General features: G+C 66.4%; 42 protein-coding genes and 1 tRNA gene (2 of these 43 cut by a window edge). 19 read left to right on the top strand and 24 right to left on the bottom strand.

Translation table 11 applies throughout. The features are described from left to right. From pks13 to ACX12F_RS27625, 5 genes are all read left to right on the top strand, one after another. Nucleotides 1-4,395, top strand: partial view of a polyketide synthase Pks13 gene (gene pks13, locus ACX12F_RS27645; protein WP_459367415.1) — the 3' portion only. The gene continues 1,104 nt to the left of window position 1, outside the view; only the last 4,395 of its 5,499 coding nucleotides appear in the window; its start codon lies beyond the left edge, outside the window; its stop codon occupies nt 4,393-4,395. Between the two features lie 23 nt (nt 4,396-4,418). Then, complete coding sequence (locus tag ACX12F_RS27640) at nt 4,419-5,984, top strand: acyl-CoA carboxylase subunit beta (RefSeq protein WP_459370535.1); 1,566 nt, start codon at nt 4,419-4,421, stop codon at nt 5,982-5,984. An 84-nt stretch (nt 5,985-6,068) separates the two neighbouring features. Next, complete coding sequence (locus ACX12F_RS27635; protein ID WP_459367414.1) at nt 6,069-6,518, top strand: hypothetical protein; 450 nt, start codon at nt 6,069-6,071, stop codon at nt 6,516-6,518. Then, on the top strand, nt 6,515-6,937 hold the full coding sequence (locus tag ACX12F_RS27630; RefSeq protein ID WP_459367413.1) for an RDD family protein: 423 nt from the start codon (nt 6,515-6,517) through the stop codon (nt 6,935-6,937). Before ACX12F_RS27635 ends, ACX12F_RS27630 begins: the two co-directional genes overlap by 4 nt. Next, nucleotides 6,928-7,818, top strand: a complete 891-nt coding sequence (locus tag ACX12F_RS27625) for an alpha/beta fold hydrolase (RefSeq protein ID WP_459367412.1) — start codon at nt 6,928-6,930, stop codon at nt 7,816-7,818. The genes ACX12F_RS27630 and ACX12F_RS27625 overlap by 10 nt, the downstream gene beginning before the upstream one ends. A 133-nt stretch (nt 7,819-7,951) precedes the next feature. On the opposite strand, the gene ACX12F_RS27620 is transcribed toward ACX12F_RS27625, so the two are convergent. Beyond that, nucleotides 7,952-9,190, bottom strand: a complete 1,239-nt coding sequence (locus ACX12F_RS27620; RefSeq protein WP_459367411.1) for an HNH endonuclease — start codon at nt 9,188-9,190, stop codon at nt 7,952-7,954. Between the two features lie 448 nt (nt 9,191-9,638). Between ACX12F_RS27620 and ACX12F_RS27615 the strand changes: the two genes are divergently transcribed. From ACX12F_RS27615 to ACX12F_RS27595, 5 genes are all read left to right on the top strand, one after another. After that, a complete protein-coding gene (locus ACX12F_RS27615; RefSeq protein ID WP_459370534.1) occupies nt 9,639-13,301 on the top strand; it encodes a nitrate reductase subunit alpha in 3,663 nt (1,220 codons plus the stop codon). A 33-nt stretch (nt 13,302-13,334) separates the two neighbouring features. After that, nucleotides 13,335-14,939 (top strand): nitrate reductase subunit beta, encoded by a 1,605-nt coding sequence (gene narH / locus ACX12F_RS27610; RefSeq protein WP_459367410.1) that lies wholly within the window; start codon nt 13,335-13,337, stop codon nt 14,937-14,939. After that, on the top strand, nt 14,936-15,622 hold the full coding sequence (gene narJ / locus ACX12F_RS27605; protein WP_459367409.1) for a nitrate reductase molybdenum cofactor assembly chaperone: 687 nt from the start codon (nt 14,936-14,938) through the stop codon (nt 15,620-15,622). Before narH ends, narJ begins: the two co-directional genes overlap by 4 nt. A gap of 60 nt (nt 15,623-15,682) precedes the next feature. Continuing rightward, nucleotides 15,683-16,426: a respiratory nitrate reductase subunit gamma gene (gene narI / locus ACX12F_RS27600; protein WP_459367408.1), complete on the top strand. Its 744-nt coding sequence runs from the start codon at nt 15,683-15,685 to the stop codon at nt 16,424-16,426. A gap of 192 nt (nt 16,427-16,618) precedes the next feature. Further along, on the top strand, nt 16,619-18,016 hold the full coding sequence (locus tag ACX12F_RS27595) for a nitrate/nitrite transporter (RefSeq protein WP_459367407.1): 1,398 nt from the start codon (nt 16,619-16,621) through the stop codon (nt 18,014-18,016). Here the strand turns inward: ACX12F_RS27595 and ACX12F_RS27590 are convergent. From ACX12F_RS27590 to ACX12F_RS27570, 5 genes are all read right to left on the bottom strand, one after another. Continuing rightward, complete coding sequence (locus tag ACX12F_RS27590) at nt 18,013-18,246, bottom strand: hypothetical protein (RefSeq protein ID WP_459367406.1); 234 nt, start codon at nt 18,244-18,246, stop codon at nt 18,013-18,015. The genes ACX12F_RS27595 and ACX12F_RS27590 overlap by 4 nt on opposite strands. A 57-nt stretch (nt 18,247-18,303) precedes the next feature. Further along, nucleotides 18,304-18,660, bottom strand: a complete 357-nt coding sequence (locus ACX12F_RS27585) for a WhiB family transcriptional regulator (protein ID WP_459370533.1) — start codon at nt 18,658-18,660, stop codon at nt 18,304-18,306. A 53-nt stretch (nt 18,661-18,713) separates the two neighbouring features. Continuing rightward, the gene (gene glgC, locus ACX12F_RS27580; RefSeq protein WP_459367405.1) at nt 18,714-19,952 is read right to left on the bottom strand and encodes a glucose-1-phosphate adenylyltransferase; all 1,239 of its coding nucleotides are present in this window, start codon (nt 19,950-19,952) and stop codon (nt 18,714-18,716) included. A 137-nt stretch (nt 19,953-20,089) separates the two neighbouring features. Next, nucleotides 20,090-20,890, bottom strand: coding sequence for a DeoR/GlpR family DNA-binding transcription regulator (locus tag ACX12F_RS27575; protein WP_459367404.1), 801 nt, complete (start codon nt 20,888-20,890; stop codon nt 20,090-20,092). A gap of 330 nt (nt 20,891-21,220) precedes the next feature. Next, a complete protein-coding gene (locus tag ACX12F_RS27570) occupies nt 21,221-24,415 on the bottom strand; it encodes an MprF family protein (protein WP_459367403.1) in 3,195 nt (1,064 codons plus the stop codon). 231 nt (nt 24,416-24,646) lie between these two features. Between ACX12F_RS27570 and ACX12F_RS27565 the strand changes: the two genes are divergently transcribed. Next, nucleotides 24,647-25,912, top strand: a complete 1,266-nt coding sequence (locus tag ACX12F_RS27565; protein WP_459370532.1) for an alpha/beta hydrolase — start codon at nt 24,647-24,649, stop codon at nt 25,910-25,912. A gap of 122 nt (nt 25,913-26,034) precedes the next feature. Here ACX12F_RS27565 and ACX12F_RS27560 read toward each other — a convergent pair whose 3' ends face one another. The 7 genes from ACX12F_RS27560 to ACX12F_RS27530 all read right to left on the bottom strand — a co-directional run bounded on the left by ACX12F_RS27560 (nt 26,035) and on the right by ACX12F_RS27530 (nt 40,654). Continuing rightward, the gene (locus tag ACX12F_RS27560) at nt 26,035-29,214 is read right to left on the bottom strand and encodes an arabinosyltransferase domain-containing protein (RefSeq protein ID WP_459367402.1); all 3,180 of its coding nucleotides are present in this window, start codon (nt 29,212-29,214) and stop codon (nt 26,035-26,037) included. A gap of 11 nt (nt 29,215-29,225) precedes the next feature. Beyond that, nucleotides 29,226-32,480 carry an arabinosyltransferase domain-containing protein gene (locus ACX12F_RS27555; protein WP_459367401.1) on the bottom strand — a complete coding sequence of 1,085 codons (3,255 nt, stop codon included), beginning with the start codon at nt 32,478-32,480 and terminating at the stop codon, nt 29,226-29,228. 384 nt (nt 32,481-32,864) lie between these two features. After that, nucleotides 32,865-36,062, bottom strand: a complete 3,198-nt coding sequence (locus ACX12F_RS27550; protein ID WP_459367400.1) for an arabinosyltransferase domain-containing protein — start codon at nt 36,060-36,062, stop codon at nt 32,865-32,867. 11 nt (nt 36,063-36,073) lie between these two features. Beyond that, nucleotides 36,074-37,957, bottom strand: coding sequence for a galactan 5-O-arabinofuranosyltransferase (locus tag ACX12F_RS27545; RefSeq protein ID WP_459367399.1), 1,884 nt, complete (start codon nt 37,955-37,957; stop codon nt 36,074-36,076). Continuing rightward, on the bottom strand, nt 37,957-38,736 hold the full coding sequence (locus tag ACX12F_RS27540; protein WP_459367398.1) for a decaprenylphospho-beta-D-erythro-pentofuranosid-2-ulose 2-reductase: 780 nt from the start codon (nt 38,734-38,736) through the stop codon (nt 37,957-37,959). The genes ACX12F_RS27545 and ACX12F_RS27540 overlap by 1 nt, the downstream gene beginning before the upstream one ends. A gap of 18 nt (nt 38,737-38,754) precedes the next feature. Then, nucleotides 38,755-40,167, bottom strand: coding sequence for a decaprenylphosphoryl-beta-D-ribose oxidase (locus ACX12F_RS27535; protein ID WP_459367397.1), 1,413 nt, complete (start codon nt 40,165-40,167; stop codon nt 38,755-38,757). 25 nt (nt 40,168-40,192) lie between these two features. Further along, nucleotides 40,193-40,654 (bottom strand): GtrA family protein, encoded by a 462-nt coding sequence (locus tag ACX12F_RS27530; RefSeq protein WP_459370531.1) that lies wholly within the window; start codon nt 40,652-40,654, stop codon nt 40,193-40,195. A 46-nt stretch (nt 40,655-40,700) separates the two neighbouring features. Between ACX12F_RS27530 and ACX12F_RS27525 the strand changes: the two genes are divergently transcribed. Further along, nucleotides 40,701-41,324, top strand: coding sequence for an HD domain-containing protein (locus tag ACX12F_RS27525; protein WP_459367396.1), 624 nt, complete (start codon nt 40,701-40,703; stop codon nt 41,322-41,324). On the opposite strand, the gene pdxR is transcribed toward ACX12F_RS27525, so the two are convergent. Next, the gene (gene pdxR, locus ACX12F_RS27520; RefSeq protein ID WP_459367395.1) at nt 41,314-42,735 is read right to left on the bottom strand and encodes a MocR-like pyridoxine biosynthesis transcription factor PdxR; all 1,422 of its coding nucleotides are present in this window, start codon (nt 42,733-42,735) and stop codon (nt 41,314-41,316) included. The genes ACX12F_RS27525 and pdxR overlap by 11 nt on opposite strands. 49 nt (nt 42,736-42,784) lie before the next feature. Here pdxR and ACX12F_RS27515 point away from each other — a divergent pair, with 49 nt between their 5' ends. Then, a complete protein-coding gene (locus ACX12F_RS27515; RefSeq protein WP_459367394.1) occupies nt 42,785-43,264 on the top strand; it encodes a carboxymuconolactone decarboxylase family protein in 480 nt (159 codons plus the stop codon). Here ACX12F_RS27515 and ACX12F_RS27510 read toward each other — a convergent pair. Next, on the bottom strand, nt 43,233-44,132 hold the full coding sequence (locus tag ACX12F_RS27510) for an alpha/beta fold hydrolase (RefSeq protein WP_459367393.1): 900 nt from the start codon (nt 44,130-44,132) through the stop codon (nt 43,233-43,235). The genes ACX12F_RS27515 and ACX12F_RS27510 overlap by 32 nt on opposite strands. A gap of 82 nt (nt 44,133-44,214) precedes the next feature. Here ACX12F_RS27510 and ACX12F_RS27505 point away from each other — a divergent pair, with 82 nt between their 5' ends. Together ACX12F_RS27505 and ACX12F_RS27500 are read left to right on the top strand one after the other, a co-directional pair. After that, nucleotides 44,215-44,844, top strand: coding sequence for a winged helix-turn-helix transcriptional regulator (locus tag ACX12F_RS27505; protein ID WP_459367392.1), 630 nt, complete (start codon nt 44,215-44,217; stop codon nt 44,842-44,844). A gap of 433 nt (nt 44,845-45,277) precedes the next feature. Next, entirely contained in the window at nt 45,278-46,705 is a 1,428-nt protein-coding gene (locus ACX12F_RS27500; RefSeq protein ID WP_459367391.1) for a hypothetical protein, read from the top strand. Between the two features lie 93 nt (nt 46,706-46,798). On the opposite strand, the gene ACX12F_RS27495 is transcribed toward ACX12F_RS27500, so the two are convergent. The 6 genes from ACX12F_RS27495 to ACX12F_RS27470 form a co-directional block, all read right to left on the bottom strand. Next, entirely contained in the window at nt 46,799-47,425 is a 627-nt protein-coding gene (locus tag ACX12F_RS27495; protein WP_459367390.1) for a hypothetical protein, read from the bottom strand. 176 nt (nt 47,426-47,601) lie between these two features. Beyond that, on the bottom strand, nt 47,602-48,432 hold the full coding sequence (gene wzm, locus ACX12F_RS27490) for a galactan export ABC transporter permease subunit Wzm/RfbD (RefSeq protein ID WP_459367389.1): 831 nt from the start codon (nt 48,430-48,432) through the stop codon (nt 47,602-47,604). Beyond that, nucleotides 48,429-49,355 (bottom strand): galactofuranosyltransferase GlfT1, encoded by a 927-nt coding sequence (gene glfT1 / locus ACX12F_RS27485; protein WP_459370530.1) that lies wholly within the window; start codon nt 49,353-49,355, stop codon nt 48,429-48,431. Before glfT1 ends, wzm begins: the two co-directional genes overlap by 4 nt. Before the next feature lie 5 nt (nt 49,356-49,360). Further along, complete coding sequence (gene wzt / locus ACX12F_RS27480; protein WP_459367388.1) at nt 49,361-50,164, bottom strand: galactan export ABC transporter ATP-binding subunit Wzt/RfbE; 804 nt, start codon at nt 50,162-50,164, stop codon at nt 49,361-49,363. 3 nt (nt 50,165-50,167) lie between these two features. After that, complete coding sequence (locus tag ACX12F_RS27475) at nt 50,168-50,695, bottom strand: bacterial proteasome activator family protein (RefSeq protein WP_459367387.1); 528 nt, start codon at nt 50,693-50,695, stop codon at nt 50,168-50,170. Between the two features lie 13 nt (nt 50,696-50,708). After that, nucleotides 50,709-52,670: a DUF6541 family protein gene (locus ACX12F_RS27470; RefSeq protein ID WP_459367386.1), complete on the bottom strand. Its 1,962-nt coding sequence runs from the start codon at nt 52,668-52,670 to the stop codon at nt 50,709-50,711. A 110-nt stretch (nt 52,671-52,780) separates the two neighbouring features. Between ACX12F_RS27470 and ACX12F_RS27465 the strand changes: the two genes are divergently transcribed. Beyond that, complete coding sequence (locus tag ACX12F_RS27465; RefSeq protein WP_459367385.1) at nt 52,781-53,977, top strand: cysteine desulfurase-like protein; 1,197 nt, start codon at nt 52,781-52,783, stop codon at nt 53,975-53,977. Here the strand turns inward: ACX12F_RS27465 and ACX12F_RS27460 are convergent, their stop codons facing one another. Both ACX12F_RS27460 and ACX12F_RS27455 read right to left on the bottom strand, forming a co-directional pair. Next, nucleotides 53,978-54,376, bottom strand: coding sequence for an acyl-CoA thioesterase (locus ACX12F_RS27460; protein ID WP_459367384.1), 399 nt, complete (start codon nt 54,374-54,376; stop codon nt 53,978-53,980). It abuts the gene before it with no gap. Nucleotides 54,377-54,531: 155 nt separating this feature from the next. Continuing rightward, nucleotides 54,532-55,503 carry an NAD(P)H-quinone oxidoreductase gene (locus tag ACX12F_RS27455; RefSeq protein WP_459367383.1) on the bottom strand — a complete coding sequence of 324 codons (972 nt, stop codon included), beginning with the start codon at nt 55,501-55,503 and terminating at the stop codon, nt 54,532-54,534. A 64-nt stretch (nt 55,504-55,567) separates the two neighbouring features. Here ACX12F_RS27455 and ACX12F_RS27450 point away from each other — a divergent pair. Next, nucleotides 55,568-55,657 (top strand) — tRNA-Ser (locus ACX12F_RS27450). Nucleotides 55,658-55,846: 189 nt separating this feature from the next. On the opposite strand, the gene ACX12F_RS27445 is transcribed toward ACX12F_RS27450, so the two are convergent. Further along, complete coding sequence (locus tag ACX12F_RS27445; protein WP_459367382.1) at nt 55,847-56,158, bottom strand: hypothetical protein; 312 nt, start codon at nt 56,156-56,158, stop codon at nt 55,847-55,849. 798 nt (nt 56,159-56,956) lie between these two features. Here ACX12F_RS27445 and ACX12F_RS27440 point away from each other — a divergent pair. Continuing rightward, nucleotides 56,957-57,583: an MspA family porin gene (locus ACX12F_RS27440; RefSeq protein ID WP_459370529.1), complete on the top strand. Its 627-nt coding sequence runs from the start codon at nt 56,957-56,959 to the stop codon at nt 57,581-57,583. 71 nt (nt 57,584-57,654) lie between these two features. Continuing rightward, nucleotides 57,655-57,671 carry the 5' portion of a hypothetical protein gene (locus tag ACX12F_RS27435; protein WP_459367381.1) on the top strand. Its footprint extends 1,174 nt past the window's final position, so only the first 17 of its 1,191 coding nucleotides appear in the window; it begins with the start codon at nt 57,655-57,657; the stop codon falls past the right edge of the window.

The following is a 57,671-nucleotide window of genomic DNA, read 5'->3' as shown; positions in this document are numbered from 1 at the left end:
GTCGTGCTCAAGCGCGTCGCCGACGCCCGCCGCGATGGTGATGAGATTCTCGCCGTCATCGCCGGTTCGGCCATCAACCACGACGGCCGCTCCAACGGCATGCTGGCCCCGAACCCTGACGCGCAGGAAGCGGTGCTGCGCAAGGCCTACAAGGACGCCGGCGTCGACCCGAAGACCGTCGACTACATCGAGGCGCACGGCACCGGCACCATCCTGGGTGACCCCATCGAGGCCGACGCGCTCGGCCGCGTCGTGGGTCGTGGCCGCGCCGCCGACAAGCCCGCGCTGCTCGGTGCGGTGAAATCCAATGTGGGACACCTGGAGTCGGCTGCCGGTGCGGCCAGCGTCGCGAAGATGACACTGGCGCTGTACCACGGCAAGCTGCCGGCCTCGATCAACTACGCGGGTCCCAACCCGTACATCGACTTCGACAAGGAACACCTCAAGGTCAACGCCGAGCTGTCGGACTGGCCGCGCTACAGCGGCCACGCCGTCGCCGGCGTATCCGGTTTCGGTTTCGGTGGTGCCAACGCGCACCTCGTCATGCGTCAGGTGCTGCCCAGCGACCTCGTCGAGCCGGAGCCCAAAGAGGTTGTGGCCGAAGAGAAGCCGGCTTCCGACGCGGGCGCCGTCTACGTCGGCGGCGTCAAGATGGATGAGTACGGCGAGTTCGCCGATGAGCCGCTTGCGCGAAGAGATTCAGACAGTGGCGATGATTCCTTCGATTCTCGCGGTGACGCCGAGTTCTACGGATACGAGACCGACGACGAGCCGGAGCTGCCGGGCCTGACCGAGCGGGCGCTGGAGCTGATCGAAGCCGCGCGCGCTGAGCTGGACGCTGCCGAACCGGTCAAGCGCATTGTGCCGCTTGCGGTTTCGGGCTTCCTGACCTCACGCAAGAAGGCCGCTGCCGCCGAGCTGGCGGACTGGATCGACAGCGAAACGGGCCGGTCCTACTCGCTGGAATCGATCGGTCGTTCGCTGTCCCGGCGTAACCACGGCCGTTCGCGCGCCGTGATTCTCGCGCACGACCACGACGAGGCGGTCAAGGGTCTGCGGGCGCTGGCCGAGGGCAAGCAGAACCCGCTGGTGCTGGCCGCCGACGGCCCGGTCACCAACGGCCCGGTGTGGGTGCTGGCCGGTTTCGGCGCCCAGCACCGCAAGATGGGCAAGAGCCTCTATCTGAATGATCCGATCTTCGCGGAATGGATCAACAAGGTCGACGCCCACATTCAGGATGAGCGCGGCTACTCCGTCGTCGAGTTGATCCTCGATGACGCGATCGACTACACCAACGAGACGTGCGAATACCCCATCGAGGTCGTCCAGACCGTGATCTTCGCGCTGCAGATCGCCCTCGGTGAGCTGCTGAAGGCGCACGGCGCGAAACCCGGTGCGGTGGTTGGTCAGTCGCTCGGTGAAGCGGCCGCGGCCTACTTCTCGGGCGGCCTGTCGCTGGCCGACGCCACCCGCACCATCTGCTCGCGCGCCCACCTCATGGGTGAGGGCGAGGCCATGCTGTTCGGCGAGTACATCCGCCTGATGGCGCTCGTCGAGTACTCGGCCGAGGAGATCAAGACGGTCTTCGCCGACTTCCCGGGCCTCGAGGTGTGTGTCTACGCCGCTCCGACCCAGACCGTCATCGGCGGCCCGCCGGAGCAGGTCGACGCGATCATCGCCCGCGCTGAATCCGAGGGCAAGTTCGCGCGCAAGATGCAGACCAAGGGCGCCAGCCACACGCAGCAGATGGACCCGCTGCTCGGCGAGCTGTCCGCGGAGATCCAGGGCATCGAGCCGCACCCGCTGCAGACGGCCTACTACTCGACGGTGCACGAGGGCCAGCTGATCCGCGCCGGTGCCGACCCGATCCATGACGTCGAGTACTGGAAGAAGGGGCTGCGCCACAGCGTCTACTTCACCCACGGCATCCGGGGCGCCGTCGACAACGGGCACACCACCTTCCTCGAGCTCGCGCCGAACCCGGTGGCGCTCATGCAGGTTGGGCTCACCACTATGTCGGCCGGCCTGCATGACGGTCAGCTGATCCCGACCCTCGCCCGCAAGCAGGACGAGGTCGACTCGATGACCAATGCCATGGCCCAGCTGTTCGTGCATGGCCATGACCTGGACTTCCGGACGATGTTCTCGCCGGCCGCGGACCCGGCCGTCGACTACGCGCCGATCCCGCCGACCCGCTTCAAGCGCAAGCCGCACTGGCTGGACGCGCACTTCACCGCCGACAGCTCGGCCATCGAGCCGGGTAGCCACGTCGCCACCCCGGACGGCCGCCACGTGTGGGAGTACGCCCCGCGCGGCGAGGTCGACGCCGCGGCGCTGGGCAAGCTGGTGAAAGCCGCTGCCGCACAGGTGCTTCCGGATGCCACGCTGACCGCCTACGAGCAGCGCGCCATCCCCGGTGCGGGTGCCCGCCTGGTTACCACGCTGACCCGGCACCCCGGTGGCGGCACGGTGCAGGTGCACGCCCGCATGGGCGAGTCGTTCACCTTGGTCTACGACGCGATTGTGAGCCGTGGTGGTGACGGCGCGGCCCTGCCCGTCGCCGTCGGAGGCGGCAATCTGACCGGGGCCATGGGTGTCGGTGGACTTCCGGCCGCGGTCGGCGCGTCGGTGGCCGAAAGCGGCTTGACCGCAACGGAGCCCGCCGCCGAAGACGATGCGGCCATCCTGCAGGACAACCTGACCGCTGGTGCAGGCCTGGCCGCCAACTTCGCGAAGTGGTCGCCGGAATCCGGTGAGACCATCGCCGACCGGCTGGGTGCCATCGTCGGTGGCGCCATGGGCTACGAGCCCGAGGACCTGCCGTGGGAGGTGCCGCTGATCGAGCTGGGTCTGGACTCGCTCATGGCGGTCCGGATCAAGAACCGGGTCGAGTACGACTTCGACCTGCCGCCGATCCAGCTGACCGCGGTGCGCGACGCCAACCTGTACGCGGTGCAGAAGCTGATCGAGTACGCGATCGAGCACCGCGACGAGGTCGGCCAGCTGGCCGAGGCGCAGAAGGGGCAGACCGCCGAGGAGATCGCGGCCGCGCAGGCCGAATTGATGGGCGGCGCAACCACTGTCGCCGAGCTGGAGGCGAAGCTGGCCGAGGCCGGGCATCCGCTGGCCGACAAGGCGGAGGAGACGCCTGCCGCTGAGATCGCTACGGATGCGGCTGCGGCGCAGGGCATCCCGGCTCCTCCGACTAACCCGGCCGGCCCGGCCGTCCCGCCGCCGCCGACCAACCCCGCCGGACCGAGCCAGGCCACCGCGGCCGCAGCTGCGGCCAAGGTTCTCACGCAGGAGGCGGTCACCGAGGCGTTGGGCGCTGACGTGCCCCCACGCGACGCGGCCGAGCGCGTTACCTTCGCGACGTGGGCGATCGTGACCGGCAAGTCGCCCGGCGGCATCTTCAACGAGCTGCCCGCCGTCGACGACGCGACCGCGACCAAGCTGTCCGAGCGGCTCTCCGAGCGCGCCGAGGGCATCGTCACGGTCGAGCAGGTGCGGTCGGCCAAGACCATCGAAGCGCTGTCGACCATCGTGCGTGATCAGCTCGAAGAAGGTGTGGTCGACGGGTTCGTCCGCACGCTGCGTCCCGCTAAGGAAGGCGGCCCGCAGGTTCCGCTGTTCGTCTTCCACCCCGCCGGTGGCTCGACGGTGGTGTACGAGCCGCTGTTGAAGCGCCTGCCGGAGGACATCCCGGTCTATGGCATCGAACGGGTCGAGGGTTCGATCGAAGAGCGCGCCGCCGAGTACGTGCCGAAGCTGCTGGCGATGCACAAGGGTCCGTTCATCCTGGCCGGTTGGTCGCTGGGTGGGGCCCTGGCCTACGCGTGTGCCATCGGGCTCAAGCAGGCCGGCGCCGATGTCCGGTATGTCGGATTGATCGACTGCGTGCGGCCCGGTGTGCCGATCGACAAGACGCAGGCCGGCATGCGGGCCCGCTGGGACCGCTACGCCCGCTTCGCCGAGCGCACCTTCAACGTCGAGGTTCCGGAGATTCCGTACGAGGAACTGGAGAAGCTCGACGACGAGGGCCAGGTGAAGTTCGTACTGGACATCGTCGCCCAGAGCGGCGTGCAGATTCCGGGCGGCATCATCGAGCATCAGCGGACGTCGTATCTCGACAACCGCGCGCTGGACACCATCGAGATCCAGCCGTACGACGGCCACGTCGTGCTCTACATGGCGGACCGCTACCACGACGACGCCATCGTGTTCGAGCCCGCGTACGCCACCCGTCAGCCAGACGGTGGTTGGGGCGAGTTCGCTCCCGACTTGGAGGTCGTGCATATTGGCGGCGAGCACATCCAGGCCATCGATGAGCCGTACATCGCCAAGGTGGGCGCGCATATGAGCCAAGCCATCAACCAGATCCAGGCCGGCAAGTAGGTAGTAGGAGAATCGTGACTGAAGTGACCGAAACGCGCAGCCCTGCCACCACGGCTGAGAAGCTCGCCGAACTTCGCGAAAAGCTTGCGCGCGCAGCCGATCCCGGTGACGAGAAGGCCAAGGCGCGCCGCGACAAGAAGGGCATTCCTTCGGCCCGCGCGCGCATCCACGCGCTCGTCGACCCGGGCAGCTTCTTCGAGATCGGCGCGCTGTGCAAGACGCCCGGCGACCCGAACGCGTTGTACGGCGACGGTGTGGTGACCGGCCACGCCACCATCGACGGTCGTCCGGTGGCGGTGTTCAGCCACGACCAGACGGTGTTCCAGGGTTCGGTCGGCGAGATGTTCGGCCGCAAGGTCGCGAAGCTGATGGAGTGGGTGGCCATGGTCGGCTGCCCGATCATCGGTATCAACGACTCGGCCGGCGCCCGCATCCAGGACGCCGTGACCTCGCTGGCGTGGTACGCCGAGCTGGGCCGCCGGCACGAGATGCTCCGCGGCACGGTGCCGGAGATCTCGATCATCCTCGGTAAGTGTGCCGGCGGTGCGGTGTATTCGCCGATCCAGACCGACCTGCTCGTGGCGGTGCGCGACCAGGGCTACATGTTCATCACGGGCCCCGACGTCATCAAGGACGTCACCGGCGAGGATGTGACCTTCGATGAGCTCGGTGGCGCGGACGTCCAGGCTCAGCGCGGCAACATCCACAAGGTCGTCGAGGACGAAGCGGCCGCCTTCCAGTACGTCCGTGACTACCTGAGCTTCCTGCCCGCCAACACGTGGGACGACCCGCCGATCGTCAACCCGGGCCTGGAGCCCGAGCTGACGCCGAGTGACTTCGAGCTGGACAAGATCGTGCCGGACGCCGACAACGCCGGCTACGACATGCACGACATCCTGCTGCGCATGTTCGATGACGGCGATATCTTCGAGATCGCCGAACAGCGCTCTCCTGAGATGATCACGGCGTTCGCGCGGGTCGACGGCCGGCCGGTCGGCGTCATCGCCAACCAGCCGCTGTTCATGGCGGGCGCGATCGGCAACGAAGCCTCCGACAAGGCTGCCGGGTTTATCCGGTTCTGCGACTCCTTCAACCTGCCTTTGGTTTTCGTCGTCGACACCCCCGGCGCACTGCCGGGCGTCGCCGAGGAGACAGGCGGCATCATCAAGCGCGGTGGCCGCTTCTTCAACGCCATCGTGGAGGCCGACGTGCCGAAGGTGACGTTCGTGATCCGCAAGGCCTACGGCGGTGGCTACGCCGTCATGGGCTCCAAGCAGCTCTCGGCCGACCTGAACTTCGCCTGGCCCACGGCGCGTATCGCGGTGATCGGCGCCCAGGGTGCGGCGCAGCTGCTGGTGAAGCGCTTCCCCGATCCGACGGCGCCCGAGGTGCAGAAGATCAAGGCCGACTTCATCGAGGGCTACAACGCCAACATGGCGATCCCGTGGACGGCGGCCGAGCGTGGCTACATCGACGCGGTGATCCAGCCGCACGAGTCCCGCCTGCTGCTGCGTAAGTCGCTGAAGTTGTTGCGCGACAAGCAGAAGCACGATCGCATCGCCCGCAAGCACGGCCTGACCCCGCTGTAATTCTTCGCGAGTCGACGCAGATGTCCCCCGACACAACGTGTTTGGGGGACATCTGCGTCTTTTGGCAAGAGCGGGTGACGCGCGGTGACTGAACCGGCCGCGTCGCCGCCGAATCCCGCGGTGCTGCTCGCCGCCGGGGTGGCGGCGACAGCCGTCGGTGGTGCCGTGGCTGTCTACCGCGGTGTGGAACGGCTACCAGTCGTCGGAAATCTGTTGCGCCGCACTCGATTCGACATGATGGAGCGTGGGGAGCGGGCGTTGGGACCCATCAAGGCGTTGATCGCCGACGTCGCCGGGCAGGTCGTCGAGCTAGTTCTCGACGAACTCGATCTCAACGAATTGGTGCGTCAACGAGTCGATTTGATCGGGCTGGCCAACGAGGTGATCGACGGCATCGACTTGGAGGCTGTCATCCGGCAATCCACCGACTCGATGACCGCCGAGGTGATGTCCGACGTCCGCAGTCAGGGAGAGCGGGCCGACGACGCGATCTCGGGATTCGTCGACCGCCTGCTGGGACGGGACCGCGCATGACGGATCGCAGTGCCGGGATCGTCAGCCGCGGTGCGGCTGCCGTCGTGGATTTCCTGGTGGTCGGCGCACTGCTGGGACTGCTCTACGGTGGATTGCGGCTGGCCGAGTTCATGTTCCGTCCCATCATGTTCCACGTGCCGACGCTGTCGTTCGTCTACTCGACCGCGGCGACAGGCGTCGTTTCGGTGCTGTACCTGACGGCCTGTTGGGCCGTGTCTGGTAGCACGGTGGGTTCGGTCGTGATGGGGTTGCGGGTCACCGGCCTGCGCCGCGAGCGACTGTCGCCGGTACGGGCCTGCCTACGGGCCGTGGCCTGCGTACTGTTTCCGGTAGGGCTGCTGTGGGTCGTCATCGATGCGCGACGACGATCGTTGCAGGACATCATATTTCGAACCAAGGTGGTTTACGCATGGCACTGACGGATCCGGGTACCGAATCCGGAGTGCATCCGCCTGTCCCGGACGCGACGCGCCGGGCGTTCTGGTGGCTGGAGCGCTTCGCGCCGGCGATCGGTGCCCGTTGGGCCACCGAACTGTGGTGCACGGTGCCGGATGTCGACCTGAGCACAAAGATGCCGCCGGGGCTGCCGGACAGCACGCCCGTCGAGGCGTCGTGGGACGGCCACCGGCTCGCCGGGCAATCCTGGGGTTCGGGCCCGCTGGTGTACCTGGTGCACGGGTGGGGTGGGTGCCGGGCGCACATGGCCGTTTTCGTCAAACCTCTTGTCGCGGCCGGATATCGGGTAATTGCCTTCGACCTGCCGAGTCACAACGACTCCGAGCCGGGCGCACTCGCGCCGGGACGCAGCACCATAGTCGAGTGCGCGGAAGCGGTGCGGGCTGTCATCGCCGAGCACGGTCCGGCGCACGCGGTCATCGGACATTCGCTGGGCGCCAAGGCGGTCGCACTGGCGGTCGCGCGGGGCGCGGCGGCCGGCAAGTTGGTCTTTCTCGCGCCGATGGGCGAATTCTCCTGGTACCTGGATGTTTTCGCCGAGCGTCACAATTTCGGGCGGCGCATCCGGGACCGGCTGCACCGGCGGCTGGACAAACGGATCGGCATGCCGCTGCTGGACACCGACATCGCCAGGCTGGCGGTTCACGCCGGCGACCGGCCGCTCCTGGTGATTCACGATCCGGACGATCCCGACGCGCTCTACTCCGAAAGCGAAGAAATCGTGCAGGTCTGGCCGGATGCCCGGCTCGAGACCACCAAGGGCCTGGGCCGGCTCGCGCACTACCGGATTCTGCGGCACCGCCCGGCCATCGTCGCCGGCGTCGAGTTCATCAGAGCGCCCTAGGGCGCTGCTGAATTTGCGGACCCTGATGTTCGCGCGGCGGATGCGAATTCCACCCGCCGCGCGAACATGCGGGCCAGTTAACACTATTGAGTTATCAAGGTGCACAGCACGTTTGATGGTGTATCTGCGGTGGTCAGGCGGCCACGTCGAGGCGCATGGTACGGCGGTTGTAGGCGGGTAGCGGTCTTCGCTGCGGGTCGACGGTCGCTGGTGGGATGAGCCAGGGGTGTCTGTCCAGTCCTATGACGACGTCCCAGCCGTAGTGGTGAATGTCGGCGTGGCAGGCCGGACAGAGCAGGCATCCGTTGTCGAGGCACGTTTCGCCGTCGGGGATCCAGTGCCGGATGTGGTGGCAGTGGGTGCGCCCTGCCGGCGCGCCGCATTTGATGCATCCCTGGTCACGTAGATAGAGGGCTTTGCGCAGATGTGTTGGGAACAGGCGTTTCTCGCGTCCCATGTCCAGCGGCACCCGTTCTCCGTCCACGATCACGGTCGTGACCGCGGAGTCGCATGAAACCCGGTCCAGCATGGCGCGGCTGATCGGCCCGAGATACTCCAACTGCGCCAAATCCGGGGTGTCGGCGGGCACCGTCACCAACAACTGGGTGCGCGGCGCACTCGCGATGTCACCGCCGCGGGCCGCGATATCCAACACCGCATCGAGCGCATCAGCGCGGCGCCGCGCAGCAGAGCGGGCATCCGGGCTGCCATCGGGTTCGGGCCGCGGCGCCGACAACTCCTCCATCGCGGCCACCAGCTTGGCGCCGATTTCGGCGTCCAAGTCCGCGCGGACCTGCAGACGGCCGTCGCTGGTGACCCGGTGATTGACGGTGTTGACCGAGCGGTCCTCAGCGGCCGGCAATCCACCCTCAGCGGCCGCGACCCGGTTACCCAGTCGCCGCGCGCGGTTGCCGATCTCGGCAGGCGTGGCTCCGGAGAAGAACTGCCCGAGCAGGTCCGTCACCTGCCGAAACCGGGCTTCCTCGTCCACATCACCGGGCGAACGGGCTCGAATATGGTTGATGCCCTTGATGATCGCGTCGACATGCTCCCCCGAGACCGTCCCATCCGCAGCATGCGCAGCGAGAGTTGGCAACGTCGGCAAGGCGCCACCGACCCGGACCAGCCGCTCCGCCAACGACGGCGCACACCCCAATGACATCAGCAGTTCCCTCAACGTCCGCCCCTGTCCCGCGGCCACGCCCAACCGGTCCAGCACCCCGCTCATCGTCGCGGTTAGATGATCGACCACGCCCCGGAGCATCAGCAGCACCCGCATCGATTCGAGTGCGTCGCCCCCAGTCATGTCGTCGCGGACAACCAGGTCGCGAAGGCGGTCGAGGAGGGGGTTGAGATCCGGTGTGATTCCCATAACAAACTATATCGAACACCTGTTCGAACGACAAGAGTGAATCTGCCGCTCGTTGTGAAGTATCAGGACATCGGTGACGGTGCCGGTGTTCTGTCTTTGGAGGAGATCTGCCGTTCCGGGCACCGGCCGTGGTTTGTTACCGCGTTGATAAGAATTCCGGATCGGAACCCGTCGGCAATGTGACGGGCGACGCACACCCGACGCTGCGCATTTGCCCTGATCAACGGATCGCCGCAGGTAGGAACCGTGGTGCTGAAATCACATTTATTTCATGACATGACGAGCCTGTTAACGCGGTCGCACAGGCCCGGAAATGGCCCCGTGCGTTCTTTTGACCGCCGTCCGACCGGCCCTAGCCTCATGTTTCATCGGCTCGAAAGGAGGGCTTGTGGTCGAGTTGGCAGGAAGCCAGACGGGAGCCAAATCAGCCAAATCATCGCCTCCGGCGATGTCCGGCGACGCGCTGCTGCGATTGTCCAAGTACTTCCACCGCGGTGAGATCTCCGATGACCAGCGCACCATCCACAAGGTCGGTGGCCGGTCGGCAGACGACTTCTATCGCGACCGCTGGGCGCACGACAAGGTCGTGCGCTCCACCCACGGCGTCAACTGCACCGGCTCGTGCTCGTGGAAGATCTACGTCAAAGACGGCGTGATCACCTGGGAGTCACAACAAACCGACTACCCGTCGATCGGCGCCGACAAGCCCGAATACGAGCCGCGCGGCTGTCCCCGCGGCGCGTCGTTCTCCTGGTACACGTATTCGCCTGCCCGCGTGCGCTATCCGTACATCCGCGGCCTGCTGCTCGACTACTACCGCGAAGCCAAGGAGCGGCTGCAGGAACCGGTGCTGGCCTGGGCCGACGTCGTCGAGGACCCCGAGAAGGCCAAGGCCTACAAGTCGGCCCGCGGCCGCGGCGGCTTCGTCCGCGCCGAATGGTGGGAGGCCGCCGAGATCGCCGCGGCCGCTCACGTCTACACCGTCAAGACCTACGGTCCCGACCGTGTGGCCGGCTTCTCGCCGATCCCCGCCATGTCGATGGTGAGTCATGCCGTTGGCGCCCGGTTCATCTCGCTCATGGGCGGCTCGATGCTGTCGTTCTACGACTGGTACGCCGACCTGCCGGTGGCATCGCCGCAGGTGTTCGGTGACCAGACCGACGTCCCCGAATCCGCCGACTGGTTCGACGCCGGCTACCTCATCATGTGGGGCTCGAACGTTCCCGTGACCCGTACGCCCGACGCGCACTACATGACCGAGGCGCGGTATCGCGGCCAGAAAGTCGTCGTGGTGTCACCGGATTACGCGGACAACACCAAGTTCGCCGACGAGTGGCTGCCGGCCAATCCCGGCACGGACGCCGCGCTGGCCATGTCGATGGGCCACGTCATCCTCAAGGAGTTCTTCGTCGAGAGGAACACCCCGTACTTCACCGGCTACGTCAAGAAGTACACCGATCTGCCGTTCCTGGTCTCGCTGACCGAGCGCGACGGCCGGCTGGTGCCCGGAAAGTTCCTCACCGCAGCGGATCTCGGTGGCGAGTACGCCGACACCGAAGCTGCTGAGTCCAAGCCTGTGTTCCTCGACGCAAACGGCACTCCGGTGGTGCCCAATGGGTCGCTGGGTCATCGCTTCACCGCCTCCGGTGAAGGGCGATGGAACCTGGACCTGCAGGGGGTCGACCCCCTCCTCACGCTGCACGGTGGAGACAACGACGTCACCACCGTTGCACTACCTCGGTTCGACACGGACCAGCCGGGCGTGCTGGAACGCGGTGTACCGACCAGAATCGTTGCAGGACAACGTGTCACAACGGTGTTCGACTTGATGCTCGCGCAGTACGGGGTCGCCCGCGACGGGCTGCCCGGCACGTGGCCCACCGGCTACGACGACGCCGCCGAGCCGTACACACCGGCCTGGCAGGAGGCCATCACCGGCGTGCCGGCGCAGGCCGCGGAGCGCATCGCCCGCGAATTCGCCGACAACGCAGAGCGTTCCAAGGGCCGCTCGATGATCCTCATGGGCGCCGGCACCAACCACTGGTTCCACTCCGACCAGATCTACCGTTCGTTCCTGTCCCTGGTCATCCTCACCGGCTGTCAGGGTGTCAACGGCGGCGGCTGGGCCCACTACGTCGGCCAGGAGAAATGCCGTCCGGTGACGGGCTGGGGCACACTGGCATTCGGCCTGGACTGGCAGCGCGCGCCCCGCCAGATGCAGGGCACCGTGTTCTGGTACCTGGCGACCGACCAGTGGCGCTACGACCGGTTCACCACCGAGCCCATGACCTCGCCGCTGGCCACGGGCACGCTGGCCGGCCGGACCGCGGCCGACAACATCGCCCTCGCGAGCCGACTGGGCTGGATGCCGAGTTACCCGACGTTCAACCGCAATCCGCTGGATCTGGCCGATGAAGCCGACCGCCTCGGCAAGGACGCCGCGCAGCACGTCATGGACGGATTGAACTCCGGGCACCTGCAATTCGCCTGCGAGGACCCCGATGCCCCGGAGAACTTCCCGCGCTGTCTGACGGTGTGGCGGTCCAATCTGCTGGGCTCGTCGGCGAAAGGCAACGAGTACTTCCTCAAGCACCTACTGGGCGCCGACAACAACGTGGCGGCCAGTGACGAGGACGGCGTGCACCCGCAGGAGGTGCGCTGGCGCGACGAGGCACCGGCGGGAAAGCTGGATCTGTTGCTGTCCTTGGACTTCCGCAACACCAGTACGACGCTGTATTCGGACATCGTGCTCCCCGCGGCGACGTGGTACGAGAAGCACGACCTGTCGAGTACCGACATGCACCCGTTCGTGCACGCGTTCTCGCCGGCCATTTCGCCGCCATGGGAGACCAAGACCGACTTCGACGCGTTCCACCGGATTGCCCGCGGCTTCTCATGGCTGGCCGAGAAGCATCTGGGCAAGCGCCGCGACATCGTGGCGATGCCGCTCGCGCACGACAGCTCCGATGCGACCGCCCAGCCGGGCGGGAAGGTGCTGGACTGGAAAGCCGGTGAATGCGAACCGATTCCGGGCAAGACCATGCCGCGCCTGGTGACGGTCGAACGTGACTACCCGGCCCTGGCCGACAAGATGGCCGCACTGGGACCGTTGGTGGAAACCCTGGGCCTGACGGTCAAGGGCGTCACGACCCATCCCGACGAAGAGGTCGAGTACCTGCGTGGCGTGAACGGGGTTTCCGACCGCGGTGTGGCCGCGGGACGGCCGTCGCTCGCCAAGGACACCCATGCGGCGGAGGCGATCCTGGCGCTGTCCGGCACCACCAATGGGCGCCTGGCGGTGGAGGGTTTCGAATTCCTGCAGCGTCGCACGGGCACGGAACTGGTCGACCTGGCTGCCGAGAACGAAGGCAAGCGAATCACCTTCGCCGACACGCAGTCCCGCCCGATGCCGGTCAACACCTCGCCGGAGTGGTCGGGATCCGAGACCGGCGGCCGGCGCTACTCGCCGTTCACCATCAACACCGAACGGCTCAAGCCGTGGCACACCCTCACCGGCCGGCAGCACTTCTATCTCGACCACGACTGGATGGACGAGATGGGCGAGCAGTTGCCGACGTTCCGTCCGCCGCTGGACATGACAGCACTGTTCGACGAACCCGTTGTCGGTAGCACAGGCGGGGACACGACCGGTCGCTCCATCACGGTCCGCTACTTGACGCCGCACTCCAAGTGGTCGATCCACTCGGCCTACCAGGACAACCTGTACATGCTGACGCTTTCCCGTGGTGGACAGGCGATCTGGATGTCCGACGTGGACGCCGCCAAGATCGGGGTCAAGGACAACGACTGGATCGAGTGCACCAACCGCAACGGTGTGGTGAATGCCCGCGCGATCGTCAGTCACCGGATGCCCGAGGGCCTGGTCTTCATGTACCACGCCCAGGACAAGGCGGTCGATGTGCCGCGTACCGAGAAGACCGGCAAGCGCGGCGGTATCCACAACGCCCTGACCCGCATCATGATCAAGCCCACCCACTTGATCGGCGGCTACGCCCAGCAGTCCTTTGCGCTGAACTACCACGGCCCCACCGGAAATCAGCGCGACGAGGTGACGACCATCCGTCGCCGTTCGCAAGAAGTGGAGTACTGACATGACCGGACACGGAGCCTGCGGAGTGGACCGATGAAGGTCATGGCCCAACTTGCGATGGTGATGAACCTCGACAAGTGCATCGGCTGCCACACCTGCAGCGTCACCTGCAAGCAGGCGTGGACCAACCGCAGCGGTGTCGAGTACGTCTGGTTCAACAACGTGGAAACCCGTCCCGGACAGGGATATCCACGTCAGTACCAGGACCAGGAACGCTGGAAGGGTGGGTGGACGCTCAACAAGCGCGGAAAGCTCACGCTGAAATCGGGCTCCCGGCTCAAGCGATTGCTGAACATCTTCGCCAACCCGGACCTGCCGACGGTCAGCGACTATTACGACCCGTGGACCTACGACTACGAGAACCTGCTGTCCTCGCCGCTGATGGACACCACGCCGGTCGCGCGGCCCAAGTCGCTGATCACCGGCCAGGACACCAAGGTCACCTGGGGCGCCAACTGGGACGACGACCTCGGCGGCGGTCCGGAGCAGGTGGGCCGGGATCCGTTGCTGGCCAAGGTCGAAGAGGTCAGCCAGAAGGTCAAGCTCGAATTCGAGCAGACCTTCATGTTCTACCTGCCGCGCATCTGCGAGCACTGCCTGAACCCGGCGTGTGCGGCGTCGTGCCCGTCGGGCGCCATCTACAAGCGCGCCGAGGACGGCATCGTCCTGGTGGATCAGGACAAGTGCCGTGGCTGGCGGCAGTGCGTCACCGGCTGCCCGTACAAGAAGATCTACTTCAACCACAAGACCGGCAAGGCCGAGAAGTGCACCTTCTGCTACCCCCGTGTCGAGGTCGGCATCCCGACCGTCTGCTCCGAGACGTGCGTGGGCCGGCTGCGGTACATCGGCGTCATGCTCTACGACGCCGACAAGGTGCTCGAAGCGGCGTCGGTCACCGATGACAGGGACCTCTACCCGTCGCAGCTCGGCGTGTTCCTCAACCCGCATGACCCCCGGGTGATCGCCGAAGCCGAGCGCGCCGGCATCTCGCCGGAATGGATTGAGGCTGCCCAGAATTCGCCGGTGTACCGGCTGATCGTCGACTACCAGGTGGCGCTGCCGTTGCATCCGGAGTACCGGACCATGCCGATGGTCTGGTACGTACCGCCGCTGTCTCCCGTGGTCGACATCCTCAAGGAGACCGGCCACGACGGCGAGAACAGGAACAATCTGTTCGGCGCCATCGACACCCTGCGCATCCCGATCGAATACCTGGCCGAACTGTTCACGGCGGGGGAGGTCGGGCCCGTTCGGGCGTCGCTGCAGCGGTTGGCGGCCATGCGGGCCTACATGCGGTCGGCCAACCTCGGTGAGGAGTTCGACGAGACCATTCCCGAGTCGGTCCGCCTCACCGGTGAGGAGATCGAGTCGATGTACCGGTTGCTGGCCATCGCCAAATACCAGGACCGGTATGTGATTCCGAGTGGTGCGGGCTCTGATGCGCACCGGCTGGACGCCATCGCGACCGGCTGCAGCCTCGACGGCGACGGAGGTCCGGGTATGACGGCCTTCGACGCCATGGCCGACAAGTTCCACCTCGTCGACACCAACAGCGCTGTGCCGAAGGATGATCCGACACGGGTCAATCTGCTGAACTGGGACGGCCGCAGTCCCGACGGGCTGGTGCCGACCCGATGAAGCTGCTGTCCCTGGGCCGTCGCACAGCGACCGGTCCTCACCTGTCCGAGCACCAGCAGCGCCTGGTGTGGCGCATCACGGCGCTGTTGCTCGACTATCCGACCGCCGAAACATGCGCTCTCACCGACGAGGTGGCGGCGGCCGCGGGTGAGCTGCCCGAGCCGATCCGTACGCAGGTGAGCGACTTCCTGCGGTACTTCTGCGACACCAACGCCACCGAACGCGCCACCCGGTTTGTCGAGACGTTTGACATGCGCCGGCGCGCCAGCCTGCACCTGACGTACTACGCCTACGGCGACACCCGCAAGCGTGGCATGGCGCTGCTGCGGTTCAAGCATGCCTACCGGCAGGCCGACATCACCATCGGTGACGAAGAGTTGCCCGACTACCTGCCGCTGGTGCTCGAGTTCGCCGCAACCGTCGACCAGGCGCGGGGCGAGCGGCTGCTGGCCGAACATGTGCCGGTACTCGAACTGCTGCGACTTTCCCTGCAGGAGAGCAATTCTCCTTACGCGGGATTGATGGCGGCCGTGCTCGCCACATTGCCGCCGATCAACACCGCCGACCGCCGGCGGATCACCGAACTTGCCGCCGACGGTCCGCCCGACGAAGACGTCGGCCTGGACCCGTTCGGCATGGATCCGATGATGATGGATCCGGCCGTAACCGGTGGTCGTCGATGAGCGCCTGCGCGAAGAGGAGAAGATTGCGATGAGCGCCTGCGCGAAGAGGGGAAGACTCCAGTGACCGACCTCTTGTGGATGACGCTGCCGTACATCGCCTTCACTTCGTTCGTTCTGGGCCATGTCTGGCGCTACCGGACCGACCAATTCGGTTGGACCACGAGGTCATCTCAAATCTACGAAAGCAAGCTGCTGCGCTTGGGCAGCCCGCTGTTCCACTTCGGGATTCTCGGAGTACTGGGCGGACACGTTGTGGGCCTACTGATCCCGGAATCGTGGACGTCGGCGATCGGCATCTCCGACCACACCTACCACCTGCTGGCTATCGGTATGGGTGCACCGGCCGGGTTCGCGGTGATCGCCGGGGCCGCCATCCTGCTCTACCGCCGGGTCACCGTGCCCGCGGTGCGAGGTGCCACCACCGTCGGCGACAAGCTCATGTATCTGCTGCTGGTCGGCGCCCTGATCACCGGCATGGTCAACACGCTGGGCAACGTGGCGTCGGCCTACAACTACCGGGAGACGGTATCTCCTTGGCTGCGTGGTCTTTTCACACCGCACCCCACACCGGAGTTGATGGCGACGGCACCCCTGTCCTTTCAGGTGCACGTGCTCATCGTCCTGACGCTGTTCGGCGTCTGGCCGTACACCCGGTTGGTGCACATGTTCAGCGCCCCGATCGGCTACCTGGTGCGGCCCTATGTGGTCTACCGGAGCCGGGACCCGCAGCGTGCCAGCAACAGTCGGTACGCCAAGGCGTGGGTCACGCCGCAGGCGCCACCGCCGCGCAGCCGCTGGGTCTAGGACCTGCTGCTGCGCCGAATGTGAAGTAGATGGCGAGAAATCACTGAATCTTCGCCATTTACTTCACGTTCGGCGATCGGGGCACCTGTAGAGCCGGGCCTCACACAACGGTAAGGCAAGGGGTGAATGAATCGTCACCGCCGGGTCATCGTTCGGAGCCTCGGGGAAACATGAAATTTCTACATTTGCAGCATGTTTCGATCGCGAACCATCACCGACTGGGATCCTGAAGACATCGTCGCGTGGGAAGCCGGCAACAAGAACGTCGCTCGCCGGAACCTGCTGTGGTCGGTGATCGCGGAGCACATCGGACTCTCGGTCTGGACCATGTGGTCGGTCATGGTGTTGTTCATGCCGCAGTCGGTGTACGGCTTCACGGCCGGTGACAAGTTCCTGCTGGCCGCCACCGCGACGCTCGTCGGTGGCTGCCTTCGCATTCCGTACACCATGGCGACCGCTACGTTCGGTGGCCGCAACTGGACCGTCTTCTCCGCGCTCGTCCTCTTCATCCCGACGCTGGGCAGCATGTGGCTGCTGGCGCACCCCGGACTGCCGTTGTGGCCGTACCTGCTGTGCGCGGCGCTCGCCGGCCTGGGCGGCGGCAACTTCGCGTCGTCTATGACCAATATCAACGCGTTCTACCCGCAGCGGCTCAAGGGCTGGGCGCTCGGAATCAACGCCGGTGGTGGCAATCTCGGTGTGCCGGCCATCCAGGTCGTCGGCCTGCTGGTGATCGCCGTGGCGGGCAACCGCGCGCCCTACTGGGTGTGCGCGATCTACCTGGTGTTGCTGGCCGTCGCGGCCGTCGGCGCCGTGATGTTCATGAACAACCTCGCGCAGCACCGAATCGATTCCACGGCAATGCGTTCCATCCTGACCGTGCCGGACACCTGGATCGTCGCTTTCCTGTACATCGGCACCTTCGGCTCGTTCATCGGCTTCTCGTTCGCCTTCAGCCAGATCTTGCAGATCAACTTCGTCGCCGGCGGTCAGAGCGCCGCGCAGGCGGCGCTGCACGCGGCTCAGATCGCGTTCGTCGGACCACTACTCGGCTCCGTGGCACGGGTATACGGTGGCAAGCTCGCCGACCGGGTCGGCGGTGGCCGCGTCACTATGGGCGCCTTCTCCGGCATGATTCTCTTTGGCGCGCTGCTGATCTCGGCGTCGACCTACCATGACCACACCGGCGGCGCCGTCGACGCGGCCACCATGACGTGCTTCATCGTCGGCTTCGTCGCGCTGTTCGTCCTGTCGGGCATCGGCAACGGCTCGGTGTACAAGATGATCCCGTCGATCTTCGAGGCCCGTAGCCGCTCCGTGGTGGGCAGCGAGACCGACCGGCAGAACTGGTCCCGCGGCATGTCCGGCGCCCTCATCGGCTTCGCCGGCGCCATCGGCGCGCTCGGGGGTGTGGGGATCAACCTGGCGCTGCGGCAGTCCTACCTGTCCAGTGGCTCAGCCACTGCGGCGTTCTGGGTCTTCGTCGCCTTCTACGTGGCCGCGCTGACGCTGACGTGGCTGCGCTACATCCGCACTCCACTCGCTGTCGTGGTGCACACCAAGCCGGCCGAAGTGGTCAGTGCGGCTTAGTGTTTCCCGGAGTAGGTCGCTGTCACAGTCGGTGATGCGAAGGCGATCAGCGGAGTAGACGGCGGGGTGGTGCTGGTGATCGTTGCCGGCCCGCCGGATGCTTCCAGAACCGATTGATCGTGGCGGGCGGTGGTGACCGCGAGGGTTCCCATGACTGCCAGGGCGCTGCCGCCGATGATCGCCGCGACCATACGGACTACCGGCGAGGTGTGGTGTGCTGCGTTGGACATGTGTTATCTCCTTGTTTTGGTTGGGGAACTGCTGTGGGTGTGGGGCGTGAGTTGTTGTTATTCGCCGCTCGCGGCAGCCAGATCGGTCCGCCGGGCCTCCCGGCGCTTCGTCGTACTCAGGTTTGCGGCGGTGCGTGGATCTGAAATTCCCAGTGCGGAAAGGCGTTCGGATTCGGACACTCCGCCCCAGATGCCGTACGGCTCGCCGGACAGCAGCGCGAAGGCAGCGCACGGGGCCTTCACCGGGCATTGGTGACAAATCTCTTTGGCCCGTTGTTCACGTTGTCTGCGCGCCCGGCCCCGCTCGTTATCGGGGTGAAAGAAGATGCTGGAATCCATTGCGCGGCAGCGGGCTGACTCCTGCCATTCCCATTCGTCGGCCACCGGCCGGATGGACGGCGCGGGCAGTGGCAACGCTGTTCGCTTTCCGATCATGTCGTACCTCGTGCTTCCTCATCAATTGACGGTCAGGCCGTGACGCGTTGGCCCTTGCCGACGACCGTCACGCCGTTCTCCGATATGGCGAAGCCGCGTGCCCGGTCATGTTCTTTGTCGACTCCTATCTGGGCGCCCGGCGGCACCACGACGTTCTTGTCGACAATGGCGTTGCGTACCAAGGCATGTGCGCCGACCACGGTGTTGTCCAGGATCACCGAGCGGTCCACCGTGGCGTATTCCTCCACTCGGAAACCCGGCGACAGCACGGATTCGCGCACCAACGCGCCGGAGATGATCACGCCATTGGAGATGACGCTGTTGACGGCACGACCGACCCGGTTGCCGACGTCGTGGACGAACTTCGCCGGCGGGTGCGGCGGAATATGCGTGAGGATCGGCCACGCGCTGTTGTACAAGTCGAACGCCGGGACCACGGCGCACAGGTCCATGTGGGCGTCGTAGTAGGAGTCCAAGGTACCGACGTCGCGCCAATAGCTGCGGTTTTGAGGGTGGGAGCCCGGGACCTGGTTGCTCTGGAAGTCATAAACCTGGGCGAGGTGTTGTTCGACCATCATCGGCATGATGTCGCCACCCATGTCGTGCTTGCTGAACTCATCGACGGCGTCTGCTCGCAGCGCATCGACGAGCGCCGCGGTGGAGAACACGTAGTTCCCCATCGAGACGAACGAGTCGTCGGGGGAGTCGGGCAGGCCCGGTGGGTCGGCGGGCTTCTCCAGGAACGCGTCGACCTGCCGACCGTCGGCGGCAGTCTTGATCACGCCGAACGCGCCCGCTTCGTTGCGCGGCACCCGAATTCCGGCGACCGTGGCGCCCGCACCACCGTCGAGGTGTTGCTTGATCATCTGCCGAGGGTCCATTCGGTAGACGTGGTCGGCGCCGAAAACAATGACCAGATCCGGCTTTTCGTCGTGAATGAGGTTCAGTGACTGGTGGATGGCGTTGGCGGAGCCGGTGTACCACTGCGGACCGAGACGCTGTTGGGCGGGCACGGGGGTGACGTAGTTGCCGAGGAGGCTGCTCATCCGCCAGGTCGTGGTGATGTGGCGATCGAGGCTGTGCCTCTTGTACTGCGTGAGGACGGCGATCCGCAGTACTCCGGCGTTCACCAGGTTCGACAGGGCGAAGTCGACCAATCGATACAGTCCGGCGAACGGCACTGCGGGTTTGGCTCGGTCGAGTGTCAGCGGGGACAGTCGCTTGCCCTCGCCCCCAGCCAGGACCAGACCGAGGATCTTCGGATCGGCCATGTGGGGTTCTCCTTTTGGGCAGCGCGACGACGCGACGGGATTACCGGCGGCACGCCGGTGAAGGCGCGTCCGGGGTGGCGATATCGGTGACTGGTGAACTCAGAGATTCGCGAAAGCTGGTGCGGTTTCGGTGGATATCACGCTTGCTCCAGGGTGACGCCGGCGGCGGATAGTTCGGAGAGCTGTGGGCTGTCCACGCCGGTATCGGTGATCAACAGGTCAATGTCTTCCAGCCGGCCGTACTGGGCTCCGCTGACGATTCCGAACTTGCTGTGGTCGGCAAGCAGGATGCGTCGGTGCGCGCACGCGAGCATCCGTCGCTTCACCGCGGCTTCGGACGGGGCGGGCGTGGTGAGGCCACGGTCGGTGCTGATGCCGTTGGCTCCCAGGAAGGCAACGTCGACGTTGATCTCGGCGAGCGCGCGGGCAGCCCAATCATCAACCTCGGCAAAGGTTTTGGATCGAACTCGTCCGCCCAAGGTGTAAACCGTCAGTTGTGGCCGGCTGAGCAGGGTCAGTGCCTGCGTCAACGAGTTCGTGTAAACGGTGAGTTCGCGGTCGCCGGGAAACAGTTCGACCAGCTGCGCGGTGGTGGAACCGGCGTCGATCAGAACCGAGCCGCGTTCCGGAAGATGTGCCAGCGCGGCCTTTGCGATGCGGGCCTTTTCGGCGAGGAACTCGGTCCGGGTCTCGACGGCCGGCTCGTAGGACAGGTAGTCGACCGGCACTGCGCCACCGTGTACCCGCCGCAACAAGCCTTGGCGCTCCAAGAGGATGAGGTCCTTGCGGATGGTCTCGCCCGTCACGCCCAGCTCGGACGCGGTACGGGTGGCGTCGATGCGGCCGTCGCGGCGCAGCATCTCGAGCAACTGCTGTTTGCGCTGGTCGGCATAGAGGGCGCCCGACGCATCGCGCGGAGCGGGTCCTGTGGATGGCACGACACCTCCCTTGGCCTGTGATCTACACCACTTGGATTTGATTGCTAATGATTGCGTTTGATTGGGAATCTGTCAAGGGCGATCTGGCATGTCAGCGGGCGGCCATACCCACAAACGCCGAATGGCCTGGGGGTACCTCCCGCTCGCGGGGGATTACCACGCAGCTTTTCGAGACTGAATGTTGGTCATTTACCAGCTGTGAGCGGGGTTTCTTCGCAGCGCGGCCGCGCGGCAGGTATGTGAATCTTCACGATCGGGTCATCGCCCAGCGCCTTGCCTCAATCGCCGAACATGAACGCGGCGCTCGCCGGCCTGATCTGCCGGCCCGAACTACTTACCGGCCATCGTCAGGCGCGCGAGATCGGTCGTCGAAGCGTCGGGCAAGTAGGCGCGGGTCAATGCCATACCGATTCGCGGGAGATCGGACTCGTCGCGGAAGCACATATAGACGGGCTCGTGGCGAGGCTGGAACTTCTCTTTGAAAGTGTGCAATGACCGGAAGCCGTACAACGGCTCCAACGCGCCACCGAGCACATTGAGCGCCTTGCCGAGCGGCTCCAACGGTTCGTCGCCGCTGCGTGCCAAAGGCGCACCGGACAGCGAGACGAATTGCATCCCTTCGTCTTTGAATGCCATGCAGGCCGACGCGATCAGGTATTCGATGACGGGGCGGAATCCGTCGTGGCGCCGACGCATGACATCCAACGTCCAGCCCTGTACCACTGCGCCTGCGCCGTACACCGGCAGCCACGACGTGACGCCATGGACATTGCCGGTCGAGTCGATGGCCAGGCCCACCCGCACCTCGGGATCCATCGCTTCTTCGACACCACCTAGCGTGAAGCCCATTTCCGGGATTCCCTTGTCGCCGACCCAGGCATCGGAGATCGCCCGTACCTGCGCGACCACATTGAACGGCTGATCGGCCAGCGTCGTCATGATGAAATCGATGCCTTCGCGGTTGGCGCGATTCATCGCCGAACGCACGTCCTGCCAAGCCTTTCCGGTGAACTCGAGGTTCTCCAGATCGATCAGTGTGTCTTCGGCGATCTGTACCGTGCGCAGGCCCTGCGCACGCGCATCATCTGCCACTGCGGCGGATACCGAAAAGAGGCATGGCACAAGTCCGTTGGCTTCGGTGTCGCTGACGAAGTCAGCCACGGTGGCCGCGATTTGGTCGGGTGGGGCCACAGGATCGGTTAGTGCGATGACGACGCCTGCGTGCCGCTGGAAGGCCACATAGCGATCGCCGGCGGTGCCGAAGTGGTAGCTGTTGTCGGCCCATGTCGTCATCCACGACATGGTGCCGGATCCGTACTGCCGCAAGAGTTCACGCGCAGCTTCTGGCGGGGTGTTGCCGGCCAGCGCGCCGGAACGGAGCCGACGGCGTACCGGCACCTGGAACGCTTGTCGTCCCGTTATCAGGAGTGTGACGATTCCCGCCCACAACAGCCCGGTGCCGAAGGTGATGGCGCCGTTTCCGTCGTCGGCACCTTCGACGATGGCCAAGTACAGCGCGATCACCGCCGCGCCGATCGACAGCCAGCCGAAAATGATGGTGACCCACCAGGCCCACCGTCGTCCCTGCCGAAGTTGGTTGGCTACCAGGGCAATCACCACGACGTTGACCACCGTGTCGAGAAGGGTGTTGCGGGCGCCGGCGGTCGGTCCGAGCGGGCCCCGGCCCGGTGCCACGACGATGACGATGTAGACGGCGGCCATCACGAGGAGCCCGACGAAGGCGATGGTGCGTACTTCGCGGCGGGTTCGCGGCCGCCACCCGCGTTCGGCGGTGCTGAAGTACCGTTCGCCGATCACCAGGCACATGACGAGTGCCACCGCATGCGTGATGTCGGCGAATTTGCCTTCGAAGAGCAGCCCGATCACCACGTAGGCGACCAGGATTGCGCGCAGACGCAAACGCCACGGGGAACGCAGCGTCGCGCTGGTGGCTGCCACGGCACCGATCATCGCGGTCGTGCACCCGACGTCCCGCACCTGCGCGAGGTCATGGCCCCATGGCAGCCCGGCGGCATCTAGCCCGGCGGCGATCAACGATGCGCCGACCACACCGGTGATCTGTGCGAGGGCACAGATCAGCGCGATTCGCTTGGTGCCCAACCGGATTTCGCACCAGCCCACAACGACCACGAAGACCGCGGTGATGGTGATGTACTGACCCGGCGTGAGCCCGAAGAACCAACTCGACACCACCGTCCACCAACGGCCTTCGCGGAGGGCCGGCCATCCGATCGCGACGTCGTTGAACCAGGAGAATCGTGTGACGGGTGTCCACAGCGCGCCGGTTGCCAGCCCGATCACCACGATTGTGCTGGTGAGAAGCAGGGTGAACCGCACCCGGCGCACCAGCTGCCGCAGCGTCGGAGTGGCAGCAGGATCCTTGGAGTGCAGGACAACGGGTGCGGCCGGTGCCGGTGCAGCGTGTGGCTGCGGGTCGGCTGGTTCGAGCGCGTCGCCGCCAGCCTCGATGCACGCGCGGATCCGGTATGACAGCACCGCCAACATGAACAGCCCGAACGCGACGATGTAGAGAGCCACCCGCACTTGGTCCGCGAATTCGACGAGCGCGGTGAGCGCTGTCGACACCAGCGCCGCCATTCGCAGCGACCGCAGCCGCGACAATTCGCTGCGGTTGCGGTCGAGCAGTGCAGGTACTGCCAACGCCAAGGTGATCAGTGCGCTGGCGAAGAGGATTCCGTCGCCGATACCCATCGGGCCGACAAACAATGTCCGGTCGCTGTGGCCCGGCAGGAACCCCCACGCCGACAATTGGATGATCCCTTTGCCCGCCAGATACAGGGCGATGGCAACCATCACCCCGCCCAATACCGGCACCCATCGAGGGCTGCGCACAAACCCGGGAACCATTTGAACCAGCTGGGTACCCAGGGCACGCAGATGCTCTGGGCGGTCTTGGGATTGAGCCAGCAATGTCCTGATCGCGGCCACCGATTCGTCATTGGCACCGAGTTCTTCGGCCCGGGTCAATGCGCGTTCGGCGGTCGCCCGGTAGTGCGCCCCCAAACCCAAGGCGACGCCGTCGGCGGCGATCGCGGCGGCGTTGGCAAGGCATTCTTCCCGGCTGGGCTGCCGAAAATCGCGGATTGCCCGGTTGATCACCAGCAAGACCAAGATCGCCGTGTACATGATGGCGGCTGCGGGCTGGAAGAAGTAGTCGTTCGACTTGGTGACGAATTTGCCGATTTCATCGAGGAACAGGCCGAAACCGATACCGCCGATGACGACTGAGATGACTCGGACTCGGTGGCCCAGGAACATCCAACCCAACATCAGACCGACCATCATCCCGGCGGCCCCCCAGACCGCATGTGCGATGTGCACAGTGGCCGTGCCCAATTGGGGGTAGCCGGTCGCGGCCAGGTACGCCCGGGTGACGAGGATCGTGCAGATCGCCACGATCAACGCGGCTTCTGCCGACGCTGCGCCGTTCACATCGCGCAGCGGTCGTCTCGGCCGTCGTTCCACGGCTGTTGATGTCCCCATTGCGAGCCCTCCCCGACGTCTGCGTCAATTTCGCAGTATATGGCGCAAAGTGGTCGCCCATGCGAGATATTTGGGATCGCGCTTCCCGCGTATTTGGCGCCGCTGAATGAAGAGCGGTAGTGCACGAATTTCGAATGGTGTTGGGAAACTCGATGATTCAAATATTGTGCAGCGTAGGATGCCGACGTGGTCAAGGTGCTTGACGCCTCTATCATCGATGGCTGGCTCTTGATGGTCATCAACATCCTCGGTGTGCTGGGTTTCGTGTGGCTGTTGGGCAAACCATCGCGACGCTTTTTTGTTGCCATTGCCGCGATTGCGCTGCCGGTGGCAATAGCGGTGACCTTTGCGGCACGGTGGTACGTCGAAAAGCAATGGCGTCCGGTTCCAGAGCCGATTCCGGACGTCGTGTATGTCTGGTCGGGCGTATGCGTCGTCGGGCTGGCAATTCTGGTAACTCGGTTGATGTTTGCCGAGGCGATCTGGCGTCGGGTGGTGACGGTTTGCGCCGCCGGTCTGGTGGTGCTGCTCGGCGTCGCCCATGTGAACAGTCATTTCGGCCAATACCCAACCCTGCGAGCGGCCTTGGGGCTGGACCACATCAATACGGCGAATGCGTCCGAGTTGAGCAAGGCGAAAACGGTGGTGCCGTTGTCGCAGTGGCGAAAGCCGTCGGGGCTGCCCGCTCATGGAACCATCGCGACCGTGACGATCCCGGCTTCGGCGTCGCAGTTCGCCGCCCGGGCGGCCAGAGTGTATTTGCCGCCGGCCTATTCCAGTAGTCCTCGACCGCGGTTGCCTGTTCTGCTGTTGCTCGCCGGTCAGCCCGGTGCTCCGTCGGATTGGCTCGTGGGTGCGCGACTTGCCGACACGATGGACGACTACGCCGCAGCGCACGACGGTGTCGCGCCCCTCGTCATCGTCGCCGACGGCACCGGAACCGCCATGGGTAATCCGCTCTGCATGAACTCGGACCTGGGCAATGCCGCAACCTACCTGACCACTGACGTGACCGATTGGGCCACAGGCACTCTCGATGTCGACGTCGATCGCGCCAAATGGGCTGTCGGCGGCTTGTCGTACGGCGGCACGTGCGCCCTGCAACTCGTCACCAACTACCCCGATCAGTACCCGACCTTCCTCGACATGTCCGGTCAGTTGGAACCGACGCTGGGTGACCGCCAGCGAACGATCGCCGCTGCTTTCGGTGGTGACAACGCGAAGTTTGTTGCGGTCAATCCCGCCGATCTGATGCGGACGCGGCGCTACCCAACCGTCGCCGGCGTATTCGTCGTCGGTGCCGACGATCGCGAATATCGGCCAGGCTTGGAGAAGCTCTACCAACTGGCCAAAGACGCCGGCATGGATGTGCGCTTCGAAACCGTGCCCGGCGGCCACAGCTTCCCCGTCTGGGCGGCCGGTCTGAAGAAGGAACTTCCCTGGCTCGCAGGAAGGTTGGGGCTTGCCGATGGAACCACGGGCGACCAGAAGAACTAGTGGGACGACCGGTGATGAGCTTCCCAGACGCCGAATGGGCAACTATGACACGACGTTTCGCGAAACGCGTGTCATAGTTGCCCGCAAGCCGGAGGTACCCCCAGGCCATTCGGCGGGTACGGCTAGGGCTTGATTCGCATCTTCCCCGGCGACCAGAGTCCGCTGTGGACGGCGGTGCCCAGGTCCAGTTCAGCTGTCGTCGCGTCGACGACGGTCGTGAACTGGCGCAGCGAGCCCCAGTCCCGGCCCCAGTCGTCGGACAGGTACGTCGACATCACGTGAGCCTTCAGCAGCACATCGGTGATACCGAGCAGGCCGCCGTTGATGCCGTCCTGCCAGGTGTCGGTGTCCTGCTTCTTGGCGGTGTAATCCGGTGTGATGCGGAACTTCGGCACTTCGGTCACGCCGTTGCGCACCAGCATCGGCTGCTGGCACGGGAACGCCAGGCCGACAGCCCAGTCCATCAGCACCGGCTGCTTCTTGCCGATGAATTCCTGGATGGTCTTCACCTCGGGCACGCGTGGTGGGGTGACGGCGATCCAGTCGCCCTCGTTGAGCGAAAGGTTCACCGCGACAACTCGAACGTAGGTGGCATCGGCCGGAATCTGACGACGGTCGAAGCGCAGGTTGCGCCACGACGGTGTCGGGCCGATGTCGTAGGGCACCAGCCGTCCGCCCGCGACGGGGTGGCCGTCGGGGCCGGTGCGGCCGTACTCCAGCTCGACGGTCTGGCCCTCGGTGCGGCCCTTGAGTGAGCTGTTGCCGGTGATGGTGCCGGCTGCGGTGACGACCACGAGCGGGTGCGCGGCATCGGCGGCGGGCAGGCCGTACCAGGCCGAAGTCAGCTTGGCCTGCGAGTGCGGGCCGCTGGTGTATGTCCCGGCGACCGGCACCCGTGCGGGGTCCAGGCCGTAGGGCAGCGGCACCGTGGAGCCGTTGATCCCCGGCGTCTTGAGCTTCACCGCGGCGTCCCAGTCCGAGTCGGTGCCCGGCATCGGGAAGTCCAGTCGAATTGCTTCGGCGACAATGTGATCCGGCACGCCGTTGGGGGTGAAGCCGACGGGCTCGATACCACCGAGAGCGCCCAGCGGGCCGTAGTCACCGGCCTGCGGGGTCAGGAACCCGGCATTAGAATCAGGCTCCACGAGTACGTTGTCGGCCAGCCCGCAGCCGCCCTTCAGTGCCCGCAGGTTGCTCGCCAGGTTCGAGTACGTCGGGTATTCGCGCGCCGCACCGATGGCCATCGAGGCCACGCAGACCACGACCATGAAGGCAGCGGCCAACGGAATGGGTGCCGCGGTGACCAGGCGGGTGAGCCGGCTTTCGGGGCGGTCGCTGTTGAAGTGCAGCCAGAACGCCCACAGTGCCGTGATCACGAACAGCGTCAAAAAGATTGTGCTGAGCTTGATTCCGCCGACGGCCACCATGTCGTTGTTGAACGGCACGCCGTAACTCGACACGTACCACCAGCCATTGGTGGTGGCCGAGACCAGCGCCAGCAGGAACAGCACCGCGGAGGTGACGGCCATGCGGTTGCGCGCCGATTTCAGGACGGACCGCGACACCAGCACCGTGGCCACCGCGGCCATGGCCGCGCCCACGGCCGCGAACAGGCCGAAGTGGTGCACCCACTTGGTCGGGGTGAACATCAGGCAGAACATGGTGGCGAAGATGATGCCCATCAGTCGCCAGACCGGACCGCGCGCGATGCCGGGGACCCGCTTGCGCCGCAGGATCATGAACATCGAGGTGAAGAGGCTCAGCGCGGTCAGCAGGAAGCCGAAGCGCCGGGTCATCGAACCGTCGACCGTCGGCAGGAACAGGTAGTAGTACCGCAGATTCTCGGTGTACCAGGCCTGGCTCGGGCCGATGGCGGTGCGAATCCTGGTGGCCTCCAACACTCCTGCCGCGGTCTGGTTGACGAACACCACCGTCAGCACCACGAAGCCGGCGGCCAGCAGCGGCAGCACCAGCGGCCAGGTGCCGACCTCACGCCGCCGCTTCACCAGGATGCGCAGGATCGGCCGGCCGCCGGCCAGCAGCGCCGCCACGGCGATCAGGCCGGTCGGCTGGATGCCCAGCGTGAACGCGGCGCTGATGATGGCGAGCGCGGCCGGGGTCAGCCGGCTGGTGCCGATGGCGCGCTCGATCAGCACGTAGGTGATCAGGGCGCCGGTCGCGATCTGCCCTTCGGGGCGCAGGCCGTTGTCGAACGGCATCCACGCGGCCATCAGGACCAGGCCCGCGGCCCACATGGCGGCGCGGCTGCCCGCGACTGCGGGGCCGAGTCGGGGGAGCACTTCGCGCGACAGCAGGAGCCAGCAGATCAGTGCACACACCAGGTCCGGCAGTCGAATCCAGATGCTGGCATCGCTGACGTGGGTCATCAGGGCCAGCACGTTGTAGTACCAACCGAACGGATCCTCTGGGCTGCCGAACCAGCGGAAGTAGTTGATCATGTACTGCGCGTGCGGCGCGACGCGCGCCATCTGCAGGATGTAGCCGTCGTCAGATGAGCCGGCGCCCAACACGTGCCAGAGCAGGAACCCGCCGATCACGACGCCGTCGACGATGTTGAAGGTCCGCCAGCGGCTCGGGATCAGCCGCTGCATGCGGCGGCCGTCCAGGCGGTCCAATCGCCAAAGGGCCAGCAGCGCAACGATGGTGGCTGCGATGCCGCCGAACATCGCGGTGTACTTGATGATGGTCGGCCGGTTGATGAACCGGGTGTCGATGGTTGCCGACACCGAAAGACCTTGCGGTGCTGCGCCCTTCAGGTCGGTGAAGATGCCGACGACGGACGGCCGCAGGTTGGGGTCGGCGAAACCGGTCCGCAGCTCCTTGCCGTCGGTTCCGGTCAGGCCGACGAACGTCGCGAAAGTCCCGCTCTTGTCCGAGATGATCTCGATGCGCGAACAACCGGGACTGCCAATGGCTTTCAGACGCGGCACGCTGGCGATCACCACGTTGCGGTCGGTGACGTCGACGCGGCTGCTGGATACGTTGACCAGCAACCCGTTGAGCGCGGCCTGCTTGCCGTCCTTGGGCACCGTGCCGAACACCAGACCGCCCGACGGCGGCAGCGTCCGAAGCACGTCGCACGGGATCGTCGCCGTCATCGACACGGGTGTCTGCGAGATCAGCGGCGCGGTCACGTTGCCGAACTGGCCCTGCTGTGGCCAATTGAGCTGCGCTGTCGACTGCACCACCGGCAGCAGCGGCGTCAGCGCCGACAGCACGAAGCCGATCAGGCCCGCGACGATCGCCACCCACCGGGTGACCTTGACTTGCTGTGCGTTCATTCCCGTCCCGGTCATGGCAGGGCCCGGATCGGGCCACGGCGGCTCCAACCGTTGACGGTCATGGTGCCTTGGTCAATCGATGCGGGCGGGGCCACTGACGGCGGCACGACCGGGTCGTACCGTTCGATCGAGCCCCAGTCCCGGTACCAGTCGCCCCGCAGGTAGGTCGGGATGGTCGACGTGCGCAGCAGCGCCTGGATGAACAGGAACGGGCCACCCTTCTGCGCCGACTGCCACATGTTCGACGACACCACGACCTGCTTGGTGTTGGGCAGGATGCGGTACTGCGGCAGCTCCGCCACGCCGAGGTGCTCGGCGAACGGGCGCTGGCACGGGAAATTCGCGGCGGTGGCGATGTCCATCAGGATCGGCGTCTGCGACCCGAGGAACTGCTGTGCGGTCTGCAGGGTCGGGACCCGCGGCGGCGTGAAGCCGAACCATTGGTCCTCGGACAGGTTCGGATCGTCGGCGACGATGCGTGCGACGTTGGCCTCCGGCGGCGCCCACTTCAGCGGGAATCGCAGGTTGCGCCAGGCGTATTGGGCGAACGTGTCGATGGGCTGAACCTCAGCGAGGGCCTGGTAACTACCGTCCGGCCGGTGTATCCCCCACTGCAGTTTGAGCGACTGGCCGTAGTGGAACTCGTGCTCTTCGTCGTAGTACCAGATGGCGCCAGCCGCGGCGACGGTGACGAGCGGCCGGTCCGCACTACGTGGCGGCAGCTGGTACCAGGCTGACGTGGCCTTGGCCGCGACGCCGTTCTCCTTGTAGCTGCCCATCACCGGCGTGCGGGCCGGGTCGAGACCGAACGGCAGGAACACGTTGGAGCCGTTCACGCCGGTCGGGCCGTAACCGCCACCGGTGCCGGCCGCGAAAGCGATGCCGACGTTGGGCTTGTTGGGTGAGCCGTCGGAGTTCACCGTGCCCGGGTTGGCGACGACGGGGTGCGGCGGGGCCAGCGAGTCGCTGACGCCGTTCGGCGTGAAACCGACCGGGTTCTCGCCGCCCAGAGGGCCGTACTTGCCCCAGGTCTGGCCACCGGCGGGCTGCAGCAGACCGGCGTTGGTGTCGGCCTCGACGAGCACGTCGTCGGCCATGGCGCAGGTCTTGTCGGACAACCCCAGTGCGTCCAGGTTGGCCCGTGCTGTCGTGTACTGCGGGTAACGCTGGACGAAGCCCTTGGCCATCGAGCCGACCTCGAGCACGACCATGATGATCGCGACGATCAGCAGCGGCGTCGACGCCAGCGCCCGGTTGCGGCGGGTCTCGGCGACCTCGGTGTGGCCGGCGTAGTCGATGCGGAAGTGCAGCCAGCCCGCGAGCAGTGCGGTGATGATCGCCAGTACCAGGAACATCGACGTGACGGGGTGGCCGGCGAGCACGGGCTGCCGGTCGAACCACGGCACTCCGTAATTGCCGACGTAGAACCAGCCGTTGATCCCGGACGTGGCCCAGGCCAGGACGAACAGCAGCGCCGTCACGTATAGCGCCAGGTTGCGTCGGCTGTGCAGCCCTACCGTGGCGAACGCGAAGGCGATGATGGCGCCGAACGCGCCCGACAGTCCGGCGAACGCACCGAACTGCACGGCCCACTTGGTGGGGGTGAAGTGCAGGAGCAGCAGGCCCAACATGGTGCTGCCGAGCAGCCGCCACACCGGCCCGCTGGCCAGGCCCCGCACGCGGCCCTTGCGCAGCAGCAGGGTCAGCGTGCCGAACAGGCACAACAGCAGGATCAGCACCGAGAAGCGGCGGGTTAACGAACTGTCCACCGAATCTTCCACAGTGAGGAAGTAGTAGCGCAGGAACTCCTGATACCAGGAGATGGTCGGGCCCACCGTGTACTTGATGCGGGCCGATTCGGCGACGGTGGCCAGGGTCTGGTTGCGGAAGATCACCGTCAGGATCAGTGCCGCGGACGCGGCCAGGGTCGAGATCGGGGCCAGCAGACCGGTCCCGGCCCGGCGGCTGCGTACCGTGCGGACCAGGGCACGGGCGCCGACCAGCAGCGGAGCCAGCGCGATCAGGCCCTGCGGTGCGGTGGTCGCAGTGAACGCCGCGACGATGATGGCGACAGCCGCGGGGGCCAGGCGCCGGGTCGCGATGGCGTATTCGATCAGCACCCAGGTCGCGATCACGCCGAAGGCGATGAGCGGTTCAGGGCGCAGGCCGTTGTTGAACGGGTACCAGGCGGCCAGGAAGACAGCCGCTGCGGTCCATATCGCGATCACATTCGCCGACACTCCGCGGGCGCCGGGGCCGAGCCGCGGCAACACCCAGCGCGACAGCAGCGTCCAGGTCGCCATGCCGGCCAGCAGTGCGGGCAGTCGCATCCACACGCCGGCGGTGCTGACGGTCGCCATGTGCGCGAGCACCGACTGGTACCAGTCGAACGGCGCTTCGGACGTGCCGAAATAACGGAAGTAGTTGGCGACGTAGCCGGCCTGGCTGGAGACCCGGGCGATGGTCAGGTTGTAGCCGTCATCGGAGGAGATCGCGCCGATCAGGTGCCATCCGACGAGGCCGGTGAACACCGCGATGTCAGCGAGCCAGTGCCAGCGGCTGACCTTCCAGAAACGCTGCCAGCCGTCGTGCACCCGACGGCCGTCCATCCGGTCCAGCAGCGCCAGCGCGAGGATGGAGACCAGCGTCAGCACCACACCGAGGCCGATGGCCACGGACTTGAGCAGCGTGGGCTCGACGATGAACCGGGTGTCGACGTCGACCCGCGCGGACAGACCGGGCTGCGCAGGCACCTTGAGCTCGGTGAAGAGGCCGGCCACCTGGGGCTTCTTCTCCACGCTGCCGGTTCCGGTCGCGCCGGGCAGGCCGATGAAGTCGGCACCGACGCCGCTGTTGTTGGCCCACAGGTGCAGGCCACTGCACTTTCCGGCGGCGATGTCGGAGCGCTTGGCGACCGCGGCCACGGTGTCCCGGAAGGCCACGACGACGTCGGTGGCGTTGGCCCGGACGAACAGCCCGTTGCGGGTGGCGTCGATGCCGTCGGGTGGGATGGTCGAGAACACCAGACCGCCGGCCGGCGGCAGGCTCGCGATGGCCTGACAGGGGATGGAGACATCCAGCGCCAGCGGCGCACCGGACACCAGTGGGGCGGTGAGGTCAGAGACGTTTCCGCTGACATTTGGGGCCTGGGGCCACAAGATGGTCGCGGTCGTCTGCTTGACGGGCAGCAGTGGGGTCAGCGCGCAGAGCAGCAGACCGGCAAGGCCCGCGATGATCGCGACGAGACGGGCAGTCCTGGCAGGCACGAGGCTCAAGACTAGGCGACGTGGGTGTGTGTCCTAGCCCACTGACGGCGAATGTCGAGGTAGTTGGCCGGAATGTGACCCCTCAGTGGAGCTTGTTGCCTTAGGGAGGCGCGGGAAAGCCGCGGGTTTTCTTGTCCGCGAACTCTGGGTGATCGATTTCGTAGACGAGCTGGTCCAGCGGTGAAGTCTTGACGCCGACCTCGCACTGGGTTCCAAGATTCTCCAGGTCGGCCTTGCCGTAGCAAACCCCGCAAAAGCACCGCCAGGGACGCGAATTTCGCACCGAGAGCTACGCGAGCCTGACCGCACGGCGATTTCCGCGCTGGTTCACCGCCACCCAGTCAGGAATGACGCGCTCTCTGCCCGGCGGTCCGGCCGGGGCGACTAGGAATGCCGCAGCGGCGCAGGCGCCCACCAGCCGCTGCGCTTGGCCTTCCCGAGGTCGATCTGAGCCGGCTGCGCGTCCGGGTAGTACTGGGTGAACCGCTGTAGCGAGCCCCAGTCCCGGAACCAGTCGTCCTTCAGATACGTCGGCACCGGGGTGGCCTTGAACAGCAGCTCGGTGATGCCGAGCGGCCCGCCGCCCAGGTAGTCCATGACAGGCGAGTTGGCCTCGGCGCCGAAGCGGTCCGGCAGGATGCGCCACTTGGGCACCTCGGTGACGCCGTTGTTGTGGCCGAACGGGCGCTGGCACGGGAACGCCAGCCCGACGAGCCAGTCCAGCATCACGGGGTCGGTGGAGCCGACGACGTCCTGCAGAGTCCGCAGCTTCGGGATGCGCGGCGGGGTCAGTGCGATCCAGTGCTGGGGCGCGAGGTCGTCGTCGGTGGCGACGATGCGGATCAGGGTGGCGTCGGGCGGGATGGCGGCCATCGGCGCGCGCAGGTTGCGCCAGGCGGGTGCCGCGCCGACGTCGGCGAAGCCGACGGCCCCTGCCACGAGGCCTTGCGCGGCTTGACTTTCAGTGGCGTACTCGACCCGCACCTCGCCCTGGTTGAAGCGGCCCGCGGCAGCGACGACCAGGAGCGGTCCGGCCTGATCGCGCGCCGGCAGCCGGTACCAGCCCGAGCGCATGCGTGCGGGGATCTGGACGCCGGGGCGCCAGCTACCCAGCACCGGGGTGGTCGCCGGGTCGAGGTTGTACGGGAGCTTGGCCCGGGAGCCGTTGGCGCCCATCCCGGCGGTGGTGCCGCCTTCGGTGCCGGGCTCGGCCCCGGAGACGACGCCGCCGTCGTTGTCGGCGAAGTTGGTGCCGCCCGGCGGTTCCATCACGGGATCCGCGGAGACGTCCGCGGGAATTCCGTTGGGCGTGAAGCCTTCTGCGCCACCGGCGCCGAGCGCGTCACCGACGGTCCCGGCCTGCGGGACGAGCTCGCCGGCGTTGGGATCCTGCTCGACCATGACGTCGTCGGCCAGGCCGCAGGTTTTACCGGTGAGGGCTTGCAGGTTGGACCTGCCCACCGACCACGCCGGCCACTGCTGCGTCATGCCGAGGGTCAGCGACAGCACCTCGAAGAACACCACGAGCCACGACGCGATTGCCAAGGGCGCCTGAGGAATCCGGCGACTGACCGGCCTCTCGGGATCATGGTCGTAGAAGTGCAGCCACGCCGCCCACAGCAGCGTCAGGAACGACAGCCCGAACAGGAACGTGGTGAAGCCGAAGTGCCACTCGGGGAACTGATTCGACCACGGCACCCCGAAGTTGGAGACGTACCACCAGCCGTTCACCGTGGCGAATGACAGTGCCATGACGAACAACACGGCAGCGGCGAACATCGCCCGGTTGCGGCGTGACCGCATGGCGACCGTGCCGACCGCGATGGCGGCCAGCGCGCCCAATGACCCGGCCAGCCCCGCGAACACGCCGAAGTGGTGCGTCCACTTGGTGGGCGTGAACATCATGGCCAGGAACGAGATGATCGTGATCCCGACGATGCGGCGGGCCGGACCCGCGGCGGTACCTGGAATTCGCCCCTTGCGCAACGACATTGCGAGCGAGACGGCCAGCGCGAGCAGCAGCGTCAGCACCGCGAACCGGCGGGCGACCGAGCCGTCGGGGCTGGTGGTGAACAGCCGCTCGTAGCGGATGTGCTCGTCGAACCAGCTCAGGGCTGGGCCGACGGTGGTCTTGAAGGAGCTGGCGTCGATCTCGGCGGCCAGCGTCTGGTCGCGGAAGATCAGGATCGCCGTCACTGTGCCGGCGGCCAGGATCGGGGCGAGCAGTGCGAGGTAGCCGAAGCGCGAAGTATGCCGCGCCACAATCGTTTTCAGTGGTCCGACGGCTACCAGCAGGGCGCCGATCGCGGCGATGCCCGTCGGGCCGGAGAAGAGCGTCAGCGCGCCGATGATGATGGCAATGGCCACCGGCAGCAGCCGGCTGGTGGCGACGCCGCGCTCCACCGAGCACCAGGTCAGCAGGATGCCGAGCGCGATGATCGGTTCGGGCCGGATGCCGTTGTTCAGCGGGAGCCAGAACGCCAGGAACATCCCGGCGGCGGTCCAGGCCGCGGCGCGGCTGTTCTTGACGGCGTGGCCGAGGCGGGGGAGCACCTCGCGGCTGATCACCCACCAGCAGGCCAGGGCCATCACGAGCGTGGGGAGGCGCATCCAGACGCTCGACGTGGACACGTGCGCCCACAGCGCCAGCAGGTCGTAGTACCAACCGAAGGGCGCTTCGGGGGTGCCGAACCAGCGGTAATAGTTGGCCATGTAGCCGGCGTGCTCGGAGACCCGGGCCATGGTCAGGATGTAGCCGTCGTCGGAGGTGTTGGCGCCGACGAAGTGCCACCACACCAGGGTCACCGCCACGACGCCGTCCAGCGGCTTCACCGACCACCAGCGCGACGGCAGGAAGCGCTTGTGCGGGACGCCGTCGGCGAGGTCCAGCACGTGCAGGGCGCCCAGTGCGACGACGGTCAGCACCACGCCGAAGATCATCGCGAGCATCTTCAGTAGCGTCGGCGATGTGCTGTAGCGCGAGTCGATGGTGGCCGAGAACGTCAGACCGGGAGGGGCCGCGCCGGACAGGTCGGTGAAGACGCCGACGATCTGCGGGCGGAAGTCGTAGCCGCTCAGCTCACCGCGCAGCGGCTTGCCGGGGTTCCGGTCCTTCGGGCCCTGCACCAGGCCGACCAGCTCGCCGGTGACCTTGTCGGCGTGCGCGGTGAACTTCAGTTCCTTACACGCGGGGCTGAGTACCTGGGTCAACGGCGCGCTGACCACTGGGGTGTTGCGCACGATGACCAGCAGGTCGCCGCCGACGCGCTCGATCAGCAGACCCCGGTCGACGGCCTTGGGTGCCTGCTTGGGCACCGTGGACAGCAGAGTGGTGGCGGGTCCGGTGAGGCCGGCTGCCGTCGAGCACGGGATGGTGATGTCGAGGTCGGTCGCGACGTAGCCGATGAGCGGCGCGTCGACGCTCCTGAGCACGCCCGCCTGCGGCCAGTTCAGCTGTGCGGTGGTCTGCGTGACCGGCAGCAGCGGCGTCGCCATCGCCAGGAACGCGCCGAGCAGTCCGGCGACGATCGCGATCCACCGCGCTGTGCGGTGATTGCGCTCTACCTCAGGTTCCCCGGCCACGGGGCTAGATGTTAGTGGCCGCTACGGATGGCCAGCACAAACGGGCCGACATCGCTCACCTGCCAGTGCTTGCTGTCGAACAGCCGCTCGTCGAGTGCCACCTGGTAGCGGCGCACGTTGGGCTGGTTGGGGTAGACGTCTTCGGCCAGTCTCAGCGTGTACGTGCCGGTGCCGCCATGGCGCATCAGGAACACCGTCGGCGCCTGCCAGGGCAACGTGTCGAGCGCCTTGACGAAGTCATCGGGGTTGGTCATGGTCGCCCAGCTTTCGATGGCGCCGGACCGTTCCTTGAACTGCGCCAGTGGGTTCGCGTAGTGCGACGTCAGGCCCTGGAACCCGTAGTAGGGGTAATAGGACAGGAAGCTGTAGTCGGCGGTCATCACCACGGTCTCGTTGCGGGGCTTGCCCGTCGCGGCGGTGATCTTCTGGTCGATCTCCTTGTAGTACCGCTCGGAGCCCGGGGGACGACGGTCGGCGCGCTGGCCATAGCCGTCGGTGTCCGTATAGGCGACGGCGATGTCGGCCCGCAGGATGTCGGGGATCGCCTGGCTGAACGACACCGCGCCGATCGCGCCGATGGTGGCGGCCACGGCGATGATCCGGTTGGTGGTCGGCTGTGCGTAGTGGTGCGCCAGCCCGCGCGTGGCCTCGAGGACGCCGAAGGTGCCGGCCGCGACGAGCAGCACCAGCAGGGTGGGCTGCAACCGGAACGACAGCAGGGTCGTCCGGGCGAGGGTGGCCAGCATCGACAACAACGACCAGGCGTACACCGAGACGACGGCCGTCGCCAGGGCTGCCGCGCGGGTCGAGTTGCGGGCCCGGACCACCAGCCACAGGGTGCCGAGGAGACACATGACGCCCAGCAGTGTGGCGTCGAGCATCGGGAAGGTCAGCTGCGCGCCGGACATCGGCAGGTAGTGCAATGCCGTGGATTTGTCCGCGGGGTGGTGCCGGGTGGCGAGCAGATAGGGGCCCCAGTGGATGGCGGCGATGACGCCGGCGATGACGGCGATGACGCCCAGCCGGAACAGCGGTTCCCACCGTCGCCCGGTCGCGGCCAGCAGCAACGCCATGAGCGTCAGCGTAAGGGCGAGGTAGCCGAGAAACAGGGTGTAGAAGAGCGCGGCGATACCGAGGAAAAGTCCTGTGCCGATAACCGCGGCCCACCCACTGCGCTGGCCCCCGCTCGCCTGCCGCGCGGTTGCCTTCAGCCCCGACCAGGCCAGCACGATGACCGGCGGCATCAGGACCACGATGACGGCCGAGTACGGCTCGGTCGACGAGTAGGCCAGTGTCACCGCGGCGGTCGCGGTGGTGACGGCCAGGGCGTACTCGAACCGAATCATGGCCGCCCACAACACGAATGCGGCCACGATCGCCGCCGTGATAGTGACGACAGCCCACGGCTTGAACATCTCCCACGCGGGCGTGCCGGTCAGCGCGGCCGCCCGGCCGCCGAGCCAGAACCAGCCCGACGGGTAGTACGGCGGCAGACCCAGGTACGTCATGTCGTGCGGGACGGCGGTATCGGCGAGGCGCGTCAGGTACTCGGTGCGGAACTGCTGGTCGACCGAGATGCCGAACAGATACAGCTTGGTGGCGCCCAACGGCATACCGAGGGTGACGACCGAGAACGCCGCCAGCAGCGACGTGGCCGCCAGTTTGGCGCTCTTGTGCCAGCCGCGGCGCCACGCCCACCCGGTCAGCAGCAACCCGATCAGCACGGCGCACTGGCCCGCGGTGGTCAGGGCATGCAACTGGTTCGACGAGTTGAACGCCGGCCACTGCACGCGCGCGATCGCTTGCAGCGCAATGACCGCGATGACCACCGCCAGCGCCATGGCGGCCAGCATCTGGCCGCTCACCCTGGCACCCGCGGCCAGCGCGCTGCGCATCAGAGCGGGAGTTTGCGGAAGACCGACCGCGGGATGTGCCGGATGACGGCCATCAGGTAACGCACCGGGTTCGGTGCCCAGATGAGCTCCTTGCCCTTGGCTGCGGCAGCGACGGCCTGGCTGGCGACGTCTTCCTTGTCGACCGTGAACGGCGCCTCCTTGGCGCCGGTGGCCTTCCAGTGCTCCAGCGTCGTGGTGGTGCGGACCTGCCCGGGGCGGATGACCAGCACGCGAACCCCGAACTCCCGCAACGCCTCTCCGAGGCCGAGGTAGAAGCCGTCGAGACCGGCTTTGGTGGAGCCGTAGACGAAGTTGGACCGGCGGACCCGCTCACCGGCGACCGACGACATCGCGATGATCTGTCCGAAGCCCTGCGCCTTCATCTTCTCGCCGACCAGAACCCCGACGGAAACCGCTGCGGTGTAGTTGATCTGGGCGGTCAGTACGGCCTTCGACTGGTTCTGCCACAGTTCCTCGGCGTCGCCCAGAATGCCGAACGCAACGATCGCGACGTCGACATCGCCCTGCGCCCAAGCGGATTCGATGATCGCCGGGTGGGACTTGGTGTCCAGCGCATCGAAATCGAGGTACACGACCTCCTTGGCGCCGGCCGCCTCGATCTGCGCGATGGCGGCCTCGCGCTTGGGCGCGTTCGGCAGGTCGGCGAGGATCACCCGCGCCTTGGCATTCTTGAGGTAGCGCTCGACGATGGCCAGGCCGATCTCCGAGGTACCGCCGAACAGCAGGATGGTCTGCGGGTTGCCGGTTGCGTCAATCATGGATTTCCTTTTCAAGATTCAGAGGAGCTCGAGCCGGCGGGCCATGTCGGAGGCGAACACGCCGTTCGGGTCAGCCTTGCGGCGAATGGCGATCCACTCGTCGATCCGCGGGTACATGCGGTGGAAGCTCTCGGCGCTGACGCGGGAGTCTTTGGCGGTGTACACCCGGCCACCGAATTCCATTGCGCGCTTGTCGAGTTCGTTGAGGAACTCGTTGACGCCCGGCCGGTTCGGGAAGTCCAGGGCGACGTTCCAGCCCCGCATCGGGAAGCTCAGCGGCGCCTTGTTGCCCGGTCCGAACAGCTTGAAGACGTTCAGCGCCGAGTACTGCTTCTGGGTGTGCATCCAGCGGATGATGCCCTTGAACTCATCGAGGGCGTCGGGTGGTACCAGGAACTGGTGCTGCGCGAAACCTGCCGGGCCGTAGGCGTATTGCCAGCCCGAGGTGATGTCGAGCATGTGGTAGAACTGCGTCAGATTGACGATCTTGCCCTGGTAGTTGCCACTCATCCGGTAGAACGCTTCGCCGATCATGGACAGCGAAAGCTTGTTCATGAAACTCACGGGGAAGACGTTCGGGATCGCCGGCAGTTGGGGCGCGGTGAACTTCAGCGGGTCTTTCGCCAGCTTGGCCGGCAGTTGATCGACCTTGGCCAGGCTGCCGCGGCTCACCGCGGCACGGCCGAGCTTGGGCTCCGGGCTGATCAGGTCGAACCAGGCGCTGGAGTACGTGTAGTTGTCCTCGCTGCCGTCCTGGTGCACGGCGACGGTCTCTTCGAGGTCGTGCGTGGCGATGCCGTCGGCGATGAAATATGCGGTCTCCGTGCGGGTCATCTTGATGCGGGCCCGAATCACGATGCCCGTCAACCCGTTTCCGGCGACGGTCGCCCAGAACAGTTCGCTGTCCGGACCGTCCGGGGTCAGCGTGTGCACGTCGCCGTCGGCCATCAGCAGGTCCAGCGACATCACGTGGTTGCCGAAGCTGCCCGCGCTGTGGTGGTTCTTGCCGTGGATGTCCGAGGCGATGGCGCCGCCGACGGTGACCTGCCGGGTGCCCGGCAGCACCGGAACCCACAGTCCGAACGGCAGGGCCGCCTTCATCAGCTGATCGAGGCTGACGCCGGCGTCGACGTCGGCGATGGCGGTCTCGGAGCTGATCGAATGGATCCGGTTCAGCGCCGTCATATCGACGACGATTCCGCCGCCATTGCAGGCCTGGTCGCCATAGGACCGGCCGAGGCCGCGGCCGAGGATGCCTCGGCGCAGGTGGGAGGGGCTTGAAGAGTTTGCGTCCGCGACCCGCTTGACCGCCTCGGCGATCACTGATACATCGGGTGTGGACAGCACGTTTGCCACGGACGGTGCCGTGCGGCCGAACCCGGTGAGGGCGCGGCGCGTCAGGGGCAGCGTGGCGTCAGGCTGGGTAGACATAACGGTCAAAGGGTACCGGCCAACCTCACTTCAGCCGGAAAATCACGGCTCGCTGCACCACGAAGTTGATCACGGTCGCGGTGCCCTGGGCGATGACGAAGGCCACGGGCCGCCGCCAGGACTCGCCGGCGAATTGCAGATAGAACAGCTGATTGATGCCGACCTGCAGTCCGAAGGTGACTGCGTACAAGGTCACGACGGCGATGAATCGGGCCCGGCTGGGTTCGGCCTGGAAGGTCCAGCGCCGGTTGATGAGGTACGCCGTGGTCGTGCCGGCGATGAAGCTGAGCGTCTTCGCGATGAGTGTGGCCCGGGCGTCCGGCATGCCGTTCGCCACGAAAATCGAGCTGAGCAGTGCGTAGAGACCGTAGTCGACAACTGCGGACAAGCCGCCGGTGACGACGAATCGCCACGCCTGGGTCACCAGTCCCAAAGACGCCTCGACGGCTTTCTCGGCGCTGCGTTCGGCATGGTGTTCGGCGGGGATGTCCACTGGCTCGGCCACCCGGGCAGCTTACGTGCACCATGGACACGTGACCGATCTGCTTCAGGCATGGCACACACTGCTGTCGCGACATTCTCAGTCGCCGCGGGTGGACGACGTCGGAGCGGCTCTGCTGGGCCGCTGGGGCGAGCCGCACCGCAGTTACCACGACCTGAGTCACCTGCGCGGCATCCTTGCCGGAGTGGACGCCCTGGAGGGGTTCGCCGACGACCCTGACGCGGTGCGCCTTGCCGCCTGGTATCACGACGCGGTGTACGCGGGCCAGTCTGACGACGAGGAGAACAGCGCGCTGCTCGCAGAGTCTGACCTCACCGATCTGGGTGTGGACCCGGCTTTCGTGGCAGAGGTGGGCCGCCTGGTGCGGGTGACCATCACCCACGACCCCGCGGCCGGCGACCACAACGGCCAGGTGCTGTCCGACGCCGACCTGGCCGTGCTGGCCGTGCCGCCGGCGGACTACCAACACAACACCGCCCGGGTGCGGGCCGAGTACGGCCACGTCAGCGATGCGGATTTCGGGCTGTGGCGGGGCCGGATGATCGAGGCGATGCTCGCCGGGCCGTCGCTGTACCGCACGGACGAGGGGCGGCGGCTGTGGGAGGACGCCGCCCGGACCAATCTCAAGGCGGAGCTGGCGGCGCTCAGCGGCTGACGGCCTTGAGCACGTCATGTAATGCGGCGAGCGCCGCGTTGAACTCATGATCGGCGGGCGTGCCGAAACTCACCACCACGCCGTCCTGGTGCGGGGTGTCTGCTGCCGCGTCAGGATGGCGCAGCAGCGCCAGCCCGGACAAGGCGATTCCGGCGTCGGCGGCACGCCGCATGGCTTCGTGTTCGGTGCCGTCGGGCAGGCGGATCAGGGCGTGCAGTCCGGCGGACAGCCCACTGATCTCGACATCGAGATCGGACAGCTTCGCCGCCAGCGCGTCGCGCCGGCGCCGGTAGCTGTTGCGCATCCGGCGAATGTGTTTGTCGTACTGGCCGGATTCGATGAAGTCGGCCATGGTCAGCTGGTCGATGGCGTTGACGTAGAACTGCTGTCCGCCCGCCGCGGCCAGTACCGGGTCGATCAGGTTGTCGGGCAACACCATCCAGCCCAGTCGCAGCACGGGGGCCAGGCTCTTGCTGGCCGAGCCGAGATAGGCCACCCGCTCGGGATCCAGACCTTGCATAGAACCGATCGGTTGCCGGTCGTAACGGAACTCGCCGTCGTAGTCATCCTCCAGGACATAGCTTTTCGTGCGGGTGGCCCAGTCGAGTGCTTGGGTGCGCCGCGCAGGATGCAGTGGCACGCCGTGCGGGAAGTGGTGCGCCGGAGTGAGGAGAACCGCTGCAGCGCAGGTCTTTTCGAGTTCTTCGATGACGGCGCCACGATCGTCGATCTGGATCGGCACGGTGCCGGCGCCGGCCTCGGCGATGGCGTCGCGGAAGAGGAACAGTCCGTAGTTCTCGACGGCAATGGTGCCCGGCGCGACCACTTTCGACAGCAGCTCGATGGCGTGACGGGTCCCTGCGCAGATGACGATCGACTCGGCTGTGGTGCGGACGCCGCGGGCCCGGGCCAGATAGGTGGCCAGCGCGGCGCGCAGTTCCAGCCGGCCGCGGGCGTCTCCGGTGCGCAACGCCTCGGTGGGGGCGTTGGTCAGCGCTCGGCGGGCCGACGTCAGCCAGGCCTGGCGCGGGAAAGCCGCGACGTTTCCCGATCCGGGCATGAGGTTGTGGGTCGGGGTGCCCGGCCCAGTGCGCTGCGTGGCCGGCGTCGGTTCGGTGTGCGAGCCGACGACCCACGTGCCGGCGCCCTGACGCGAGCCCAGCCACCCTTCGGCGACCAGTTCGGCGTAGGCCTCGGCGACGGTGTTGCGGGCCAATCCGAGGTCGGTGGCCAGTGATCGGGATGGCGGCAGCATCGTGCCGGCCGGTAACCGGCCCGTCCGAACAGCGTCCCTCAGCGCCCGGATCAGCTGGTCACGAGTACCCCGGCGGCCGGGATGAACCGACCGGCCCAGGTCCAGATGCAGGTCCAGTCCGGCACCGCTCGCCGCGGAATTGGCCCACGAAACCACGCATCAATTGAACCATGTACGCGGGTTTTTGATGGCTAACGTCGATGACATGACCGAGACACTGAACGCACCGACCACCACCCACGCCAAGCGCATCGACATCTACGACGTCGCTCCCGAGCTGTACGCCGGATTGATGGCTTTCAGCAATGCCGCGTCCAAGGAGCTCGATTCGACCATCGGCGAGCTCATCAAGATTCGCGCCTCACAGATCAACCACTGCGCCTTCTGCCTCGACATGCACGTCCATGACGCCCGGCGTTTCGGCGAGACCGAGCAGCGCCTGGCTCTGGTTGCGGCGTGGGAGGAAGCCGGCGACCTGTTCACCGAGCGGGAGCGTGCGGCGCTCGCGATCACCGAGGCCATCACCGATCTGAGCCACGGCCCGGTCCCGGATGATGTGTACGCCCAGGCGGCCGCCGTCTTCACCGAGCGCGAGCTGGCGCACGTGGTCGGCATGGCCACCGTCATCAACTCGTGGAACCGACTGAATGCCGCTACACGGAAGGCTGTTGCGCGCCGTCGCTGAATGCGCGGATCGCAGAAGCGAATTCGTCGGGGGCGTCGGACTCGACATAGGTTCCGGCGCCCTCGACGATCACCGTCGTATGGTCACCGAACGTCGCTTCCAACCGCTCGCGTTCCTGCGTGCGAAAGGCGATGTCGGCGTCGCCCCAGATGATCAGCGTGGGCAGGTGGGCCACGTCCGGCAGCCCGGCCTCGACCTCGGCGAAGAATTCCCGGCTCGCGAGGACCCGGCCCGGAAGAACAGCAGACGCCTGGCGCCGCTCGGCGGTGTCGAGTGCGCGGCGGTAGTGGTCCAGCTCGGCGTCGGTGAGCTTTCGCCTCCGGTGGCCGGTCGGTATGAAGGCATTGACGAGCAGATTGAACTGCCGGACCAAAAAGCGCATCGGGAGCCCACCCATGATGCGACCGAAAGCCTCGAAGTGCAGGACCCCGTTGACCGGCCAGGCCCAGGTGTTCGCGAGCACCAGTCGATCGAAGACACCCGGCCTCCGCTGCGCCACCGCCAGGCCGATCATGCCGCCCCAGTCCTGCCCGACCAGCGTGGCGCCCTTGAGGCCGAGAGCGTCGACAAATGCGGCGACGACGTCGGCGTGCTCCTCGGGCAGGTAGCGGTAACCGGGCCGCGGAGTCGACAATCCGAAACCGGGGTAGTCGAGGGCAATGCATCGAAAGTCTTTGCGCAGCAGGTCGATAACGTTGCGGAACAGGAACGACCAGGTCGGGTTCCCGTGCAGCATCAGCAGTGTGGGGCCGGACCCTTCGTCGACGTAGTGCACGGTGTTGCCGTCGATCTCGATGAAGTGGCTTTCGAACGGGAACAGCTCGTCGTCGACCCAGGCTGGCCGTGTGGCCGCAGTGGTGTTGGTCATGGCAACCCCTTGTCGGATCAGCTTCCGGTTATGCTTGAACATCTCATAATCACTTGAGAAATTCAAGTAAAAGGACCGGGCAATGCGAAGCTACGACCAATACTGTGGGCTCGCCCGCTCCCTCGAGATAGTCGGCGACCGGTGGAACTTGCTCATCGTCAGAGAACTTCTCATCGCACCGGCCCGTTATCGCGACCTGATCGAGCGCCTTCCGGGCATTGCGACCAATCTGCTCGCCGACCGGCTCCGCGACCTCGAAGCCGCGGGCGTGGTCGAGCGGAAGCTGGCCGGCGAGGGGAGTGCCGTCGAGTACACGCTGACCCCGTGGGGTGCGGAGTTGCGCCAGCCGATCGAGAGCCTGCTCCGCTGGTCCACTCCGCTGATGATCACCGGCCCCGCCGGCGGTGACTCCTTCCGGCCCGAGTGGCTCACCCTCGCCGTTCCGGCCCTGCTCGACGGCCGGGTCAAGATCCGTTCCGCGGCGACGATCGGTCTTGTGGTCGGCGACCAGACCTTGCAGCTGCGCGCGACCCGGTCCGGCTTCGAAGTCGGCCCGCACGACGGCCGCAAACTGGCCGCCTCCGTCACCGCCGGTCCCGCCTGCATCCTCGGTCTTGCCGCGGGTGCCCTCGCGGTCGGCGACGCCCGCGCGCTCGGCCTCATTCAGGTCGACGGTGATGAGGCCGTCGTCCGATCGGTTTTTGGCGCTTGAGTGGACATCCCGATCGGCCGATCGTGCAGCAACTCTCGTGCGTCGGCCCGGCGGTGCCGCTGTGGTCGGAAACGCGCGTCGCGCGGATTGCGGGCCGGGAGTGTCACCTCGGGCGAATCGGGCGAAGTCCGCGCCACCTGGGAATGCCACGCCGACCAGTAGCTTGTGCAATACTTCCGATTGGTAGCAATTGGCCGGCGGGTCAAGCGCCCGCCGAAATATCTGACGAAATAGTCAATTACGACTACATCTAACACGTCGGGCCGCGGGCTAATGCGGGCCTGAGCAGCTAATAATCTACCAATGAGTAGATGTTTCGCGTGGCGATTTGCCGAAAATGAAACACGTTTCATCTGCTGATTCCTGCGAATTCGTTGGCAATATGCCTTTATGGTGCTGTGGTCAACATCACATCAACCTTCGGGGAAGCATCATGCAAACTGCTGTTCGCTCCAGCCTCACGACCGGCGTTGCGTTGATGGGGGCCGGCGTCATTGCGCTGTCTCCGGTCACGCACCAGCCCGCGCCAGATCTGCACCTGCCGGCACTCCATGCAAGTGCGGTACAGCTCGCCGCGCAGGTGAACCCGATCACCCAGTGGGGGCAGATAATCACCGAGGCCCTGCAGAACACCAAAGGTCTCGTCACCGAGGTGATCGCGGACCCGGCCCCCGTCCTGGGTCAGGTGGTGCGGAACCAAATCGCCAGTGCCGTCACCGTCGGCGGGTCCGTGCGGGACTACCTGGTTGCGGTCGGTCAGCAGCTGGGTGCGACGCCCGAATCCCTGAAGCAGGCATTCCAACAGCTCGCCGCCGGGCAGGTCGCCGATGCGGTGCAGACGCTGTACAGCGCGGTGCTCACGCCCTTTGTCCTGCCGATCCTGACCACCAGCATCCTTACCGATGTTCAAGCCGCATTCCGTAAGCCGGTGCAGAACATGCTGAACGTGATCGACACCGCCATCACCTCACCGAGTGGCGCGGGTTGGGTCCTGGCGGCCGGATTCCCGCTACTTGCGGTGATGAGTGACGTCGTGACCGCCACCGGCGACGGACTCCAGAACGTCGTCAACGGCCTCAGCGCGAAGGATCTCGGTGCTGTCGTCAACGCGATCGTCGCGATACCGGGGTCCATCACCGGCGCCTTGCTCAACGGGTACAACGGCGACGGAGCCGGGATCCTCGGGCCGAACGGCATCATCCAGGGACTGCGGAATGCGTTGGGCGTCATCGCAACCGCGATCACACCGGTGACGCCGCCGCCTGTCGCGGCAGCCAGTGTTCTGTCGCCGGCGGCCACGATGGTCGCCCTGCCGACTGTCGAAAAGGCAACGCCTACCGCCAAGCCGGCCGCAGAGACCAAGGCGCTCGCGGTGGTGTCGACCGTATCGGCGGACAAGACGGCGTCAGACAAGACCGGAACTGACAAGCCCGTAGCAGTTGCCGACAACGGCGCGGCGACTGCCGCCGCAACTGATGCCGCCGAGAACGCGGCACCGGCAGCCAAGCCCGCGGCAGTGTCCGACAACGGTGGCGCATCGGCTCCCGCCGCTGATGCCGGTGACACCGCTACGGGTGCGGCCGCCGCGAAGCAAGATCGCCAGACGCGTGGCGCGAAATCGTCGAGCAGCGATGCCGGCGGTGCAGGGGCGTCCACCGCGGACGGAGCCAAGGGCGCCGGCGATGGGGCGACTTCGGCCGGCAAGAGCGCCACGAAGCCCGCGCGGGACCGCACGAAGGCGAAGGGCGGGAACAGCGCCGCGGCCGATTCGACTGGCAACAGCGGTCGTTCACACGATTCGGCGGCCAAGTCGACCAGTGCGGGTAAGGGTGGTGGCTCGGCCAAAGCCGGCGGTGAGTAAGAGCCAGGCGGCGTTCTGAGCTGGGCGCGCCGCTCAGACATGCGGGTGCTCGGGATCGGCCCGTACTCCGACCGATCCCGAGCGTCGCAGTAATCAGGCAGTCGTGTCGAAAGCGTCCCGGATGCTTTCGCGGGCGGTGGTGAGCTGGGCCTCGACCGCTTCGCGGGCCGACGACGCGGTGCTACGCAGCTCGCTCCACTCGCGGGTGGCGGCCTCTCGCACGTCGTCGCCCTGGGCGGCGGTGCCGGCAACGGTGAACAGTCCGTCCACAGCGGTGGCGGTCAGGGCACCCTGGGCGCGAACCAGCGAACCGGCCACGTGCGATGCGCTGGCGATGACGGCGTTCGGGCCGACGGCGTTGCGGCCGACGTATTCACCGACGGCGCTGCGGATGTCGCGGCCCGATTCGGCCAGCACGTCCTGAACGGCCGAGCCGGTCTCGTTCACCGCGTCCGGCAGGGTGGCGCCGTCGCGCACGGAGGCGATCACCTTGGCCGGCGACTCGACGACAGCCTCGGCAGCCGCGGAGGTGGCGCTGACCAGCTGGCGGGTGAGGCTGTGGCCGGCGTCGAGCTGACGCTCCAGCACGCCGCTCAGCACCTCGCGGATGGCGAGACTGTTGGTCGCTTTCTCGGCGGCGTCAGCGGTCTCGACGAGCTCGGCCTCGATGACCTGCCCGTTCGCGATGTCGTTGGTGGTGGGGGTTTCGGTGATGGTCATGATTGCTCCTGTGGGACGCGGAAAGCCGGTCGCCGCAATTGAACTCCGCGCCGCCGAACCCGAGGTGACGGTCAGATGACCGGCCGGATCCCCGCAGACAACGAGCTAAGTCCGAGACAGTGGTCCGCGTGACACCCGCTCGCTGCGGTCGCCGCACCGGACAAGTGCTGGGCGACCTACACCCAGTACGGCACGCGCGCGCGGTACTGGCGCATCGCGATCGCGGCGACGACCCAGCCCGCGACAGTCAACGTGATCACCACGAGCCAGTGCCGTAGCTCCTGGGGCTCGCCCAGCAACGGCGCGCGAACGATGTCCACGTAGTGCAGAAGCGGGTTCAGCTCAATGATTTTCGACCAGGTGCCCGCGCCCTGGAGGCGTAGCGTCTGGTCGTTCCAGATGATCGGGGTGATGTAGAACAGCAGCTGCACCAGGCTGGCCAGCAGGGGGCTGATGTCCCGGTACCGCGTCGCCAGGATGCCGAAACACAAGGCGACCCAGACGCAATTGGCCACGATCAGTGCCAGCGCCGGGATGACCGAGAGATCGGCCCAGGACCACGGCTTGGGGAAGATGATCGCGATGACGACGAAGATGATGATGTTGTGCGCGAACAACAGCACCTGGCGCCACACCAACCGGTAGACGTGCACCGACAGCGGCGTCGGAAGCTGTTTGATCAGGCCCTCATTGGCGATGAACACGTCGGCGCCTTCGAGGATCGACGCGTTGATCAGGTTCCAGATGATCAGGCCCAGCGTCACGTACGGCAGATGCTCGGCCAGCGGCAGGTGGAACAGCTGGGAGTACAGACCGCCGAGCGCCACGGCCATGGTGCCGGTGGCGATGGTGATCCAGATGGGGCCGAGCACCGAGCGCCGGTAGCGCTGCTTGATGTCCTGCCAGCCCAGGTGCAGCCAGAGTTCGCGCTTGCTGAAGCCGGTCACCAGGTCGCCCCAGGCGCGGCGCAGCGTTTTGGACTGCGCGGCCGCGTCCGTGAACGTCATCGCTGTCCTCCTGAATCGGGTCCGCCCGAACCGGGCCTGGTGAACTTCTCGTCTCGCCCCAAGCGGCGCAATCGCATCCACTCGCGCAGCCCGGCCGGATCACGTCGCGTGACCAGGAAGTACCAGCCGAACCGCACCCACTCCTGGGGAACCAGCTTGCGCATACCGGGCTGGGACTGCAGATATCCGCGGTTGCGGTAGGTGAAGTAGCGCTTGGTGGCGTCGTCGGGGTACTGCGTGTGCATGCGGCCGCCGAGGATCGGCTTGAATTCGTCGGAACCCTGCGGATGCAGATACACCGCGTTCAGGCACGTGCCGAACGGCAGGCCGGAACGCACGAGCCGGCGATGCACCTCGACTTCGTCGCCGCGGACGAACAGCCGGATGTCCGGCACGCCAACGGCTTCCAGTGTCGACGCTCGGAAGAGGGCGCCGTTGAACAACGAGGCGATGCCCGGAAGCAGATCGACGCCGGCCTGTTTGTCCACCTGCAGCTCCGAGACACGCCGGCGCCACACCAGCCCGCGGCGCAACGGAAAGGCCAGCCGCTCAGGCTCATTCAGGTCGCATACCATCGGCGACACTTCGGCCAGATCGTGCTTTGCCGCACAGTCCAGCAGCGTCGCCAGCACCGACGAATCAGCGGGACGCCCGTCGTCGTCGGCCAGCCATACCCAGTCCGCACCCAGGGCCAGGGCGTGCAGGATGCCCAGTGCGAAACCGCCTGCCCCGCCGAGGTTCCGGGCAGAGCCGAGGTAGGTCGTCGTCACGGGCTGCGACTCCACGAGAACCCGGACCGCGGGGTCGTTGTCGTTGTCGACGACGATCACGTGATTCGGTAGGCGCGTCTGGGAACACACCACGGCAAGGGATTTGGCCAACAGCTCCGGCCGCCGGTGGGTCACAATGACCGCGCACAACATGTCGGTCACGCCTGGCGCTCGCGCTCGTTCTCTTCGAGCACCTCGCGCACGTGCCGTGCCGCGTCCTCGCCCTCGTAGGCGCGGACGACGTCCTCGATGCCGCCGGTCATCCGGATGGTGCCGTGGTCGACCCACATCGCGGTTTGGCAGAGCCGGGCCAGGAATTCGTTGGAATGGCTTGCGAAGACCAGGATTCCGGAGCGCTCCACCAGCGCTTGCAACCGGGTGCGGGCCTTCTTCAGGAACTCCGCATCGACCGCCCCGATGCCTTCATCGAGCAGCAGGATCTCGGGGTCGATGCTGGTGACGACGCCCATGGCCAGGCGTACGCGCATACCGGTGGAGTACGTGCGCAGGGGCATCGAGAGGTACTCGCCGAGTTCGGTGAACTCCGCGATCTCGTCGACCTTGGCCAGCATCTGCTTACGGGTCTGTCCGAGGAACAAGCCGCGGATGATGATGTTCTCGAAACCGGAAATCTCCGGGTCCATGCCGACACCGAGGTCGAACACCGGGGCCACGCGGCCGCGCACGGTCGCGGAACCACGCGTCGGCTCGTAGATGCCCGATAGCAGGCGCAGCAGCGTCGACTTGCCTGCGCCGTTGTGCCCGACCAGGCCCACGCGGTCGCCCATGTTGAGCGACATCGTGATGTCCCGAAGTGCCTCGATCACAACGACATTCGACTCGTTGCGGGCAATGCCACCGCCGGCCTTGCCGAGAAACGCCTTCTTCAGCGAACGGGATTTCGCATCGAAGATCGGAAATTCGACCCACGCGTTCTGCGTGGAGATGTGCGGTTCGCTCACGGGCTACAGGTACTGGCCGGTGCCCGAGTGGAACGGGCTGCGACCGCCCTCGGCGCCGGGCGGCAGAGCGCCCTGGCGCATCTGCTCCAATTGCGCGCGGGCCGCCATCTGCTGGGCGAACAGGGCGGTCTGGATGCCGTGGAACAGGCCCTCGAGCCAGCCCACCAGCTGGGCCTGCGCGATGCGCAGCTCGGCGGCAGACGGCACCTTCTCCTCGGAGAACGGCAACGACAACCGCTCGAGCTCCTCGGTCAGCTCCGGAGCCAGGCCGTCTTCGAGCTCCTGGATGCTCGACCGGTGGATGTCGCGCAGGCGGTTCCGGCTGGCCTCGTCCAGCGGCGCGGAGCGCACTTCCTCCAGCAGCTGCTTGATCATGGTGCCGATTCGCATCACCTTGGCCGGCTGCTCGACCAGGTCGGTCAGCGACTTGCCTTCGTCGGCCTGTTCGGGGTCGCCGCCGGGGGCCCCGCCCAACGCCAGGTCTCCGCCGATGACCTCGATGTTGTCGTCGTCTGCTGGGTTCAGCGTCATAGCTGCACTGTTCCTATCTCTTCGCCGGGGCCGCGGTATCGCCGCGCCACTCGTAGATGCGGGACCGCCCGTTGTCGTAGATCTTCGCCCACGACTTCGACTTATCCAGCGACACTAGTCCGTCGGGCATGACGAAACCTCTGACGATGGTCGAGCTGGTGATCACGTACCGGATGTTCAGGGCGTGCACGGCCTGCGCGATCCGCGGATCGGTGTCCGCCTTGTTGGCGTAGGCCCAGAAGATGAAGCGGTGATAGCCCGGCCCCTGTTGCTGCGGGTAGTCGTAGTGGGTCCACAGCGGGTGCAGTCCGGCGACGGCGTACATCCAGGAGGTGCCGTCGGTGTTGGCGTTGCCGATCAAGGTGTCCTTGGCTCCCGGCAGCGTCGCCAGGTAGGCGAAGGCCTCCAGGTTCTTGTCGTTGACCATGATCTGGTCGTACTTCTGGCCGATCAGGTAGCGGTGGCGTGGGAAGTAGTGCCAGGCCAGCCCGACAGTGGAGAAGGCGAGGAGGAACACTGTCACCGCGGCCCAGAACCGTTCGGTGCGGGGCGCCCGTTTCTGCAGCCAGCCGACGGCGAAGGCGATGACGGCGAACGACGCGATCCCGGCGAACGGCGTGATCAACATGGTCACCACGGCAGACAACCGGCGCGGGTCGCTGTAGTAGAGGTCGGAGTACTTGCCGATGACAAAGCCGAGCGGGCCGCCGAACGGTGCACCCGAGTGCACGATCGCGACGATCAGCAGCAGCCACACCGTCAGCGGCCACCAGACCCGCTTGACCAGCAGGATCAGCCCGCCGAGGGCACTGAGCAGGATCAGGATGTTCTGGATCGGATAGTCGTTGAGGTGCCGCGTGTGCTGCACGATGGCGTTGAACAGCACCCGGAGCCTGCTCTGGTGGGTGATGAACGCATGCCCGACGATGATGTCCGCCTGCGCGAGCACCCCGATGAACTGCGGCAGCAGCAGCACCAGCGACGGCACCGCGACGGCGAGCAGGCTCAGGAAGTCGGAGAGCCGGCCGCGCACCGGATGCCACAGCGTCTCGCACAGCCACCACGCGCCGACGAAGGTGACGACGACGACCCCGCCGGTGATGTGGGTGGAGAACACGCCGATCAGGGCGATGACGGCGAGGGGGATGCGGTCGCGGTGCCGCAGGCACGACATGATCAGCACCGTCGTCGGTCCCGCGAGACCGTAGGCCACCAGGTTGGGGACGGCCGCGACGTCGAACTCGACGTAGGGGACGGCGGTGAACGACGCCGCCAGTGCGCCTGCCGCGGCGGCCGCCCCGGCGCTCCAGCGCTGGCACTTGTGCGGCCGCACCATGGCCCACGTCAGGCTCGCCGCGCTGACGGGGAACAGCCAGACGCAGGCTGCCAGCGAATTCAGGGTGTAGGCCGTAGTCGGGGCGGCGCCGGTGAGTTGGCAGAAGACCGCGGCGAGGGCGTGGAACGTCGACGGGTAGTACAGGAGCGCGTGCGTCTCGACATTGCGAAGCTCACCCATGTGCAGCGGCGAGGCCTGACCGACGTCGAGAATCCACCGGATGGTGTTGGCGTGCCAGACCGAGTCCCAGGTGCTCGGAATGGATTGCCAATGCGGCATGCCGACGATTGCTGAAATTGCAATCGCCGTCGCGCCGACGAGAATGCCGGCCGCGACGAACAGGGCCGGGCCGCGCGTGATCGCGAGGGCTTCGGCGGCAGTGTCCGCGAAGCGCCGCAGGGCACGACGAAGCCCGGCAACCACTGCGACCACGATGACGAACGCCAGCAGCGCCGTCCAGCCGTTCCACGGAACGCCGATGGCGCCGAGTGGAACCACAGCCAGAGCAACGATGCCGTAGGTCACTGCGGGGCCGACTGCTATCGCAACGGGCCAGGTTAGCTGTGCTACACGAGCGGTGATTGCTCCAGGGATCACCATGATCAACACGGCGACAAGGACGCCAGACGCCAAGCTCACTGCACTAGTATGGCTGTTCGGGTGGCCCGGCTTTCGCCGGTGTGCAGCGGGGCACGCCCGCCGGATAAATTTTGGCTGGCAGGCCTGAATCGCTCGAAGGTTGGCATGGCATGGCATATGACGTCGCCCGGGTGCGCGGTCTGCACCCGTCACTGGGCGGCGGCTGGGTGCACTTCGACGCCCCGACCGGAATGTTGCTGCCGGACTCGGTAGCGACCACCGTTTCGACCGCTTTCCGCGGTTCCATGTCGTCGGCCGCTGGGCCGCACCCGGCCGCCCAGCGCAGCGCCGCGGTCCTCACGGCCGCCCGGCAAGCGGTCGCCGATCTCGTCGGCGGTGACCCGCGCGGTGTCGTGTTCGGCGCTGATCGTGCCGTCCTGCTGAGCTCCCTCGCGGAGGCGTCGGCGTCACGGTCCGGCCTGGGCTACGAGGTGGTCGTCACCCGCCTGGACGACGAGGCCAATATCGCACCGTGGTTGCGGGCCGCCAATCGCTATGGCGCCAAGGTGAAGTGGGCCGAGGTCGACATCGAGACCGGCGAACTGCCCAGCTGGCAGTGGGAGACGCTGATCACCCGGCCGACCCGGTTGATCGCGATCACGTCGGCATCGTCCAAGCTCGGCACCGTCACCGATCTGCGGCCGGTGACCAAGATGGCGCGGGAGAACGGCGGCATGGTCGTCGTCGACCACTCGGTGGCCGCGCCCTACCGGCTGCTGGACATCAACGACGTCGACGCTGACGTGGTTGCGCTCAACGCGATTGCCTGGGGCGGCCCGCCGATCGGCGCGCTGGTGTTCCGCGACCCCGCGATCATCGACACCTTGGCGACGGTCTCGCTGGACCCGAACGCCACGGGCGCTGCGCGGCTGGAAGTCGGTGCGCACCAGTTCGGGCTTCTCGGCGGCGTCGTGGCCAGCATCGAATACCTGGCCAACCTCGACGATGCCGCCACCGGCTCCCGCCGTGAACGGCTGGCGCGCTCCATGCAGTCGGCCGAGGCCTACCTCAGCCGGGTCTTCGCGTACCTGCGTAACTCGCTGCGGTCGCTGCCGTTGGTCATGGTGCTCGGCGCTCCCGAGGCGGCCATTCCGGTGCTGAGCTTCGCGGTGCAGGGTGTGCCTGCCGACCGCGTGATCAGCCGCCTGGCCGACAACGGCGTCCTGGCCGTGTCGGACGGCAACTCTCGGGTGCTCGAGGCCATCGGCGTCAACGACATCGGCGGTGCCGTGACGGTCGGCCTGGGCCACTACACGACGACCGCCGAGGTCGATCAGCTCGTCCGGGCGCTGGCCTCGCTCGGTTAGTCACCTGTAGCCCAGCGCATCGAGCAGGACCTGCGGCGGCTCGATCTTGCCGGAGCCATCTGTCGCGATGCAGACGTAGACGGTGCGCGCGGTCATGATGGGTTTGGCGGAATCACCGGCATGGATGAGGAATTCGACCGTGAACGAGGTGCGGCCACGTTTCGGGACGCTGACATTGATGTGGATCTGGTCGCCCCATTTCAGGGAGCCCGACCAGTCCAGTTCGGTGTGGACCACCTGAGTGTCGACGCCCGCGTCGATGATGTCGTGCCAGGACGTCGTCTGGGCGACGAACGCGCCGAAGGCCTCGTCCATGTAAGCCAGGTACCACATGTTGAAGACCACGCCCTGCTGGTCGACCTCCAGATAGCGGACCGGCGCGGTGTACGTGAACGTCACCGCGTCAAACTATCGGCCGTGGTCGGTTCTGCGTTCAGGGCATTGCGCATTCGGGTTCTGCGCCGTACCTGCGGAGTCAATGTAGGTGTCGCGCGAGCCTGACGCGGTGGCGGAAAATCAGCCTCGAAACCGCCCTGTGGTCAGGCTCGCGGAGGTCAATCCCGGACTCGCAGAAGCACTTTCCCTGACACGGCGCCCGCCTGCAGGAGCTGATGGGCCGCCGCTGCCTGTTCGACGGGCAGCTCGGCACCGATGATCGGGCGCACCCGGCCGTCGGCGATCATGGGCCAAACATGCTGTACCACTTCGGAAATGATCGCTGCCTTGCCGGATTCCCCTTCGGCGGGGCGGGAGCGCAGCGCGGTGCCGATGACGCCGGCGCGCTTGCCCACGAGCTTGGCGATGTTCAGTTCGCCCTTGACGCCGCCCTGCATTCCGATGATCACGATGCGGCCGTCGGGCGCGAGCGCGTCGATGTTCCGGTCCAGGTACGAGGCGCCCATGATGTCGAAGATGACGTTGGCGCCGCCCGCCTCCGCCATGCGCTCCACGAAGTCCTCGTCCCGGTAGTTGACCAGGATGTCGGCGCCCAGCTCGCGGCAGAGTTCCAGCTTTTCGAGTGACGCGGTGACCGCGACGCGCGCGCCCAGTGCGTGGGCGACCTGGATGGCGTGCGTGCCGATGCCGCTGGCGCCGCCGTGTAACAGCACCAGCTGGCCGGGCTGCAGGTGGGCGGTCATCGACAGGTTGGACCACACCGTAGCCGCCACTTCCGGCAGACCGGCGGCATGATGCAGGTTCACGCCTGCCGGAATCGGCATCACCTGAGCCGCGGGCACCGCCACCTTCTCGGCGTAGCCGCCGCCCGCCAGCAGCGCGCACACCTGGTCACCGACAGCCCAATTCTCGACGCCTGCGCCGACCTCGGAGATGACGCCCGAGACCTCAAGCCCCAGGATGTCGCTGGCGCCCGGCGGCGGCGGGTAGAGGCCCGCGGCTTGCAGCAGGTCGGCCCGGTTCACGCCGGCCGTCGTGACCTCGATGACGACCTCTCCGCCCGCGGCCGTCACGTCCGGTACCTCGGACCATGCCAGTTGACCAGGGGATTCGACGACGATTGCGTGCATAGCCGCCACGCTACACACGGACCCGAGGGGCTCGCGCGGCGCCGGACCCCTTAGGCTGTTCGGCGGTGGCGTGGCAGAGCGGCCTAATGCACTCGCCTTGAAAGCGAGAGTTGGTTAAACCCAACCGGGGGTTCAAATCCCTCCGCCACCGCCAAATGTTCGACCCAGCGTCAGCTGGGTCGCGAACACGCCAGACACAGGTGAGTGAACGCTATCCCTGGACTAGTGCTGGGTCCAAGGTGGTTGTCTCAGTCCCCGCCGCAAAACGACGGCTTGACCCCGCCTCGCGAACGGGTTTGCGCCGCAATAACACTCAGTCGGCGCCAGTCCTCCAACTTCGGATCTAGGCGGGCACGCAATCGCGCAGCTCAGGTGACATGCCGTACGGGCCCCACATCTGCCGTTCGGCGTCAGCGCGTGCCGCACCCTCGTCGAGGCCCCGCCCAATGACGGTGCCCGCCCATTGCTTCATGCCGAAACCCATGCCCATACCGGGCATGCCGCCCATCCCGAAGCCGCTGCTTGCCCACACCTGGCACTGCACCGCCACCGGCCCCGATCCTTGGTCACCGGGCGCCGCGGACCCCACCGGCGCGGTAATCCCCGAGACGGCCACCCCCAACACCACCACACAGGCCCGCATCATGGTCCGCATATTTTCCTCCCCAGAAGTTTGCGATGAACCGAGTGTGACACATACAGCAACGGTGTTCTCGCTTGTAGGCGTTCGGCCAATGCACGTGACCACCGATGTACCCCAGCAGTTCCCAGCCAGCCCCTGCGGTGAATCTCGCCGCAGCGGTGTCGGATTCAGGTGGCGGGCCCGACGGGGCGTCGGAGGCGATGGCAGTGAGGCGGCGCCTTGTGCTGTGCCTCTGGGCGCTGGAGCGTGTCGTCTGCAATCGGCGGCCGTCTGCCCGCCGAGTCAAGTGAGCTTACCCACAGAAGATCGCCCTGTTTCGACCACTGTCGCGACCGTCCAACACCCGGCCGAACAGATTTGAAGTCCGATCGCGGGTTAGTGCTTACGGACCGCTGGATCGATCCGCAGTCAGTGCTGTCACGTCATCACCGCACGTCGCCACCCCGCGCAACGTTGCTGGACCAGGCTTCGTGGTTGCGGCTTCTCTTCCGACTGATGAGGACGTGGTTTCCAATGGGTGGCCGTATTGGCGAGTCGAGTCGATCGAGCCTTGTTGGATTGCCTAATTGGTTTGCTCAGTTTTGGGATTACGTACGAGTTGACGCATCAGTCACCTTATGCGATTGTTCGCGGTATTACGTGAAAGGCCAAGCGAGCCGGGGGGCTTGAGGCTGGTCTTCGCAGGGGGATTCGTGCATGGCCGTATTTGGCCTGTCGTCGCGGCATGTGGTCGCGACGTTCGGGGTGTTCGCTGTATCTGTCGCGTCGTGCGCATACGGCGCGGGTGTCGCGGTCGCTGATCCGCAGCCGATGCCGGATCGGTGGACGCAGTTCGTCACCGATGACGGCTGGGTGGTGGATGTGAACACCACCAATGAGGTCATCGACCACATCGACAATCTGGCCGGGGCGTCGAACTCGTGGCAGGCGCGCGTCACGCTGCGCTCCGAAGCCCGCATCACCGGCAGTGGTGGCGCGGTGATTCAGGACGCTCAACTCGAATCCGGCTACTTCGTGGGGTGCCGCACTGATTCCTCGCCCGGTGTGGAGGTCGGTGTCGATGCGGGCATTGATCCGTATCAGCAGATCAACGGCCAGGTGTACGGCGGCGGTTTCGGTCAGGGGCAGGGTGGTGCCGGCGGTGGCGGCGGCGGTGGCGGTGGCTTCGCCGGTGCCTCGGCTGGTGCCACCCTCGGAGTCCAAGAGCACTTGGGTGGGCATATCCGGGTGCTGCTCAAACCTGGTGGGCTGGCCCAGGTTCCGATGGACCGGATCAGCCTGCGGTCGATGCACGCGGTGTCCAACTTGCGGGAGCAGAACATCGAAGCCGACGGCTGTGGTGGTCAGGTGAAAATCCAGTCCTACACCACGATCCGGGTGCGCACCGACAACGGCAACGACACCCAGACCCTCTACGGCGAACCGAAGGACTTGTGATCGTGGCACACATTTTGCGTTCAGGACATTCACCGCGCTGCGCTCATCGTTGTGCGTCCATCGCGGCGGCGGTGCTTCTGACAATGGT

Source organism: Mycolicibacterium sp. HS_4_1 (assembly GCF_054515875.1).
This window is presented reverse-complemented; position numbering and strand designations above follow the sequence as displayed.

Excerpts from the sequence above, each read along its gene's own strand:
- ACX12F_RS27565 (WP_459370532.1), top strand. The coding sequence starts at position 24,647 with ATGGTCATCAACATCCTCGGTGTGCTGGGTTTCGTGTGGCTGTTGGGC.
- ACX12F_RS27535 (WP_459367397.1), bottom strand. The coding sequence starts at position 40,167 with ATGTCTACCCAGCCTGACGCCACGCTGCCCCTGACGCGCCGCGCCCTC.
- ACX12F_RS27625 (WP_459367412.1), top strand. The coding sequence starts at position 6,928 with ATGGCACTGACGGATCCGGGTACCGAATCCGGAGTGCATCCGCCTGTC.
- ACX12F_RS27465 (WP_459367385.1), top strand. The coding sequence starts at position 52,781 with ATGGCATATGACGTCGCCCGGGTGCGCGGTCTGCACCCGTCACTGGGC.
- ACX12F_RS27475 (WP_459367387.1), bottom strand. The coding sequence starts at position 50,695 with ATGACGCTGAACCCAGCAGACGACGACAACATCGAGGTCATCGGCGGA.
- ACX12F_RS27510 (WP_459367393.1), bottom strand. The coding sequence starts at position 44,132 with ATGACCAACACCACTGCGGCCACACGGCCAGCCTGGGTCGACGACGAG.
- ACX12F_RS27595 (WP_459367407.1), top strand. The coding sequence starts at position 16,619 with ATGTTTCGATCGCGAACCATCACCGACTGGGATCCTGAAGACATCGTC.
- ACX12F_RS27545 (WP_459367399.1), bottom strand. The coding sequence starts at position 37,957 with ATGCGCAGCGCGCTGGCCGCGGGTGCCAGGGTGAGCGGCCAGATGCTG.
- ACX12F_RS27445 (WP_459367382.1), bottom strand. The coding sequence starts at position 56,158 with ATGCGGACCATGATGCGGGCCTGTGTGGTGGTGTTGGGGGTGGCCGTC.
- narJ (WP_459367409.1), top strand. The coding sequence starts at position 14,936 with ATGAAGCTGCTGTCCCTGGGCCGTCGCACAGCGACCGGTCCTCACCTG.
- wzm (WP_459367389.1), bottom strand. The coding sequence starts at position 48,432 with ATGACGTTCACGGACGCGGCCGCGCAGTCCAAAACGCTGCGCCGCGCC.
- ACX12F_RS27615 (WP_459370534.1), top strand. The coding sequence starts at position 9,639 with ATGTCCGGCGACGCGCTGCTGCGATTGTCCAAGTACTTCCACCGCGGT.
- ACX12F_RS27500 (WP_459367391.1), top strand. The coding sequence starts at position 45,278 with ATGCAAACTGCTGTTCGCTCCAGCCTCACGACCGGCGTTGCGTTGATG.
- glfT1 (WP_459370530.1), bottom strand. The coding sequence starts at position 49,355 with ATGTTGTGCGCGGTCATTGTGACCCACCGGCGGCCGGAGCTGTTGGCC.
- ACX12F_RS27620 (WP_459367411.1), bottom strand. The coding sequence starts at position 9,190 with ATGGGAATCACACCGGATCTCAACCCCCTCCTCGACCGCCTTCGCGAC.
- ACX12F_RS27455 (WP_459367383.1), bottom strand. The coding sequence starts at position 55,503 with ATGCACGCAATCGTCGTCGAATCCCCTGGTCAACTGGCATGGTCCGAG.
- ACX12F_RS27590 (WP_459367406.1), bottom strand. The coding sequence starts at position 18,246 with ATGTCCAACGCAGCACACCACACCTCGCCGGTAGTCCGTATGGTCGCG.
- ACX12F_RS27505 (WP_459367392.1), top strand. The coding sequence starts at position 44,215 with ATGCGAAGCTACGACCAATACTGTGGGCTCGCCCGCTCCCTCGAGATA.
- glgC (WP_459367405.1), bottom strand. The coding sequence starts at position 19,952 with ATGGCCGATCCGAAGATCCTCGGTCTGGTCCTGGCTGGGGGCGAGGGC.
- ACX12F_RS27440 (WP_459370529.1), top strand. The coding sequence starts at position 56,957 with ATGCCGGATCGGTGGACGCAGTTCGTCACCGATGACGGCTGGGTGGTG.
- ACX12F_RS27560 (WP_459367402.1), bottom strand. The coding sequence starts at position 29,214 with ATGAACGCACAGCAAGTCAAGGTCACCCGGTGGGTGGCGATCGTCGCG.
- ACX12F_RS27495 (WP_459367390.1), bottom strand. The coding sequence starts at position 47,425 with ATGACCATCACCGAAACCCCCACCACCAACGACATCGCGAACGGGCAG.
- ACX12F_RS27540 (WP_459367398.1), bottom strand. The coding sequence starts at position 38,736 with ATGATTGACGCAACCGGCAACCCGCAGACCATCCTGCTGTTCGGCGGT.
- ACX12F_RS27630 (WP_459367413.1), top strand. The coding sequence starts at position 6,515 with ATGACGGATCGCAGTGCCGGGATCGTCAGCCGCGGTGCGGCTGCCGTC.
- ACX12F_RS27515 (WP_459367394.1), top strand. The coding sequence starts at position 42,785 with ATGACCGAGACACTGAACGCACCGACCACCACCCACGCCAAGCGCATC.
- narH (WP_459367410.1), top strand. The coding sequence starts at position 13,335 with ATGAAGGTCATGGCCCAACTTGCGATGGTGATGAACCTCGACAAGTGC.
- ACX12F_RS27570 (WP_459367403.1), bottom strand. The coding sequence starts at position 24,415 with ATGGGGACATCAACAGCCGTGGAACGACGGCCGAGACGACCGCTGCGC.